This is a genomic window from Psychrobacter urativorans, assembly GCF_904846695.1.
Taxonomy (GTDB): Bacteria; Pseudomonadota; Gammaproteobacteria; order Pseudomonadales; family Moraxellaceae; genus Psychrobacter; species Psychrobacter urativorans.
The window spans coordinates 1-57,671 of the sequence record NZ_CAJHBR010000006.1 but is presented as its reverse complement, the minus strand read 5'-3'; the positions used below and the strand labels follow the sequence as shown (position 1 = coordinate 57,671).

46 protein-coding genes, 3 pseudogenes and 2 riboswitches (1 of these 51 running past the window's edge) are annotated in these 57,671 nt (G+C 39.4%); of the genes and pseudogenes, 35 read left to right on the top strand and 14 right to left on the bottom strand.

The window, feature by feature from the left end:
- Positions 1 to 347, top strand: partial view of a recombination mediator RecR gene (recR, locus tag JMY09_RS06055; RefSeq protein WP_201622694.1) — the 3' portion only. 247 nt of this gene lie to the left of the window's left edge; 347 of the gene's 594 nt are visible here — the last part of the coding sequence; its start codon lies beyond the left edge, outside the window; its stop codon occupies positions 345 to 347.
- Positions 348 to 537: 190 nt separating this feature from the next.
- Positions 538 to 1,815 carry a ribonuclease D gene (locus JMY09_RS06050; RefSeq protein WP_320157830.1) on the top strand — a complete coding sequence of 426 codons (1,278 nt, stop codon included), beginning with the start codon at positions 538 to 540 and terminating at the stop codon, positions 1,813 to 1,815.
- A gap of 32 nt (positions 1,816 to 1,847) precedes the next feature.
- Here the strand turns inward: JMY09_RS06050 and JMY09_RS06045 are convergent, their stop codons facing one another.
- The 5 genes from JMY09_RS06045 to gcvT form a co-directional block, all read right to left on the bottom strand.
- Positions 1,848 to 2,522 (bottom strand): esterase/lipase family protein, encoded by a 675-nt coding sequence (locus JMY09_RS06045; RefSeq protein ID WP_201622693.1) that lies wholly within the window; start codon positions 2,520 to 2,522, stop codon positions 1,848 to 1,850.
- Between the two features lie 144 nt (positions 2,523 to 2,666).
- Positions 2,667 to 5,567 carry an aminomethyl-transferring glycine dehydrogenase gene (gene gcvP, locus JMY09_RS06040; RefSeq protein ID WP_201622692.1) on the bottom strand — a complete coding sequence of 967 codons (2,901 nt, stop codon included), beginning with the start codon at positions 5,565 to 5,567 and terminating at the stop codon, positions 2,667 to 2,669.
- Between the two features lie 164 nt (positions 5,568 to 5,731).
- Positions 5,732 to 6,502, bottom strand: coding sequence for a nitroreductase family protein (locus JMY09_RS06035; protein WP_201622691.1), 771 nt, complete (start codon positions 6,500 to 6,502; stop codon positions 5,732 to 5,734).
- 130 nt (positions 6,503 to 6,632) lie between these two features.
- Positions 6,633 to 7,013, bottom strand: coding sequence for a glycine cleavage system protein GcvH (gcvH, locus tag JMY09_RS06030; protein ID WP_201622690.1), 381 nt, complete (start codon positions 7,011 to 7,013; stop codon positions 6,633 to 6,635).
- 159 nt (positions 7,014 to 7,172) lie between these two features.
- Positions 7,173 to 8,333 carry a glycine cleavage system aminomethyltransferase GcvT gene (gene gcvT / locus JMY09_RS06025; protein WP_201622689.1) on the bottom strand — a complete coding sequence of 387 codons (1,161 nt, stop codon included), beginning with the start codon at positions 8,331 to 8,333 and terminating at the stop codon, positions 7,173 to 7,175.
- Between the two features lie 170 nt (positions 8,334 to 8,503).
- Positions 8,504 to 8,629: riboswitch (glycine riboswitch) on the bottom strand.
- 56 nt (positions 8,630 to 8,685) lie between these two features.
- Positions 8,686 to 8,814, bottom strand: a riboswitch (glycine riboswitch).
- Positions 8,815 to 9,287: 473 nt separating this feature from the next.
- Here gcvT and JMY09_RS06020 point away from each other — a divergent pair.
- The 5 genes from JMY09_RS06020 (at position 9,288) to JMY09_RS06000 (ending at position 14,796) form a co-directional block, all read left to right on the top strand.
- Complete coding sequence (locus tag JMY09_RS06020) at positions 9,288 to 9,608, top strand: YcgL domain-containing protein (RefSeq protein WP_201622688.1); 321 nt, start codon at positions 9,288 to 9,290, stop codon at positions 9,606 to 9,608.
- A gap of 165 nt (positions 9,609 to 9,773) precedes the next feature.
- Complete coding sequence (locus tag JMY09_RS14520) at positions 9,774 to 10,628, top strand: hypothetical protein (protein WP_227677195.1); 855 nt, start codon at positions 9,774 to 9,776, stop codon at positions 10,626 to 10,628.
- A 308-nt stretch (positions 10,629 to 10,936) separates the two neighbouring features.
- Complete coding sequence (locus JMY09_RS06010; protein WP_201622687.1) at positions 10,937 to 11,794, top strand: AAA family ATPase; 858 nt, start codon at positions 10,937 to 10,939, stop codon at positions 11,792 to 11,794.
- Between the two features lie 51 nt (positions 11,795 to 11,845).
- Positions 11,846 to 13,096, top strand: a complete 1,251-nt coding sequence (locus JMY09_RS06005) for a vWA domain-containing protein (protein ID WP_201622686.1) — start codon at positions 11,846 to 11,848, stop codon at positions 13,094 to 13,096.
- A gap of 488 nt (positions 13,097 to 13,584) precedes the next feature.
- Positions 13,585 to 14,796, top strand: a complete 1,212-nt coding sequence (locus JMY09_RS06000) for a globin domain-containing protein (protein WP_201622685.1) — start codon at positions 13,585 to 13,587, stop codon at positions 14,794 to 14,796.
- A gap of 82 nt (positions 14,797 to 14,878) precedes the next feature.
- Here JMY09_RS06000 and JMY09_RS05995 read toward each other — a convergent pair whose 3' ends face one another.
- A complete protein-coding gene (locus JMY09_RS05995; RefSeq protein ID WP_201622684.1) occupies positions 14,879 to 16,315 on the bottom strand; it encodes an ATP-binding protein in 1,437 nt (478 codons plus the stop codon).
- Between the two features lies 1 nt (position 16,316).
- Positions 16,317 to 17,033, bottom strand: a complete 717-nt coding sequence (locus JMY09_RS05990; RefSeq protein WP_201622683.1) for a heavy metal response regulator transcription factor — start codon at positions 17,031 to 17,033, stop codon at positions 16,317 to 16,319.
- Positions 17,034 to 17,290: 257 nt separating this feature from the next.
- Here JMY09_RS05990 and JMY09_RS05985 point away from each other — a divergent pair, with 257 nt between their 5' ends.
- The 8 genes from JMY09_RS05985 to JMY09_RS05950 all read left to right on the top strand — a co-directional run bounded on the left by JMY09_RS05985 (position 17,291) and on the right by JMY09_RS05950 (position 26,974).
- Complete coding sequence (locus JMY09_RS05985; RefSeq protein ID WP_201622682.1) at positions 17,291 to 17,890, top strand: DUF411 domain-containing protein; 600 nt, start codon at positions 17,291 to 17,293, stop codon at positions 17,888 to 17,890.
- Between the two features lie 41 nt (positions 17,891 to 17,931).
- A complete protein-coding gene (gene copM / locus JMY09_RS05980) occupies positions 17,932 to 18,666 on the top strand; it encodes a CopM family metallochaperone (protein ID WP_201622681.1) in 735 nt (244 codons plus the stop codon).
- Between the two features lie 590 nt (positions 18,667 to 19,256).
- Entirely contained in the window at positions 19,257 to 19,655 is a 399-nt protein-coding gene (locus JMY09_RS05975) for a (deoxy)nucleoside triphosphate pyrophosphohydrolase (RefSeq protein WP_201622680.1), read from the top strand.
- Positions 19,652 to 22,561 carry a DUF3427 domain-containing protein gene (locus JMY09_RS05970; protein WP_201622679.1) on the top strand — a complete coding sequence of 970 codons (2,910 nt, stop codon included), beginning with the start codon at positions 19,652 to 19,654 and terminating at the stop codon, positions 22,559 to 22,561. Before JMY09_RS05975 ends, JMY09_RS05970 begins: the two co-directional genes overlap by 4 nt.
- Before the next feature lie 279 nt (positions 22,562 to 22,840).
- Positions 22,841 to 23,542 (top strand): hypothetical protein, encoded by a 702-nt coding sequence (locus tag JMY09_RS05965; RefSeq protein WP_201622678.1) that lies wholly within the window; start codon positions 22,841 to 22,843, stop codon positions 23,540 to 23,542.
- Positions 23,543 to 24,087: 545 nt separating this feature from the next.
- On the top strand, positions 24,088 to 25,002 hold the full coding sequence (locus tag JMY09_RS05960; protein ID WP_201622677.1) for a lantibiotic ABC transporter permease: 915 nt from the start codon (positions 24,088 to 24,090) through the stop codon (positions 25,000 to 25,002).
- A 1,122-nt stretch (positions 25,003 to 26,124) separates the two neighbouring features.
- The gene (locus JMY09_RS05955; RefSeq protein WP_201619236.1) at positions 26,125 to 26,430 is read left to right on the top strand and encodes an IS630 transposase-related protein; all 306 of its coding nucleotides are present in this window, start codon (positions 26,125 to 26,127) and stop codon (positions 26,428 to 26,430) included.
- A 19-nt stretch (positions 26,431 to 26,449) separates the two neighbouring features.
- Entirely contained in the window at positions 26,450 to 26,974 is a 525-nt protein-coding gene (locus JMY09_RS05950) for a transposase (RefSeq protein ID WP_201622676.1), read from the top strand.
- A gap of 52 nt (positions 26,975 to 27,026) precedes the next feature.
- On the opposite strand, the gene JMY09_RS05945 is transcribed toward JMY09_RS05950, so the two are convergent.
- Entirely contained in the window at positions 27,027 to 27,926 is a 900-nt protein-coding gene (locus JMY09_RS05945) for an XRE family transcriptional regulator (protein WP_201622675.1), read from the bottom strand.
- A gap of 246 nt (positions 27,927 to 28,172) precedes the next feature.
- Here JMY09_RS05945 and JMY09_RS05940 point away from each other — a divergent pair, with 246 nt between their 5' ends.
- Genes JMY09_RS05940 through JMY09_RS05920 form a run of 5 tightly spaced genes read left to right on the top strand, consistent with a single transcriptional unit; the run spans position 28,173 to position 35,818 of the window.
- The gene (locus tag JMY09_RS05940) at positions 28,173 to 28,436 is read left to right on the top strand and encodes a helix-turn-helix domain-containing protein (protein ID WP_201510185.1); all 264 of its coding nucleotides are present in this window, start codon (positions 28,173 to 28,175) and stop codon (positions 28,434 to 28,436) included.
- Between the two features lie 56 nt (positions 28,437 to 28,492).
- Positions 28,493 to 29,791, top strand: coding sequence for a DUF1376 domain-containing protein (locus tag JMY09_RS05935; RefSeq protein ID WP_201622674.1), 1,299 nt, complete (start codon positions 28,493 to 28,495; stop codon positions 29,789 to 29,791).
- Positions 29,792 to 29,803: 12 nt separating this feature from the next.
- Positions 29,804 to 30,358: a hypothetical protein gene (locus JMY09_RS05930; RefSeq protein WP_201510187.1), complete on the top strand. Its 555-nt coding sequence runs from the start codon at positions 29,804 to 29,806 to the stop codon at positions 30,356 to 30,358.
- Positions 30,359 to 30,360: 2 nt separating this feature from the next.
- Positions 30,361 to 32,679 carry a hypothetical protein gene (locus tag JMY09_RS05925; RefSeq protein WP_201622673.1) on the top strand — a complete coding sequence of 773 codons (2,319 nt, stop codon included), beginning with the start codon at positions 30,361 to 30,363 and terminating at the stop codon, positions 32,677 to 32,679.
- A complete protein-coding gene (locus tag JMY09_RS05920) occupies positions 32,672 to 35,818 on the top strand; it encodes a tyrosine-type recombinase/integrase (RefSeq protein WP_201622672.1) in 3,147 nt (1,048 codons plus the stop codon). Before JMY09_RS05925 ends, JMY09_RS05920 begins: the two co-directional genes overlap by 8 nt.
- Positions 35,819 to 36,149: 331 nt before the next feature.
- Here the strand turns inward: JMY09_RS05920 and JMY09_RS05915 are convergent, their stop codons facing one another.
- Entirely contained in the window at positions 36,150 to 36,635 is a 486-nt protein-coding gene (locus tag JMY09_RS05915; protein WP_227677194.1) for a recombinase family protein, read from the bottom strand.
- 745 nt (positions 36,636 to 37,380) lie between these two features.
- On the opposite strand from JMY09_RS05915, the gene JMY09_RS05910 reads away from it, so the two are divergent.
- Genes JMY09_RS05910 through JMY09_RS05890 form a run of 5 tightly spaced genes read left to right on the top strand, consistent with a single transcriptional unit; the run spans position 37,381 to position 45,154 of the window.
- Positions 37,381 to 38,247, top strand: a complete 867-nt coding sequence (locus JMY09_RS05910; RefSeq protein WP_201622671.1) for an exonuclease domain-containing protein — start codon at positions 37,381 to 37,383, stop codon at positions 38,245 to 38,247.
- 52 nt (positions 38,248 to 38,299) lie between these two features.
- Positions 38,300 to 40,768 carry a tellurite resistance TerB family protein gene (locus JMY09_RS05905; protein ID WP_201622670.1) on the top strand — a complete coding sequence of 823 codons (2,469 nt, stop codon included), beginning with the start codon at positions 38,300 to 38,302 and terminating at the stop codon, positions 40,766 to 40,768.
- A gap of 37 nt (positions 40,769 to 40,805) precedes the next feature.
- Positions 40,806 to 42,125 (top strand): ATP-binding protein, encoded by a 1,320-nt coding sequence (locus tag JMY09_RS05900; protein ID WP_201622669.1) that lies wholly within the window; start codon positions 40,806 to 40,808, stop codon positions 42,123 to 42,125.
- A gap of 39 nt (positions 42,126 to 42,164) precedes the next feature.
- Complete coding sequence (locus JMY09_RS05895) at positions 42,165 to 44,480, top strand: DEAD/DEAH box helicase (protein ID WP_201622668.1); 2,316 nt, start codon at positions 42,165 to 42,167, stop codon at positions 44,478 to 44,480.
- A gap of 23 nt (positions 44,481 to 44,503) precedes the next feature.
- Positions 44,504 to 45,154 carry an IS1595 family transposase gene (locus tag JMY09_RS05890; RefSeq protein WP_201622667.1) on the top strand — a complete coding sequence of 217 codons (651 nt, stop codon included), beginning with the start codon at positions 44,504 to 44,506 and terminating at the stop codon, positions 45,152 to 45,154.
- A gap of 19 nt (positions 45,155 to 45,173) precedes the next feature.
- Here JMY09_RS05890 and JMY09_RS05885 read toward each other — a convergent pair.
- A pseudogene (locus tag JMY09_RS05885) lies at positions 45,174 to 46,085 on the bottom strand (IS3 family transposase); the annotation flags it as partial.
- 309 nt (positions 46,086 to 46,394) lie between these two features.
- On the opposite strand from JMY09_RS05885, the gene JMY09_RS05875 reads away from it, so the two are divergent.
- Positions 46,395 to 46,718, top strand: coding sequence for a hypothetical protein (locus JMY09_RS05875; protein ID WP_227677193.1), 324 nt, complete (start codon positions 46,395 to 46,397; stop codon positions 46,716 to 46,718).
- A gap of 415 nt (positions 46,719 to 47,133) precedes the next feature.
- Positions 47,134 to 47,502, top strand: coding sequence for a DDE-type integrase/transposase/recombinase (locus JMY09_RS05870; RefSeq protein ID WP_201622773.1), 369 nt, complete (start codon positions 47,134 to 47,136; stop codon positions 47,500 to 47,502).
- Positions 47,503 to 47,769: 267 nt separating this feature from the next.
- Here JMY09_RS05870 and JMY09_RS05865 read toward each other — a convergent pair.
- Both JMY09_RS05865 and JMY09_RS05860 read right to left on the bottom strand, forming a co-directional pair.
- Positions 47,770 to 48,036, bottom strand: a pseudogene (locus tag JMY09_RS05865) (transposase); the annotation flags it as partial.
- Between the two features lie 65 nt (positions 48,037 to 48,101).
- Positions 48,102 to 48,340: pseudogene (locus JMY09_RS05860) on the bottom strand (transposase); the annotation flags it as partial.
- A gap of 328 nt (positions 48,341 to 48,668) precedes the next feature.
- Between JMY09_RS05860 and JMY09_RS05855 the strand changes: the two are divergent.
- The 6 genes from JMY09_RS05855 to JMY09_RS05830 all read left to right on the top strand — a co-directional run bounded on the left by JMY09_RS05855 (position 48,669) and on the right by JMY09_RS05830 (position 54,213).
- Entirely contained in the window at positions 48,669 to 49,781 is a 1,113-nt protein-coding gene (locus JMY09_RS05855) for an ABC transporter substrate-binding protein (protein WP_227677192.1), read from the top strand.
- A 52-nt stretch (positions 49,782 to 49,833) separates the two neighbouring features.
- Positions 49,834 to 50,643 carry an alkaline phosphatase family protein gene (locus tag JMY09_RS05850; RefSeq protein WP_201622664.1) on the top strand — a complete coding sequence of 270 codons (810 nt, stop codon included), beginning with the start codon at positions 49,834 to 49,836 and terminating at the stop codon, positions 50,641 to 50,643.
- The gene (locus tag JMY09_RS05845) at positions 50,640 to 51,548 is read left to right on the top strand and encodes an ABC transporter permease (protein WP_201622663.1); all 909 of its coding nucleotides are present in this window, start codon (positions 50,640 to 50,642) and stop codon (positions 51,546 to 51,548) included. The genes JMY09_RS05850 and JMY09_RS05845 overlap by 4 nt, the downstream gene beginning before the upstream one ends.
- 18 nt (positions 51,549 to 51,566) lie before the next feature.
- Entirely contained in the window at positions 51,567 to 52,415 is an 849-nt protein-coding gene (locus JMY09_RS05840; RefSeq protein WP_227677191.1) for an ABC transporter permease, read from the top strand.
- 1 nt (position 52,416) lies between these two features.
- Positions 52,417 to 53,406, top strand: coding sequence for an ABC transporter ATP-binding protein (locus tag JMY09_RS05835; protein ID WP_201622662.1), 990 nt, complete (start codon positions 52,417 to 52,419; stop codon positions 53,404 to 53,406).
- Between the two features lie 111 nt (positions 53,407 to 53,517).
- Positions 53,518 to 54,213: an HAD family hydrolase gene (locus JMY09_RS05830; RefSeq protein ID WP_201622661.1), complete on the top strand. Its 696-nt coding sequence runs from the start codon at positions 53,518 to 53,520 to the stop codon at positions 54,211 to 54,213.
- A 571-nt stretch (positions 54,214 to 54,784) separates the two neighbouring features.
- On the opposite strand, the gene JMY09_RS05820 is transcribed toward JMY09_RS05830, so the two are convergent.
- Positions 54,785 to 55,735, bottom strand: coding sequence for a LysR family transcriptional regulator (locus JMY09_RS05820; protein WP_201622660.1), 951 nt, complete (start codon positions 55,733 to 55,735; stop codon positions 54,785 to 54,787).
- A 144-nt stretch (positions 55,736 to 55,879) separates the two neighbouring features.
- On the opposite strand from JMY09_RS05820, the gene JMY09_RS05815 reads away from it, so the two are divergent.
- Both JMY09_RS05815 and JMY09_RS14515 read left to right on the top strand, forming a co-directional pair.
- Positions 55,880 to 57,019 (top strand): alkene reductase, encoded by a 1,140-nt coding sequence (locus JMY09_RS05815; RefSeq protein ID WP_201622659.1) that lies wholly within the window; start codon positions 55,880 to 55,882, stop codon positions 57,017 to 57,019.
- A 60-nt stretch (positions 57,020 to 57,079) separates the two neighbouring features.
- A complete protein-coding gene (locus tag JMY09_RS14515; protein WP_227677190.1) occupies positions 57,080 to 57,301 on the top strand; it encodes a hypothetical protein in 222 nt (73 codons plus the stop codon).
- Between the two features lie 166 nt (positions 57,302 to 57,467).
- Here the strand turns inward: JMY09_RS14515 and JMY09_RS05810 are convergent.
- Positions 57,468 to 57,671 (bottom strand): hypothetical protein (locus JMY09_RS05810; protein WP_201622780.1); only part of this gene is annotated, 204 nt, incomplete at its 5' end.

Below are 57,671 nucleotides of genomic sequence, written 5' to 3'. Positions count from 1 at the left end.
TAGTCGAGACTGCTGCTGATGTCATGGCTATTGAACAAACGGCTGGCTATCGCGGTCGCTATTTTGTATTAGGTGGTCATCTGTCACCTATTGATGGTATCAGTGCTGATGATCTAAATATTGATCAGCTAGTTTGGCGGGTCAAGCAAGAGCCTGTCGAGGAGCTGATATTAGCTACAGGTACTACGGTTGAAGGGCAGACCACGGCGCACTTTATTAGTGAAGCGGTCAGTCGCCATGTCAATAAAGTAACTCGTCTAGCGCAAGGGGTACCGATGGGCGGTGAGCTTGAGTATTTAGATAGCATGACTTTAGGGCAAGCGCTACAAAACCGCTCCTTTTTGTAGCAAGCCAATCAATAGCGTTTCTAGACTTTATTTATATCTGTAATGGTTAGCGCTTTGTTAGTCAGCCTGTTGCCAAGTCATAATCAACTAGCGATGCCTAATCATCAATGTCTAGTTGTGAATGTTCAACAGGCGCTAATATTGCTATAATAAAATCACTATTCTCTCTTATCTAAGCAGGTATCTGCCCGTGTCAACCCCTCTAGCCGCCGTAAACCCTCAAGACCCTTCTGCTATTACTGAAAACCCTACGTTAGTCCCTTCTGTCGTTGAGCCGGATATTGATGCTCTGTTAGATATTGCCGATGAAGTGGCAGTCACCTGGATTCGTGAGCAGTCGCAGCTGGCTGAAGTTATCAAGGCTTTAGAAGGTTGCGGGCGAGTAGCGCTAGATACTGAATTTATCAAGCGCGATACTTATTATCCACGCTTAGCGTTAGTGCAGCTTAATACTGGTAACCATATTTATTTATTGGATGCCCCGCAGCTACAATTGGGTGAGTTTTGGCAAGCGGTTAGCGAAGTAGATATTGCTATTTGGCATGCTTGCGGAGAGGACTTAGGTATCTTCTATTTACTCTCTGACTGCCCGCCATTAACCAATATTTTTGACACTCAAATCGCTTTGTCTTATCTGACCGGGCAACTACAAATGGGCTATCAGCAGGCGCTTGATGACCAGCTCGATATGCATATCGATAAGGAGCAAAGCCAATCCGATTGGTTGCGTCGGCCATTATCTGATGAGCAAGAGCAGTACGCCATCGATGATGTGCGTTTTTTACCAGCGCTTTATTTGAGTATCGAATACGCCTTGAAGTCGCAAGGACTGTACGATTATGTCTGGGCTGACTGTCAGCTGTATGCCGCTGAGCTTTATGCGGCGCAACATGTAGCAGATGACGAGATGTATTTAACTATGGCGGATTATCGTTATAACTCTCAGCAAATGGCCGTCTTGCAAGCAGTAGCCACATGGCGTGAAGAGCTAGCACGCTCCACTAACCAGCCCCGTACTTTTGTGATAAAAAAACAGGCTGTCCGCGAGATAATTACCGAGAATCCCTCTAGCCTGCGCGAATTGGCGCACAAAACTACTATCCATCGTAGTATGCTGCGTCTATACGGTGAGGAGTTACTCAAAATAATTACTGATGCCAAAGGGCTATCCGCCGTTGAACATCCCGCTTGCTTACCAGCTCCTTATCGCTCTAAAAATAAAATACTCTCCAAAGCGGTCCAAGATGCTATTGCTGAGCGTGCTGAGCAAATTGGTGTACCAGAAAATGTACTAATACGTAAGAAATGGCTCAGTCAGTTATATGAAGTTATCGCTTATAGTAAAGATTGGGTAGAGTTACCTCAAGGCTTAAAAGGCTGGCGTAATCAATGGGTGACTCAAACTCTAATCCCAGTGATCGAAACCCATAAGGCTGAGTTAAAACAAGGCATGGGTGTCAAAGGCTAACTATAATCAATTAAGCATTAGCTGAGCTTTGATTAGCGTTTAAACTGGCCGTTTTTTAAAAAGTAGCTGGTTTGCTGCGCCACCTCACTATTGACTAACATGCCAGTATGCGACACTGGCATAATTATGTGATCGGCAGCGGTAATCAACTTAGTTTCTGCAACATATACTGTGCCATCATGAGCACGATAGTTATCCAATAGTGGGTGATTTTGTCTCTGTAGTTTGCGGTTATGATACTGCAGTAACAGCTGACCTAAACCTTGTGGTTTGTCACCAGCAATCACTCCTAAACTGATATTGTCAGGTAACGGCGCAACCGTCCCATCCAAGGCATCCAAATAAGACTTGCCTACCACAGCAGGAGCTAGACCCCAAATATAATCAGCGCAGATGCTGCCAAGATGCGGTGTCCCTAGTGTCACGCACTGGCTAATCTGCCAATGCGGGTAATAACTGACAAAATCACGAATAATTAAACCGCCTAAGCTATGACCCACCAAATCTAACGGTTGTTTTGGATCATGATTGGTTTGCAGCCAAGCATTTAAGCGCTGACTGTTTACAGCAATGCTATCGCGCATACTACGATAGCCGTATTGATGGGTATCAAAACCTTGAGCTTGTAAGCGCTTGGCTAAGGGACGCATAATAAAAGGAGCTTGATGCAAGCCATGAATAAGAATGACACGGTTTTTTTGGCTCATATTAATATCCATAAATAGTGATTAGTAGATTATAACGCTATATAGCTAGAGTAATAAACAAAATAAAACCTCCAAATCAGCTGCTGATTTGGAGGTTTTTGTTATTAAATAAAGAGGATTATTGCTAGGATCTAGGATAACCGCTTACATATAGTTTTCGATAGCTGGGCAAGAACACATCAAGTTTTTATCGCCATAAGCGTCATCAATACGAGCCACACTTGGCCAGAATTTATGCTCGCGTACATAAGCTAATGGGAAAGCAGCAACTTCACGGCTATACGGATGTGACCACTCACCATCAGTAATCATAGCAGCAGTATGCGGGGCGTTAACCAATGGATTGTCTTCTAAAGTCCAACCCTCATCACCAGATTTGACTTTTTCAGCTTCAGCACGGATAGTAATTAGCGCATCAATAAAGCGATCTAACTCTTCTTTTGATTCAGACTCAGTAGGCTCAATCATCAAGGTACCTGATACTGGGAAGCTCATCGTTGGCGCATGGAAACCATAATCCATCAAGCGCTTAGCAATATCGCTTTCACTGATACCAGTGGCTTCTTTTAACGGACGAATATCGATGATACATTCGTGAGCTACGCGGCCGCTTTTACCCGTATAAAGAATAGGATAACTGCCTTTGAGCTTATCAGCGACATAGTTGGCGTTCAATAAGGCGAGGTTAGTCGCTTTTAGTAAACCATCACGGCCCATCATGGCAATATACATCCATGAAATCGGTAAGATACTTGCTGAACCATAAGGGGCGGCTGATACTGCCGAGCTGCCTCTTTGAGCGTTATGTACAGGAATAAGCGTATGGTCAGCCATAAACGGTGCCAAATGCGCTTGCATACCGATAGGACCCATACCTGGACCACCACCACCATGCGGAATACAGAAAGTTTTGTGCAAGTTCATGTGCAAAACATCAGCGCCGACATCAGCGGGTTGCATGATCGCAACCTGAGCATTCATATTGGCACCATCCATATAGACTTGACCGCCATGATTATGAATAAGGTCACAAATCTTGCGAATGCCTTCCTCAAACACCCCATGAGTGGATGGGTAAGTGATCATTAAAGCGCCAAGATTTGCACTATGCTCTTCACACTTAGCAGTCAAATCATCAATATCGATATTACCATTATCATCAGTACTCACGACGACAACTTTCATGCCCATCATAATAGCAGTGGCAGGGTTAGTACCATGCGCTGACTGCGGTATTAGGCAGACATCACGATTTTCTTCGTTACGTGACTCATGATAGCGACGAATAGCTAAGATACCAGCATACTCACCAGAAGCACCAGAGTTGGGCTGCATAGACACATCATCAAAACCAGTGATGGCTTTGAGCTGCTCTTGTAAGCTATCGATCATCTCAATGTAACCAGTCATTTGGCTAAGCGGGGCAAACGGATGCACATTAGCAAATTCAGGCCACGTAATAGGGATCATCTCACTAGTAGCATTAAGCTTCATAGTACAGCTACCCAAAGCGATCATACTACGGTTCATCGCCAAATCTTTATCTTCTAAAGACTTTAAGTAACGCAGCATTTCATGCTCAGTATGATGCGAGTTAAATACCGGATGGCTTAAGATATCATCAGTACGTAAATGAGCACGGTCTAATGAAACGCTAGCGGCGGTAGGTAAGTCATGTGACTTGCTAACGAACAGTTGGGTTAGTACCGCAAAGTCTTGCTGATCGCTAATTTCACTAAAAGAGACAGAAAGCTGAGTATCGCCTAGACGCCATAAGTTATAGCCAACGTTATCAGCATTTTCAAAGATCTGGGTAGCTAGTTTTTCTGAACCACAATCTACCAATACCGTATCGAAGAATTGGTCATGGACTACGCTAAGTTGGTTATCACCATTACCCGTTTTGATCACTTCAGCGAAAGCCGTAGCAAAGGCATGGATACGGGTGGCAATGCGCTTAACCCCAGTTGGGCCATGATAGACTGCATACATACCCGCTAAGTTAGCTAGCAATACTTGCGAGGTACAGATGTTGGAGTTGGCTTTTTCGCGGCGGATATGTTGCTCACGAGTTTGTAGCGCCATACGTAGGGCAGTGTTGCCTTGCGCGTCTTTTGATACCCCAATGATACGACCAGGTGCTGAGCGTTTGGCTTTATCAGAAAAAGCAAAATAAGCGGCGTGTGGACCACCGTAACCCATAGGGATACCGAAACGCTGAGTACTACCTAAAGCCACATCTGCACCCATATCAGCAGGAGACTTGAGCAATACTAAGCTCATGATGTCACTAACTACTGAAGTATAAGTTTTGTTAGCTTTGACAGCGCTGATAACCTCAGTTAAATCTTTAACATCACCTTCACGGCCAACATACTGGAACAACGCACCGAAGTAATCACCAGATTTAGCCAGCTCAAAATCACCTACTACCACTTCAAAACCGAAGTACTTAGCACGAGTGCGGATAACGTCTAAGGTTTGTGGATAAACCCGATCATCAACGAAGTATTGCGTGGATTTGCTTTTGCTCATGCGTTTTGACATCGCCATAGCTTCAGCAGCGGCGGTTGCTTCATCAAGTAACGAGGAACCAGCAAGTTCAAGACCAGTTAGATCAATACAAACTTGTTGGAAGTTAAGCAAAGCTTCTAGGCGACCTTGGGCAATTTCTGCTTGGTAAGGCGTATAAGCTGTGTACCAACCTGGATTTTCTAACACGTTGCGCTGAATAACTGCTGGCATGCGTACTGGCGAATAGCCTTGTCCGATATAGCTCTTATTAACGGTGATCTTGTCTGCCATTAAGCGTAATTTGGCAAGAGCAGCATGCTCACTCATAGCTACTGGTAGCTTTAAATCTTTATGCAAACGTACCGCTTCTGGCACCGTATCATTGATAAAAGTAGCCATGTCATCATAACCGATAGCACTAAGCAAATCAGCTTGCTTAGTGTCATTAGAGCCTAGATGACGATAGACAAATTCTGCTTCATTAAACAAACCTTCAAAAGTATCAAAGGTAGGAGTTTGCGAGGTAGTCATAATAGTCCTTGTTAGCTTTTACAATACAAGCTATACATATAATAAAAATAGATAAAAAGTAATGAAAACAGATAAAAAGCTTATAAAACTGATAACTATTAGCCTAAAAATAATGCTGAGCTTTACTCATTAAAGCTTAAGCGTTGAACTTTAACCGTTATGCGTTAAACGTAGTGTACAAGCTGCTGCTGATCGAAGCGAAACTGTGAGTGATAAATGCCATTATCTGCCCGTTCACCAGCACCTATCATCATCACGATATGATGGCCATCGCTCAAGTTCAACAGATCCTTCATCGCAGGCTCATCAAAACCGCCCATAGGACAGCTATCAAAACCATGAGCACGTAAGGCTAACATCAAGTTTTCGGCGCCAAGAGCAGTGTTATTGGTCGCCCAGTTTTTGACATCATCAAAAGTATAATAAGGCGATTTTATTGGGCCTTTAACTCGTCTAAACACTTGCGCGGCACTCCATTTGGCGACAGATAGAGCGTTTACTGGTCCACGTATAAAGTCCATAGTGACTGCTTGAGTGTAGTAGCTTTTAACTTTTTTGGGTACAGGCTGAATAGGATATTCACGCAAAACTTGCTGCGCATGTTCATGCCAATTATCAGTACGAGCGACTACTGCAATCAGACGTGCTGCGGTCTTGGCAGCGTTTTGACCCATGCAGTTTTTTACCGCTAATTCACGCTTAGCAGCGCTATCAATCACATAGAATTCCCAAGGCTGCAAATTGCTTGAGTTGGGCGCTAACATAGCTAAGCGCAAACAATCAGCCAACACCGCATCAGGGATAGGGGTGTCAGTAAAGCGACGCACTGAGCGACGTGACTCTACCACTTGCTGGAATGCTTGTAATTGTGGAGTATAAGTAGGTGTCGCCATATCAGTTGAATCAATATGGTCGGTGGTATCAGCTGGTTTCATGAGTGACTCCAGAACAAGATAACGTTAGATGATAAATAATAGGGGATAAGACGAGATGGTGACAGATACCAACTGACGCTAGTATCTGCGAATAGCTATGAGTCAAAAAGATAGGGCAGTGAGCAAAAGCTTATAGCTCGCTTTCGTATTCTTCAGCACTTAATAAGGCTTCATAGTCGGCCATATTGTCAGGCTTCATTCTAAAGAACCAACCTTCGCCATACGGGTCAGAGTTGATGATTTCAGGATCATCTTCTAAACTTTCGTTAATAGCGACAACTTCACCAGAGAGTGGAGCATAAACGTCAGAGGCAGCTTTAACAGATTCAACCACTGAAATTTCGTCATCAACGGCGATGATATCGCCAACATCTGGTAACTCAACGAATACTACGTCACCAAGTAAGTCTTGGGCGTGATCAGTAATACCAACAGTGATAGTACCGTCGTCTTCTAAACGTAACCATTCGTGGCTAGCAATATATTTTAGTTCTGCTGGGACGTTGCTCATAAAGTGCTCCTTTAAGGATAGTTTTTAAAAAACATTTGAAAAATTAACAATTACAAATAACCCGTTAATAGCAGCGGTTAATAGAACAAGGTAGGGTAAAAGTCTACTTAACCGCTAAACAAATACTATTGGTTGAACCTAGCCAATACGAAATAAAAATTAACTAAATTGTTGTTCACCATTACGCACAAAAGGTAGCTTTAGGACACGGACGTCTACAAACTTACCTTTACCACGTAAGTCAATTTGCACATTATCTTCATCGGATAGGCTCATAGGAACACGAGCTATAGCGATAGAGTTTTTTAGAGTTGGCGAAAAAGTACCACTAGTGATAATACCCGTTTGCTCATTGTCAGTACCTTGATTGATAGACACTGCCATACCTTCGCGTATTACACCACGAGTAGTCAATAACAAGCCGACTTGCTTCATAGCGGTGTTGTCTTCTTTAGCTTGCTCGCGCTTTATGACCAATGCTTCACGACCAATGAAGTCGCGCTCATCTTTTAAGGCTAGCGTCCAGCCCATATTACACTCGTACGGGCTGATGGTTTCATCCATATCGTGACCGTATAAGTTCATGCCAGCTTCCATACGCAAAGTATCACGCGCGCCAAGACCGGCAGGCTTGATACCTACAGCTTTAAGCTGCTCAAAAAAAGCAGGAGCATTATCAGCATGCATAATGACTTCGACGCCATCTTCACCAGTATAGCCGGTGCGTGCCACGAACCAATCGCTACCTTCAATATCAGTCAAGTCAGCACCAACAAAAGGCGTTATTTTTGCTAAAGTATCCGCCCAACTTGGCTTAGCTTGGATCAGTTTTGCAACAGCATTAGGGCCTTGAACCGCTAGCATAGCTAACTCAGTACGTTCAGTTAGCTCAACGTCGAAGCCTTCAGCGACTTTATGGAACTGTGCAATATCTTTGTCATGAGTTGCAGCGTTTGAAACGATACGGTAAGCCGTCTCTTCGCTGTTTGATAAGTAAACAATTAAGTCATCGATGATGCCGCCTTGTCCATTAAGCATAGGCGAGTATAAAGCTTTACCAACGATTTTTAGTTTATTGACATCATTAGCTAGCAGCTTTTGTAGCCATGCCTTGCTGTCTGCACCTTTAACATCAACTATGACCATATGTGAGACGTCGAACATCCCAGCATCAGTACGAACAGCTTCGTGTTCTTCGATTTGTGAACCGTAATTGATTGGTAATTCCCAACCTGAAAAGTCTACTAATTTGGCATCGCTATCGATGTGAGACTGATATAGAGGAGTGCGTTGAGGAGCTTGAGAAGAGATATCGGTCATAACAAATCCTTGTGTAGACACTGTCGATGCTAATTAATAAGCAATAATAGCAAGGTAGACAGTGGCTATAAAGTAACGAGAAGTAATAATACAAAGGGCATTATTACCACAAAAGGTGGCGCACACAACAAAGCTGCAAGCCAAAAAGACCAAAAATGTCTGATTGAGCAATAGCCCTATCTGTCCTGTGACCTGAGATTTTCAACACGAGCATCGCTATAAGCTATAGGATGTCGCGTTTTCTCCCCTTCGGTGGGTAAGGATATAGATCTTTACCGCTCTCCAGATTTGTTATGCCTTAAGCTGCAATGACAGCTATTAAAAAATAACAGCATCAATTAAAACTTACGGCATGTGTTTTTCAGTCCTTTTACCTGAGCGATTGGCAGGGTAGATGCGCCTTCGGTGGTTTTATAAGCATTATTAAGCCACATTAGTAAATGTCGCCTTTGGTTATAAAACTCTCTCCTGAGAAACGCTATTATTATGAAAGGTTCATAACTATTTTACAAGCTACTAAAGGGATTAAAGTCAATAAATTTGGTAAAAACGCACCCTAGTATTGTTTTTGGTTGGCAGAACTCTTATAACTCTAGTCGCTACCCTCTAACAAAAGCTTAGCGTATAATTTTGAGGGCATTGTACAATACAATGCTGAGTTAGATAATAAGCTAATACTACTGCTGGTAGCCTTATTAGTTCTCTAACGGTCAATTGGCTATGGCTGGCAAGTTTAGAAGTTTTTTTAACTATTAATATTAGTAACGGCCTCTGCTTTGACACTAATTTGACACTAATTTGACAATAAAGCGGTGGTTACAGATTGCCAGCCCGCTGCTAATACGCAAAGCTACTATTGAGAATAAAATAAGTTATGCTAGGCTAGTAGTATCCATTAACGTATTTAACGTTTATTTATTGGTTGTAATCCTTTTTACCTTATAGGTCTATTTTATGCATTGTGATATTTACAAATTCCCCAAGCATGATGATATGTACATTTATATCGCTCGCCCTGGCTATCCTGATGATACTGATGAGATCAAGGATTGGCTCAGCGTGGTTCCTAAAGACTTTCGTAAAGGTTTAGGAGTCAGTAAGTTTGTGATGCATTTGGATTTAGCAGCCACAGAAAAACTGGCGCGCGTCGATAAAGAAGAAGTGCTCGCCAAGCTTAAGTCTCAAGGGTATTTTGTTCAGCTGCCGCCACAAGACGTTATGCGCAAGCAAGCGGAACTCAGAGCACGTGAAGCTCAAGACAATATTTATGACTGATAAAAACATTAGGGTTGTGAGTAGAGAGTTAACATAATAAGCGGCGTTTATAGATAAAAAAAGCGCTGTTGCTAAGGGTAAGGTATGCATTTTGGCATAAAGTCGTGATAAACTAGCGGCTTATTGTGCATGCATACGCTAGGGTCATTGCTATAGCATTGTGCTATGCCACTTATAAACGCAGGTAGTCAAACACGCATGGATTGGTTAAAAAGCATTTTAAATAGTTTACCATTAGAGAAAATCAGTGACATTCTTGGTGAGATTGTCATTTGGTGGAGCCAAATGGTCAAAGGCGTCCCGCCAGCTGATTTGCCGATGTATGCTTATCTTGGTGGGGCGATTTTGGTACTTTTACTTTGGGTATTAGTGGCTAGAATGTTGCCACGACCTTTTGGTGGTATGAGCTGGATGATCCTATTTGCGGTGTTATTAGCACCAGGTACGGCGCTCAATGATCCTAGTATTATAGCGCCAGCCAGCATCAGTGTGGTATATGCCATCATGATGAAAGATACTGCCGGTGCTATTAGTAATGCCTTACCTATATTAGTAGTGCTAGTAGTCGGCTTGTTTGTGGGCTTTATATGGCAGCTAATCCGTGGGGCATTTGAGACAAGTTTGGATAAAGCTCGTCAACATACTGCGGCTGATACTCAAGCCACTATGCAGCTGGCGGGTGGTAACTATTTGCCGCAGGATGGCTCAGTAGCAGTCGAGCCTGTAGAAGCTAAGCAACCGCTACCGTTCGCTATACTTAAGAACAAGGCTAATACTGGCAAAACAGTAGCCAGCTCTAAGCTAGCTAGTAGTGCTAACCCAACTACTAGCGCTGAAACGTTTATTGACTCTGATGCTAATAAGCTTAAAGCCAGTAAGCTTGCAGATAGCCAGCTAACCACTAAAAAGGTTAATCGAGATACAGCGATAAGCAGAAAGCCAGTCGAGGGCTTTTATAGTAAAAACCCGGTTCAAGACCCAATAGTACCCAGCGACAAAAAAGGCGAAGATAGTAAGTAAAGCCTGCGCAGACATAACTTTGAATAAATAATTAATAAAAAAGACACTTAATAGTGTCTTTTTTATGGGTGGCTGTTTATTATCTGCTAGCAGTCGGCTATAGCGCTAATGTTGAGCTTTAGCAAAAACGCAGACGCATCAGTATTTGGGCATTGTCATAGGCTGTGCTAATCTTCAACCCTATAAAATTATTCGCTAGTAACTGTTATTGATCTGATGGTTTTTGATCTAATGGCCTTGAATCTAACAGCTGTGCATCTAATACCTTGTTAATTTATTAAATAAATATAATCACTGAGACTGATACTATGACTAATAGCGCTAAAAAAAGCTTTACTGGCACCGATAGTTATATCGCTACCGATGACTTGCAACTGGCGGTAAATGCCGCTATGACGCTGCAAAAGCCGTTACTTATTAAAGGTGAGCCTGGTACTGGAAAAACCTTATTAGCCGAAGAAGTCGCCGCCAGTTTGGGTATGCCCTTAATTACTTGGCACATTAAATCAACGACTAAAGCTGAACAAGGCTTATACGAATACGATGCGGTGTCCCGTCTGCGTGACTCACAAATGGGTGATGATAAGGTTTATGAGATTGGTAATTACATTAAACCCGGTAAGCTGTGGGAGGCTTTTACTAGCGAACAGCGCAGCGTGTTATTGATCGATGAGGTCGATAAAGCTGATATTGAGTTCCCCAATGACTTACTGCACGAGCTCGATAAGATGTCATTCTATGTCTATGAGACTGGCGAGACTATTACAGCCGAGCAGCGTCCGGTAGTTATTATCACTTCAAACAATGAAAAAGAGCTGCCAGATGCTTTTTTACGTCGTTGTTTCTTCCATTATATTGATTTCCCAGAAGAGCAAACTATGCGTCAAATTATTGACGTGCATTTCCCTAATATCCAACAAAAACTGGTCAACGACGCCTTAGATGTCTTTTACAAATTACGTAATGTGCAAGGACTAAAAAAGCCACCATCAACTTCAGAATTAGTCGACTGGTTGACCTTATTATTGGCCGATGATATGGCACAAGCTGAGCTAGAAGAGAACTTACGCGGGGAAAAGTCTATTCCACCACTTTATGGGGCGCTGCTAAAAAATGAAGCCGATGTCAACCTGTTACAGCGCTTTGCTAATTTGATGCGCCGTTAAATAGGCTAATAGGCCTGCTGAGAACATTCGCTAATAAGGGAGGCGTGCTTTATGTTTGTCAAACTATTCTATACCTTGCGTAGTTACGGCGTGCCCGTCACTACTCGTGAGCTGCTCGATCTCAATGCGGCGCTTGAGCATGGATTGATGATGCAGCCGTATGTTGGTGAGCGGCAAAGTCAACAAGATCAGCAAGATTGGCAGCCACGTGCTTTCGCTAGTCGTGAGGATATGTATCGACTTATTCGCTTGTGTATGGTCAAAGATGAGCGCCATTTTGATAAGTTCGATCGGGCAATGGCGGATTATTTTGAAGGCGTTGATAGCTTAGATATCGATGAGCTAATGGCTAAGCTGACTGATATCCCGCAAGAGTGGCTAGATCTTAAGCTTGATCCTAATAATCTAACTGATGAGCAACGGCGACTGTTAAAAAAATACGGCTCGCTTGAGGAGCTGATGAAAGCGTTGGAAGAACGCCTTAAAGAGCAAAAAGAGCGCCATCAAGGCGGTAGTAAATGGGTTGGAACTGGTGGCAGCTCACCGTTCGGGTCTTATGGCGATCATCCAGAAGGGGTGCGAGTCGGTGGCGAATCGCGCAAGCGTAGTGCGGTGAAGGTGTGGGAGCAGCGCAAATACCGCAACCTTGATGATGATAGTTTACTCGGTACTCGGCAAATACAGATGGCGCTACGTAATTTGCGCCAATTTGCCCGTACCGGTAGTGCTGATGAGTTAGATATCCACGAGACTATCAAGCGCACTGCCAAAAAGGGTGTGCTCGATATTCATATGCAAGCTGAACGCCGTAATCGGGTCAAAGTGCTAATGCTATTCGATGTGGGTGGCAGTATGGATGTGCATGTTGAAGCTTTAGAGAAACTGTTTTCAGCCGCTAAGAATGAATTTAAGACCTTAGATTTTTTCTATTTTCATAATTGTCTCTATGACTATGTATGGAAGGACAATAACCGTCGCCATAGCGCGCCTATGCCAACCTTTGAGCTATTGAACAAGTATGGTCGTGAGTATCGAGTGATATTCGTGGGTGATGCGTCGATGTCTCCTTATGAGTTGTTTTCAGTAGGCGGCAGCGTTGAGTATATGAATAATGAAGCTGGTGTCGTTTGGCTAAAACGGGTACTAGCCCATTTTGATAAAGTAGCGTGGCTAAATCCGGAAAACCCTAGCTATTGGTCTTATACTCAAACTATTGGGGAGATAAAAACCTTAATGAACGAGCAAATGTATCCGATGACGCTGCATGGCGTTGAGGATATGACTAGTTATTTAGCGCGGTAGTAAGTAGACAATAAGCCTTGATTATAAATCGATATCACTGAATCCTTACAAAATCAGTAAAATCAGTAAAATCAGTAAAATCAGTAAAATCAGTCAAGCAGTCGTTATGGAACTCCTTCATAGCGGCTTTTTTTATTTAGCATAAAGCATCTTTTATTTTAATTATCATCTCTGTATAGCGATTATTAAGGACTTTGAGCGCTGGTTTTGTAGTATTTTCCCTATATTTTGCAATACTTTCGTTGAATATTTCTGCGATTATTAAGGCCCAATCAAATAGAAAAATCTGTCATTAGCAGCAGCGGGTACTGATATTTTATTGGTATTATTTCACAATTATGATAACATTCATTTTAAATATATCTTATAAAGAATGATGGCGCTGCTGTCTTACGGCTGAGCACATAATTGCTTTGAGCAACGCTAGTCGCTATCGCTCGCTGTACTACCTAAACTTATTAATATCAACCACCACTAAGAGAGACATAATGGCTAGCGCAGAAACTATAGCAATCGTAAAAGCCACAGTTCCAGTACTTGAGGCGCATGGCACAGCTATTACCAGCGTGTTTTATCAAAACATGTTCGTTGAGCATCCTGAGCTATTAGATATTTTTAATAAAACCAATCAAAAACTGGGTCGCCAACAGACCGCTTTAGCAACGACGGTATTAGCCGCGGCTAAACATCTTGAGCATTTAGCCGTGTTATTGCCACAAGTAACTGAAATCAGTCATAAGCATCGGGCTTTGCAGATTTTGCCAGAGCATTACCCGATTGTAGGTAAGCACTTAATCGGCGCTATCAAGCAAGTGCTGGGTGAAGGGGCGAGCGATGACATTATTGAGGCTTGGACAGAGGCTTATGACGAAATTGCTAGAGTGTTTATTGAGCTTGAAAAAGGGATGTATAAGGAAGCTATGTGGCAAGGCTTTGCTAGCTTTAAAGTGATTGAAAAAGTAGCAGTAGCTACTGATATTGCAGCTTTTACTGTGCTACCAGTAAATGCCAATCAAGCTGGCAACCAACTTGATAACCAAAGCATTGATTTGAGTCAACTAACTCTAACAGCGGGTCAATATATCACCGTAAAAACCGATCCTAAAAATAGCGATCATTTAGCTTTGCGTCATTATTCTTTAAACTCAGCGAGCACTGAAAAAGGTATTCAGTTTGCGGTAAAAAGAGACAATCGCGATGGGCACTCAGGTTTAGTTTCTAACTATCTGCATGACGAGCTGCAAGTGGGCGAGACTATTTTGTTATCCGCACCAGCGGGCGACTTTGCTCTTAATAAAGCGCTGATACATCAGAATGAAATTCCGCTAGTATTGATCAGTGCAGGTGTTGGCATTACCCCTATATTAGCTATGCTAGAGGCGCAAGTAACGGCCAATCCGCAACGACCTATTATTTGGGCATATGCTTGTCAAAATGAGCAGCATCACGGCTTTAAAGCGCAAGTCGATAACTGTTTAGCTGGCGCGCAACAAGTAGATAAAAACATCTTTTATTTCGAAGAGGGGCAGCTATTAGGGGAGAGCTATCTGGCCACGCTACCTAAGCCTGCTGATATTTATGTTTGCGGATCAATGCCCTTTATGCAAAGTATGATCAATGGTTTGACCACTCTACAACACAGCGTTGATAGTGTTCACTACGAGCCTTTTGGTCCTAAAATGAGCTTAGAGATTAACTAAAATTAGTAATCAGTGGCTTAGCTTGTAAGTTGCGGTTTTGATTGATTAACTATCATTTAAGCACGCAGAAAAGCTAGTTATATTACTGAACTATAGGCAAGGTGATATGAACCGCAAAAGTATATTGATCTTTTATTATGATACTTATCTTGCCATTATGGGCGCCAGCTATAGCCTGCACAATTGATAAACCTAGCCCTGTGCCAGCATGCCAAAGGTTCTCTTTATCATGGCGATAAAAACGTTCGAATAGTTTATCAGCTTCTATTTGCGTCATCGGCTTAGCTAATTGATTGCTTATAGTTATTTTAGTCTGGGACGCTGTGCTAGTAGCAGCGACTCCGATAGCAATCACGCTGTCAGCTGCGGCGTAATAAATAGCATTGGATAGCAAGTTAGCAAATAAGCGCTGCAACAGACTTTCATCACCCAGTAGCGCTGGAAAACTACTACTCTTGATAAAATTTATGCCTCTATCTTCTGCTATCACTTCATAATAACTGAGCAGTTTAGTGAGTAAAGTGGCCGTATTAACCTGATTTAACTGCGAGCGATAAAGGCCCTTTTGAGTCTTAGCTAGCAGTAGCATATTATTAATGAGAGCAGATAACTGATGTAAAGTGTCATGTTGATGATGCAGCTGCTCGACATATTCGCTATTGTCTCTAGGCTTACTGAGCATCACTTGGGTTTGAGTACTCAAAGTCGCCAGTGGGGTGCGTAGCTCATGAGCAATATCATCTGAAAAGCGTGATATTGAGTCAAAATTATGGGCAAGCTTATCCATCATAGCGTTATAAGCATCAGCCAATGGTCGTAACTCACTAGGCATCTTGCTGACGGTAATTCTATCGCTGAGCTGTTCGGCGTTGATGCGCTGCATTTTATAACTAAAAGTCGCTAGCGGTGCAAAGCCTAAATGGACGCTAAAGGCGGCAACGGATACTAATAAAAAAGTAATAGCGATTAATATAAAGATCAGTTGGCGGTTGAATTGGATAAGGTATTGATGATGGACATCCATAGGCAGAGCAATCAGCGCTAAGTAGTCAGCCTGTTCAATAATAAGAGCACGATAATGATGATTATTAAACCGTAGATTAAAAGGCTGGTCAAACTGACGTTGCCATAAGTGCTGTAGGGAAGCACTATCAGCGGCACTGGTAAAGCCTGTAGGTGAGCTGCTGAGGATTTGACCACTTTTATTAGCCATGATGGTCTTTACTTCATAATCAAGCTTAGGATTGGCAAGGGGCTGCTGATCTAGCTGCGGACTATTAACAGTCTGCTTAGCGAGTTCAGGGGTGCTGGGTTGCTCAAGTGCAGTAGCGCTCATACGCTGGCGTAAGTTAAAAGCAGCATGAGTCAAAGTTTCGCTATCCATTTGCTCAAAATGGCCTCTGACAGAATGCTGTATCCATATATACAAAAATATCTGCGTGATCATCACAAAGACTGTCAATAATAAGATCGTTCGCCATAGTAGTGATAAGCGTCGATCGGTAGTGAGAGGCGTCATGCTAATGACTTTCCGTACGGGTTTCTGTAATATCGCTGCTGTCTACGGCCTCTAGCCGATAGCCCATGCCGCGAACGGTACGTATTAGCTTTATAGGATAAGCATCATCGATTTTTATTCTTAAACGTCGAATAGCAACGTCTATGACGTTAGTATCGCTATCAAAGTTCATATCCCACACTTGAGAAGCGATAACTGAGCGTGGGAGTACTTCGCCTTGATGCTCAAGAAAAAACTGTAATAGGGCAAATTCTTTTGCTGTCAAAATAATAGCTTGCTCCCCTCTATGGACGCTACGTTTAGCGATATCCATTCTTAGATCAGCAATGTGCAGGACGGTACTTTTATATTGCGCATGATTGGCGCGGCGCAATAAACTTTTTATTCTCACTAGTAGCTCAGCGAAAGCAAAAGGCTTAGTCAAATAGTCATCACCACCAATCTCGATACCTTTTATACGATCACTTAAATCGTCTTTTGCGGTCAAGAATAATACTGGAGTGCTGTTACCGGCGGCGCGATAATTGCGCACTAGCTCAAAGCCGCTAATATCAGGTAGCATCACATCCATGACTACTACCTTGAAATCCTGTGTTATCAAGGCGTGATAGCCATCGAGTCCGGTGGTTTTATGCTCAACGATAAAGCCGGCTTCGGTTAAGCCTTTTTTAATATATTCGCCAAGTGATAATTCATCTTCGACTAATAAAACTTTCATATAGCACCTGATTAAATAACTTGTAGGTAGATGACTTAGCGTTATACCACTCAGTAGCGCGCTTAGAGGAGAAGATTTTTGCGTGGTAACGGTATTTTTTACCTGATGATAGAGCAAGGCGCAGCGTATTAGTAGCTAACAATCTTAACATGACAGTATTGTCATCTAAGCGTCATCTTGGGGTCAGAATCAGCATGGTAGCTTGACAGCTATTATCACCTACTAACTACGTTATATTGAAGTGCAAGGATAGTTTTATGCCAAGCTACAACCGTCTGTTTTTTGCTAAATATCGTCATTTATCTGCTCCAGTGTTGTTACTAATATTGAGCTCAACATTATTCGCTTGTGGCCAAACGGAGGCTATAGAGGCTGCTAATAGCCCTAAAGCTGATGCTGGGCAAAACCAGAAGTTAACCGCTGTCACCGCAGCAATCAGTAACCCAACATTACTAAACAACGTCTCAGCGACTGTCTATAAAGATATAGATTGTAGCTGCTGTAAGGACTGGATAGATTATGCGCAAAGCAATGGTATGAGTACTACCGCTAAGCATCCTAAAGATTTAGCTTCATTAAAAGATCGTTATAGTGTGCCTAACGATATGCGCTCTTGCCATACTACGGTCACTACTGATGGCTATGTGTTCGAAGGTCATGTACCTGCCAAATATGTCGCAGAGTTTTTAGCCAAGCCACCTATCCAAGCGCTGGGACTGGCTGTCCCTGGCATGCCGATGGGTAGTCCGGGTATGGAGTATGACAACCAGTTTATGCCTTATCAAGTTATGCAGATCAATAAAGATGGCAGTAGTAAAGTTTATGCCAGTATCGAAACCAGCGACCAGCAGCTTTAGTTTATTGTGCAATTCAAAACCTTTAAAAGTAAGGATAGAGTATGAAAACCAGATATCAATCACGCTTAGCGGTTATTGCTAGTATTAGTGCCGCATTGTTAGTCAGCGCTTGTCAGCCCACCTCTGAAGAAGCTGCCCCAGCAGAAGCAGTAGCTACTGAAACGACTGCGGCTACAGAGGCGCATTCAGGTCATGATATGACTAACATGGACATGACGCCAGCGCAGGGCGCGCCTATGACCGAAATGCTTAAAGACTACACGGCTGCTATGACTAGTATGAATGTAGAAATGATGAAAGGTATGGACTATAACGACCCTGATACGGCGTTCGCCCAAAGCATGCTGGGACATCATATCGGCGCTGTAGATATGGCAAAGATTGAGTTAAAGTATGGTAAAGATGAAGAGATGCGTAAGTTGGCGCAACAGATTATCGATGCGCAGCAGTCTGAGATTACTACTATGCAAACTTGGCTGGCAAGTCATCCTGACGCTGCTGAACCTACCGCCGATACCAAGGCTATGCAACAAGCTTATGCCAAAGGTATGGACGCTATGCATAGTGAGATGATGACTGGTATCGCTGACCCTGTCGCTGATATAGCATTTGCTCGGGGCATGTTACCGCATCACAATAGCGCAGTAGATATGGCTGAAGTAGAGCTTAAATATGGTAAAGATGCTGCAATGCTTAAGCTTGCGCAACAAGTCATTGATGCGCAAAAAGCTGAAATCGAGCAGATGCAAAACTGGCTCGCTAACAACAAAGCTTAGACTTTTAAGCAGCAGCTGACTATCACAACTGTGCTGTAAAAGTGGTAAGTATAAAACACATCCTCTGCCAAGCATTAGTGCTAGCAGGGGATGTTTGCTTTGAGCTATACGTTATCATTTTGAGATTTTAGTAGCGTTGATTTTAAGCTGGGTGACGTCCTGCTTTATTTCTTTTCAAAGACCTCAAAGAGAAGTTTTAACTCTTGCCATATTCAACATACTGAGCTATAACCTACCTTGCGGTTTTGATTAATAGTTGTTCTCAGTATTAGCTATTAATCGATAATAAAACCTAAAATTAGTAGCTTATGGCTTCTTTATCTTGAAAGCTATTATCCTAGATCATTCTGTTGTTCTTATAGGTTGTTAAACCATACTGGTTTAAATATTATCTCGTTTGTAGTAATAAAATCTAACCTTGATACTGTCAGATCAAAGCATTGTTATAAACCTGTCCAACGGTATTAACTTATGCTGCTGGTTTAAAGTATGAGGCTGCTTTTTGAGAGTCTCTCTAACCTCAATATATAATTGAACTTTTCGACTCACAACAGTAGAGAAGAGTTGAATAATAAACTTATTGGATAATAATGAAAACTATAGAAGTGGTTGCTGCCATTATCATTGATGAAGGGGAGTTTCTCTGTGTTCAAAGAGGTGAAAATAAGCTAGCTTATCTTTCAAGAAAATTTGAATTTCCAGGCGGAAAGTTAGAGAAGAATGAAACTTTAGAGCAAGCTTTAGCCCGTGAAATAGAAGAAGAGCTTAAACTATCAATTAGTATTGAACGCTTGTTTATGACCGTTGAGCATAGTTATCCAGACTTCAAAATTATCATGCACAGTTTTATATGCAAAACCCTTAACCGTAATTTGATCTTGACTGAGCATCTGCAAGCTGTTTGGTTGGATGTTTATAAAATTGATACTCTTGATTGGGCCGCCGCAGACATTCCTATTGTCGAGCAGCTAAAGGTGTCAATGTCATGAGTCGTGTTACCAGCAATATATATGAGGACTTAAAAAGTGCTTTGGTATCTGGCTTTATAGACCACTCGCAAGCATCGAAACATGATTTTAAGCCACAGTTGTTAGTCAACGATGGCAAAGGAAAAAAAGTTTTAACCTCAATCAACAAGCATCTGCAATCAAGCGATAAGTTTTGGTTCTCTGTTGCATTCGTCACAACTAGTGGTATTGCCTGTCTAAAACAAGAACTAATTGAGTTAGAAAAAAAACAAGTCCCAGGTCGTATATTAGTTTCACAATACCTTAACTTCACTCAACCAGAAGCTTTACGTGAGCTACTAAAATTTAAAAATATAGACGTACGAATAGCTACAGATTCTAATTTTCATGCAAAAGGCTATCTATTTAGTAACTCTGATATTCATCACCTAATCATTGGTAGTAGTAACTTAACAGCCAATGCCTTAACCATTAATAAAGAGTGGAATCTAAAAGTCAGCTCTAGTAAAAACGGTGCTTTATCTCAGCAAGCGATAAATGAGTTTAAGAGTGAGTTTAATTCTGCCCTCTTAGTAACGCCTGAATATATAGAATACTATGAGTCACTATACCGACAAGCGAAGTTATTTTTTCAACACACTTATAGTTCATCTAGCTCTGTTACGGCAAGCACCATTAAACCCAATAAGATGCAGCAAGAAGCATTGAAAAATCTAGAAATATTACGTGATCAAGGTAAAGATAAAGCTTTACTAATCTCAGCTACTGGCACAGGAAAAACTTATCTTGCTACTTTTGATGCTCTAAATTTCGGCGCTAAACGCTTATTATTCATAGTTCATCGGGCAAATATTGCTAAGAAAGCTTTACAAACTTATCACTCTATTTTTAAAGATCAAAAAACCTTTGGCTTATATAGTGGTAAAACAGTTGAAGCTGGAAGTGATTATATATTCTCTACTATACAGACCCTTTCAAGGGACGATCATCTAGCAAAATTTGCTCTAGATGCTTTTGATTATATTGTCATCGACGAAGCTCATCGGGCCAGTGCTGCATCTTATCAAAAAGTACTAGATTACTTTAAACCGCAATTTCTTTTAGGAATGACGGCAACCCCAGAGCGTACCGATGCCGGTGACGTTTTCGAGATTTTCGATCACAATATCGCTTATGAGATTCGGCTACAAAAAGCATTGGAGATGGACATCTTAGCGCCTTTTCACTATTACGGTATTACCGATTTAAGTATCGATGATAGGTCTATAGATGATACTTCTATGTTGAATCTACTAATTAGTAAAGAGCGCGTTAAACACATTTTAAATTATATCGATCTTTATGGCTGTGATAATGGCGAAGTCCGTGGTCTGGTTTTTTGTTCTAATATTGAAGAGTGTAAGTCTCTAGCTGATATATTTAATAATCAAGGTTTACCATCTTTAGCATTAACAGGGGAAAGTTCAGAGCAGCAGCGTGATCAGGCAATAGAGCGTTTAGAGTCTTGCGATCCCTCGACTAAAATTGATTATATATTTTCTGTTGGTATCTTTAATGAAGGAATCGATATTCCCTGTATTAATCAGATTGTGATGCTACGTCCTACAGAGTCAGCGATTATATTCGTTCAACAGTTGGGGCGTGGGCTAAGAAAGGCTGAGGATAAAGAATATCTTACCGTTATCGATTTTATCGGTAACTATAAAAATAACTTTATGGTTCCTATCGCTTTATATGGTAATGACTCCTATAACAAAGATACATTGCGACGTTTAATGGCTAGTGAAAGCTGTTTTATTCCTGGCACCTCTACCGTAAGTTTCGATAAAATAGCTAAAGAGCGTATTTATGCAGCTATAGATACGGCAAACTTACAAACCAAAAAAGACTTAGTACAAGATTACAAAATGCTGAAGCAGAAATTGGGCCATGCACCCATGATGATGGATTTTGTTCGTCATGGTGCTCGCGATCCTTTCTCATACGTAAACTATGCCAAATCATTTTATCATTTCGCTAAGGAGCAAGAAGAAACTCTAGAGCAATTGAATGAAAATGAGCTCAAACTACTTATTAGTTTTTCAAGAGAAATTAATAATACTAAACGTATAGAGGAGAGCTTAGTATTAAGTATGCTCCTAGCAGGAGAGGTTATTACCACTGATAAGTTAGCATCTATAATAAGGCATCAGTATGGCTATAAGATGAACTTTGACGCCGTAAATTCGGTCATTAATAACCTCAATTTGGGTTTTGTGACTGAAAAATACCAGAATAAATTAAAGTCTATAGGTGAGATTTACAATTTTAATATTGTTGAAATAAAAGAAAATAAATTTCATTGGCATCCTGATTTCTTAGCTTATTTAGCCAATGATACTTTTATAAGGTTTCTAATAGACAGTACAGATTACGCTATTTATCAATATAATAAAGAATTCAAAATTTTAGATTTTATTGAGGGTTTTCAACTATATCGTAAGTACTCACGTAAAGATGTGTTTAGGATTTTGAATCGAAAAGTAAATCCTGTAGCTCAAAACGTTGGTGGTTATTTAGTCAGTGAAGATAAAACCAATTGCCCAATATTTGTTAATTATCATAAATCCCACGATATATCTAATACTACAAAATATGAAGATGGCTTTATTAATGAGTCTGTATTTAGTTGGATGTTCAAGTCAAAAAGGACGCTCAATAGCCCGGAAGTTAAGTTATTTCAAGCATATCCTAGCGGTTTTCGGATTCCTCTATTCATTAAAAAGCATAATGATGAAGGAAATGACTTTTACTATATGGGAGACGTATCACCAAGACACAATAGCTTTGAGCAAACCTCAATATCTGGCGCGCCTGTCGTCAAAGTTGCATTCGATATGCATAATGAAGTGCGAGCGGACATTTATAATTATCTGCTCAATGAATAATTTTTTAGCTAAACAAATTTTTGTTTATCATGATTTTGTAGCTTATATGTAGATTACAGAACCAACCTAGCGCTTGGTTATTTACAATAAGGCATTTTGATAAAGTAGGCGATATATCTAAAAGCCCTCGAATAAGGGATAATGTACCCTATAGATTTTGAGCGGCTAATCGACAGTTAAATCAGCACTGTGCTTAGCAGCTCCTCCAGCTTATATTCACCTTATCTAATAGCGCTAACTTAAACAATATCGCCAACCCAAATAACAAGGCAGTCCTGAATGACTCATAATAACCCTTACAACCTTTTGCCCTTGAAACCTATTGGCAGAAATGAGACCAATACCGCCAATACCTACTCTCCGCAAGACATGCTGAAGATATATGAGCAACAGTTTTTGACCGAAGTGCCAGAAGATAAGCTCACTGAGTTTTTGCCGATGTTAAAAGGCTTTTATGACATTGACGATCATACTTTAGATATTTGCGCAGTGATCTTTGATGCCGTTGGTGACGCTTGTATTATTTATAATCATAAAGTACAAATTGGTGATTATCAGATAATAGGCGAGCTAGTAAAAGAAGAGCTTGCTGATGAAGACTATAGCGATAGTGAAGGCGAAGAACAGCAGCCAGCGCAAGCTTATACTCTAGAATGTAAGCGAATTTTCTTTATCAATGACGTACAAATGCCTTACCAATTCAATCTATTTATTCAAGGCGATGGTTATTCTACTTTGACTAGAAAAGACAGCTTATTAGAGAAGATATACTGGTTTGTGAATGATAGCTTTGATGAGCATTTATTAGATGATTCTGAAGATTCAGAAAGCTTAGAGTCCATTAACGAGCAGTTGGCCAGCTTAGGGGTTAGAGAAATGGATTTGACGACTATCCATGAACTAGTCAACTTTATCGAGGACAGTCTCATAGATGATGAAATGGCGGATGCGCTTAATGAGTTAATAGACGCTGCGGAATAGTTATAGTTATAAAGGTATGAGGGTGTGTCTGGCGCACCCTGATATCGCAACTAGATGCTAATAGTTGATAGTTGATAGACAGGTTGCCTCACAATTATAAATACCTTTATGACCAAGGGAAGCTTTAACTGCAAAAAATCATTAACCTTGATAGGTAACCACTCATAATTTGATTGTGTTAACCCATAACGGCTATAGCAGGTGAGGCTCTGTTAGTGCGGGTGGCATTAAAACAGCAAAAGGCATTTCTCTTAGCAAAAGCCAGCTACTTAGTACTGAATAGTTGGCTTTTGGCTATATGCTCATCCCAATAGGGCGGCGATCCATAATAGCCTTCCATAAAATCAATAAAACATCTAACCTTGTGCGGCAGTAGCTTTCTATGGGCGTAGACTGCATATAAGCCTAAGCTTTTAGTTGCAAGCCCAAGGCTTTAGTATGACTGCCAGCAATCAGCCTGAGCTGATTTATGATTATTTGCCTAAAGGATGGCAAAAAAGGGGATAATACCCAATTTTTTATAAATATTTTTATTAGGAAAGGTCATGCTTCTTCGTTTTATTGCGCGTCATAGCACATTAATTATGCCGGTTTGCGCAATTGTGGGCTTTGTTCTTCCAAACCTATCCAATGCAGTACTAGTATATTTACCTCAAGTACTGTTCTTCTTGATGTTTTTTACTTTACTGGGCATCGACCAATATGCGCTGCTAAAGCGTATAGCGACAAGCTATGTCTGGATTTTTGCCTTGTTACAGAGCGGGGGTATGAGTCTAGTTTTAATATTGATTGCTTATGCACTGGGTGTACGTGGCGATTGGCTATTAGCGATTGCAGGTCTTGGTGCCACTGCGCCCTTGTTCGGTAGTGGTGCGTTAGTCAATGCAGTAGGGTTTGATGCACAACTGGCGACGGCAAAAACTATCGCTGCTACGCTCGTTATGCCATTTACATTATTAGGCGTATTGTGGCTATTGGGCAATGAAAATGCGCATGTAGACGTTGGTGTTTATGTCAATCGCCTATTAATTTATATCGTTATGCCAATAATGCTAGCTGTGGCAATGCGTCGGTTGGTTCCAGCTGATATTTTGTCACGTTATTATCCCAAAATTGGGCAGTTCAATATCTTACTGCTGATGTTATTTCCACTAGGATTGATGGCAGGATTTCGTACTACCTTTGACAATGATCCGTGGCAAGCGTTGTTATTACTGTTGCTAAGTTCGGTATTGGCATTAGTGTTTTATTTTTCCGCTTATTTTATATATCGGCGTTTTGGCTATGAAAATGCCATTGTCGCTGCGTTGGTGTGTGGCGGACGCAATGTATTACTTGCTTACACCATAACCGCTCCTTTTATGGGTGTGATGTTTTTACCCTTATTGGGTGCTTTTCAACTACCAGCATTTTCCCTACCTTTATTGGGTAAATATATGGCAAAACGCCATAAAATATAAAGTGCGATCTATGGATTTAAAGTCCGGTTTCAGTGAATGGAGTCTATTAGATTTTCACCTAAGGTAACTATGAGAGTTACTCATTGAAGACTATCGATGAGACTTTTCTAACAACCGTATAACGGTCTATAAGCTACTAAATATTGAATAAGTCATTACTAAACCAGTGTTTTTTGATAATAGCCAGTCTCACTCATAATCCGCTATCAATAAACAGGCCACCTCAGCATTTTGCAAGGTGGCTTGTTTTTTTCTAAAATTATTAGTTACTATTTATTAAGCTTTACTACTACTGAGCGATGCCACTTGGCATGGTAATCATCCCAACCATAAAACAAAAAAATACCGCTAACCATATAGGCTAGCGGTATTTTAGTATTGGTACCGGTGGTCGGACTTGAACCGACACGCTTTTAAAGGCAACGGATTTTGAATCCTTTTGTTATCTCAAATATCTAGATATACTTAACAACAGTAAGCAATAGGTAGAGATAAAATATTCTTATAAACAATGACTTAGGTTTAAATTAACTATATTTAGCTATAACTAAAAAGATGTAACAATATTTTTCTAGTATCAAATAAGTATCAAAATTAGCAATTAAAAATTGGTTTGTTCAACTGACTTTAGATCCAGTCGTTAATTTCAATATCATGAAGCGCATTTATGTAACGGACTGCGATTCAGTTAAGAGTACCAAAAAAGTTATCAGCAGATTATGCAAAATATTAAATTATATAGATTATAACAATCAAGCTTTGACCCAACCATTTATCATTAATTATTAATTATTAATTATTAATTATTACATTGAATGCGCAGCATATCGAATCAGCTGCCATACATTTATTTGCGGCTTAGCCGATAAGCTCTCTAGCACATAATTATTTATTCTATGTTAGATACAAACAGTCGTTAGTAGTCCAGATGCATTCAATGTCACTGACCCACTCCATATTCGAGCGATTGTCATTAAACTAATAATTTAGCGCGTTTGGATAGTCGAGGTTATTATTTGCTTATGCTTCCTAAAGGTGCAGATGACCTTTTTCTAATATAGTCACCTGACCATAAAAGTGTTATAAAATAAATCGACTAAACGATTATTAGTATAAATAACCATGACTTACTCCCTAGATTATCGCAAACAAGTTCTGAAAAGCTTAGATGAGGGCATGACCTTTGCTGAAGCTGCTGTTTTCTATGATATCAGTCCAACGACCATCCAGAAGTGGAAAAAGCGTCTCCACAGTAAAACCACTCGAGACATCAAGCCCTACAAAATAGAGGATGAAGCCTTAGCTCAAGATGTTAAGGATTACCCTGACGATTACCATTATGAGCGAGCCCAGCGTTTCAGATGTAGCCCAACAGGTATTAGTAAAGCCTTAAAGCGTATTGGTATTAGCAAAAAAAAAGACACTTGAGCATCCCAAAGCCTGTCCTGTGAGAAGAGCGATTTATCTGGCCAAGCTTAACCACTACATCGCTCAGGGCTTTGCTATTGTCTACATATACGCGCGTGGCTTTGAAAGTGAGACGATACGCCGTTATGGTTACGCGCCTATTGGTAGCCCTTGCATTGACCATTATAACTGGCAAGCCAAAGATAGAACCAATGTCATTGGTGCGCTCTATGGCAAAATGCTGTTTGAACTCGATTGCTTAAAGACCACCATCAATAAAGAGGTTTTCTATCACTGGTGCAAGTTCACGCTGCTACCAAAGCTTAAGAGAAAATGTGTACTTGTGATGGATAACGCTGCCTTTCATAAAAATAAGCGTATTCAAAAACTACTGAATAGACATGGCCATCGCATTCTATGGCTACCACCCTACAGCCCTGATCTGAACCCTATCGAGAAGAAGTGGGCTCAAGTGAAGTTTCTACGCCAAGGCTGGATGGAAAATGACTTATCTAAATTGTTTTATGATATTCATCCAAAACATAACTCTTTTGTAGTGCAGTGACTATATTTAGCACTCTTCACAAGTAGCTTTGAGATCGCATTAAGACATTTCTTTACCAAGGATCCATATTAGTCCAAGCATAAACGTAACCGAGAACCTCTAAGCTATCTATTTTGGATTTAGAAATTTTCTCGTCTGGATATTCCTTGTTCTTACATTGTAGTAGCAGACCACCATCAGACTGACTAAATAGTGCTCTTACCCCGTAAAAATTATTACTTTTTATTAAGTAAAACTTGCCATTTTTTATAGTGCGTTTAGTTAAATCTACTGAGCACTGTGCACCAATAGTGATTATCGGATGCATACTATGGTCTTCTTGATTATAGAATAGAGTCTTACTTAAGTTACTGTTCGTCCGTTCAGCAATTTCAGACTGTGACCTTAACGATTGTTCTACATGTTTAAAGTTTTCTATAAATTTAATTAAAGTAGGATATGTCTCTATCTGTTTTAAAATTAACTTATTTTCAATAAAATCATCCGCTCTTTCCTCCCATTCTAGCCACTCTTCATACTCTTCTATTTCGCGCTCTTGTTCAGCAGAAGGCTCATATCGTTTTTCAAACTCTTCATGCTCACTAAAAATCTTATTCTCAAACTCTTCTTTTAGAAATCTAATACTATAAGGGAGGCTAGGATCTAAACCGAGCTCTGTAATGTAATGATTCCTCATACTTTCTTCGTAAGCGTTCATATAGTCCATAGCGTCGTCAATATTTGCGTATGAACTATAAGGGTACTCACCATTTAATAACCAATACTCAGAAGTTTCTAATATTTCAGAGAGGCGGCGAAGATATTCCCCACTTGGACAGGCTTTAGCATTTAGCCATTTGGATACGCTTGATTTAGAAATTCCTATAGCTTTTACAACATCGACTTGCTTTAAGCCTTTAGAGTCCATTAAATCTTTAATTCTCTCAGCCACTCTATCAAGATCCATACTCATAAATAATCCATTGCTGTTGTTAAAAGTTTCTTTTGATGATTCAGTATAAAATAATTAAAGGAAACTTTATATACTCCTAATTCTCTTAATGTAACTATATGTTAAAAAGTAACTAATTATATGATTTATAACCACTATTAGAAATATTATATACATAATTTATACAAATAAAGAACTAACATGAGCTAAAGTCTTCCTATGAGCTATATCTACCTTCATTAGACAACAACTAAATGAGTGAATGCTATGAGTAAAAAAAGTTGGTCAGAATATACGGATGATGAGAAAGAACTTTTGAAGCAAAAAGTTATTGAAGCTGATGAAAATACCCCTCTTGCTCCTGAATTTGCCGCTGCTTATATTGGAAAATCATTGCATACATTGCAGCACATGCGTTGCCATCAGTCAGATGCTATTACATATAGTAAAGTTGGCAGGCACGTTCTGTATCGAAAACGACATCTAGATGAATATCTTGATAATTGTGAAAAATCATGTACATCAAATTAACTTTTTTAAAAAGCTGCTAAGAATCTTAGTTTCATATTAGTTAAAGGAAATCAATAATGTCAAAGCAAAAAAATGAAATAAATGACACAAGTGGAATGCATTATGTCAATCATAATTTTGGAGAATGGGAGATCGATACTTGTCATATGAGTCCTATTCAAAAGGTAATATATCTTCAAATGCGTACTGAATATCTAAAGAAAGGTAAGAGTTTAACATCAGATGTAGAACTACTTGCACATAGATTAGCTTGTCATAGCGATGAAGAGAAGCAAGCATTAGGATTAATTTTGAGAGATAAATTTGAGTTAGATAAGCGTACTAAATGTTATAAACATCGTGGTTGGGAAACTGTTCTAAAAAATTACAGAGCTCGTAACTGGAGAAATAGTATAAACGATACAATAAGTAGTGATGATGTCACGACTGATAATAGTAGTTCTATTCCAAACACTCCCTTATCTGATGCTCAAAGAAAAGCTAAGTCACGTGATGCTGAGAGGACAATGCGTCAGCAGTTATTAGCAGTAGGTGTAGACAGTGAGGGCGCTAAAGGTATGACTGAATTACGAAAGTTATTTGATACACACCAAAATAAAATTAATTCAAACTACAGTAATGTCGCTACGTGTCACTCTGAGAGTCACGCAATAGTCACGCAAAAAGAAGCTATAACCAGAAAATATAACCCAGAAAACAAAAACCAGAAACCATTTGAGAGAGAGGGGCACTCGCAAGCTCCTTCTGATGAGAAATTATTTATTCAAACCGATCTTATTGAGTCAAATAATTCTAATTATGATCAATCACTTCACATTGATTTTGGTATTGAAGAATGGCAAGCACCTGTAAAAAACGTTATGCAAGACGCCCTGTCACCAATAGGCGTGATATTAGATATGACAGATAATGAGTACGATTTACATATCGAAGATTTTAAAACGTACTATGCAGAGAAAGCTAAGATTGATAAGCCATTAGGAAGTGAAAAAATTTGTAAATTACGGCTACGTCAATGGTTACAACGTGCTGTAGAAAGCCGAAGCACTAAAAATTCAAATAAAAAGCAGAGCGATAAACGCTTCAATATCGATGATGAAGATTGGGAAGATACGAGTAGTGACGGTAAAGAAGTCGTTAATGACATTTATCATCCAAGTCATAAAGTCTCATCCACTCCTGAAGCCAAATCCGATCCTAAAATTAATGTGATTCTTAATGGATTATGGAGATCACCATTACCAAATATGTCAGTTGATGAAACCTACACATATATAGGACAACATCTAATGCCTGGCGAGTCGCAGGACGAGACTTATGATCGATTAATAATTGAAATACAAGAAGGAAAATAAATTTGAGACAGTATGAAAAATGCAAACTTAAAACCAACTCAGAAGCTAGTAGATTTGAATAAAACTAAACTGCTTATTCATCCTCAAGCTGAATCTGCTTTGTCTGTTTGGCAAAGACTCAGATTTAGTACATCTTCTATAAATATTGAATATTTAGATAATTTTTACTGCCCGCCTATTAGAGTGACTAAAAATAGCTGTAATACATTATTTTTTATCAATGATTTTAAGAGAGTTGATGAGATATTAAGACTGCAAAGTATGGACAGTTATCCATGTCTCATCACACCAGAAAGTATTAAAGATATTCAAATGCTGGCATGGGCTGAGGTAGTGCAACTCGTCAACCTAAAAAATATTAATCACCCTGACTTATTTAAGGCGCTTAAACAGAAAGCGCCCAGCTCAGTTATTTGTAAATTGATGCGCATAGATGTTTTATCCGTTGAATCGTATTGTAAATTTGCAGGTATTAAAAAGACAAACTTTGAGTATCAACAATGTAGAAAAGCTATTCAGAACGATGTGATAGGTATTCCAAAAAACATGGATTGGCTGGTGAACTAATTATGATGAATTTAAATAAGAATGAGTTGGATATAGTTCTTGATAAGCTAGTACCTGAAGGGTCTCCTGATGTTGTAAGAATACAAGATTTGATTATTTACGTTTTGGGCTTTAGACCAAATTTTGCTTTGAATATAAACTTCGCTATAGATGTATTTGAGGTTAATTTTACAGAAGGTGAATCCTCTGACATAGCAACTATGATTATTAAAGAGCAGAAAATTGAAGAATGGGCTGTCTCTTATATGCTGATACTTTTTTATCAGAAGTATGGGGAGGTAGATAGAAAAAGCATTGCCTGGCAGTTTATGAGCATATATCTACAGATCATTGTAAGAATCACAATGCGTGGAGATGGTCATCTTGCTAAGGTGAGTCAGTTAGGTGTTAGAGTCAGAATGGGGTTAAATGCGAACAATCCACAATCTGAAATAATAAAGGAGCTTATTGGTATACATGCCCAGCAGAGTTCATTAGAAAATGTACTAGATGCTATTCGCCAGTATGAGGTTTTAACTAAGCAGTCAGAAGCCTCAAGTAAGGTTGTCAATAAAAAGTTAGCAGCAAAAATTGGTCGCATTAGACTCGCTTATGAAGTCGTGGCGAAAGATAAGACGTTTATTAGCAAGACTTACTCCAAGTCTGATGATACTGACAATAATAGTGTTGGTTTAAACAAGGTTTTTCTTGATAGTGATGATGAACCACTTAGAGCCACTATATTTAGGATAAGTCACCAAAACGATAATGTGTCTTCCAATGAAAATTTAGCTGATGATGATCCAGAGAATCTTTTAGATAATAATTTTAAACCTTCTAGATATACTGCTAAGTCTGCTGAGCTACAGCAATGGAAACTTAAAAATAACTTTCGTCACACTAGGCGCAATCAATTTGGCTTTCCAACAAGTTTACGGCAGCTAAGTTTACTGAGTATTCAAGTATTGTTTGATAGAGTCTGGCAGCTTTCAATGGTTACGGATGATGATAGTCGTTTTGGCTATGTAGTTATCTTAATATCATTCCTTAGTGGACGTAAGATCCAAGAAATCATTAATGAACTTGGCAAAGAGAAAAGCCAACGCACATGGCTCAGCAGTAAAAGAAGAATGGGTGAAAGCTACTACACTTTGAAGATTGTAGTAAATGTCACTACAAACCGCAGAAGTCATTTATTACAACATCGGCAAAGCTTTGATAACGAATTTACTTTGCCACTTCCGGATAAATTACAGCCTATTATAGAAACTCCGATTTTCATTGAGCAGACTCAAATTAGCGAGGTTCTAAAAGACCTTCAACGTCAGATCGACCTGCCAGCTTTAAGTTATCAGCATATTGAATCGGCACTATATAGCATCATAAAAAATGAATTAAATGAGCCGTTGCAAGCTGATTTAATCACTGGTGTTGACGTTAAACATAGCTCAGCTTTGTATTACACGAGTATAAAAATGAAAAGTATAGAGAATACTTATGAAAATGCTATTTATCTTATAAGTGAACAATGCCCTTTTTATATCCGCTCACAGCTTCGTCAAGACTACCAATCTAAATCAGAAAATATAGAGCACCAGAGTTACATCGGTAGTGAGATGACTTTAAATAAGCTGACATGTCAAAAGTTCTTTTCAGAACTAGCGAATGGAGCCGAAAGTTTTAATGGACGCCTTGAGCGAAACTTAAGTATTCGAAAGGATCGTTATATAGAGCAGTTTAATGCCTATGGTATTTGGTTATGGCATATTATCATGATTCAGACAGGTATAAGACCTGTTGTACATGCGCCAGGTGTGTTAAACCAGTTTGATTTTATAGCAGGGTTATTTTGGGTCTCTGATAAAGAAGAGCGTCAAGGACAAGAGCAGGGAAGACTCATACCTTTAAGCAAATTTTTGATTATAGCGATACAAAATTATATTGTATACATAAAAGAATTTGCTTCACTACATAATGTTATATATCCCTCTGAGCAGTTTCCCATAGATGAAATTTTAAACTCTCGCCAACCTCTTATTCAAATCTTTAGTAAAAACCCTAAGGAGTTTTCAGGCATTACACCTAGTAGGGTTCGCTATCAATTAAAGAGCTTTTTTAGTCATCAAGATAATTGGTTAAGACATCAGCTGCGATCAATGCTAGTAGATAGAGCGCCAGAGCACTTGATATGCGCTCTTTACGGTCATGAACATCCTGATCAGGAGGCGATGCATCCAATGTCCTCACTATCAATTAATGAGCTGAAGGGGATAAGTGGCTGTTTGGATGAAATTGCTTGTGAACTCAATCTGAAACAAGTTGAGGTAACAGTATATGTCTGATCTAGTTGCACATAAGTTAAGAGCCGAGAATCGTAATAGCGCTCACGAAGGCATTAAGAACAAAGCTATAAGCCTTGTTGAGTCTTATATGAACTCGAATCCGCTCTATAAAGATACAGCTCTGTTTGATTATTACCAAGATATAAATACCATTTTAGAAATCAACTTCGACACCCCTCTTAGTTTTCAGCTAGCACGTCAAGGATTCTTAGAAGTTATTCGTATGTACAACAAGATTCATAAAGCGCATTTAGATGAGCCAGTTGTTCCTATCTTAGCAGAGAGAGACAGCTTGAGCATTGGTTATGATTGGTTCGTACAGGGGTCAAAAGTCAGTCAAGCCAGCCGAGAAGTGATAGAAATATGGCAAAGAAAGATAAAGTTCACTACCAATGATTTGGTCGAATCGGCGATATTTTGCAGCATTGTCTACGGCGGCCTTAATGATATTGAAGTATTAAAAGCGTTTTACGAATGGCTTTTGGCTGAACGCGTAGTCTATAGAATAGATTTACCTAGTGAAGGTAAGGCGGTAGGTGTTGAGAGTGTACCGATTATTCTATTAGTTATTGACGATAATAGTTATGGGTGTTGGGAGTCATCTAGTAGAAATTCAAGTGATACTCCTGACAGCGAATTAAAACGTTATGTTGAGTATGTTCCAGATGACATGACGCTATGCTTTTTATACGCACTAAAAGATGAAATTGTTAAAAAGGGACTTACTAAATCGTTTGATACATTAATTAATGATATTAGTAAAAGGTTCACACTGAAAAATAAAGATAAAACAAAGCCATACCTCTCACACCTGATCAAATACGCCAACTATCATTGGAGACAATTAGAAGGCACTAATATCGACAATGCATTAGCTACAATTAGACAAGGTAGGATTAAAACTACAGGCCTACCTAAGAATAAGCTGCTTAATTACAACAGAGAAAAAATTAACTCTAATGTTAAACAACTTCAATGGGATGAGTTCTTTGAACTGGATTATTCTAAGCCTATAAATGCAAATAGAGAAAGTATAAGTTATCCTGCGTTTAGTAAAAATCTAATTAGAGCAATTCAGGGAGAACTCAAAAATACTAGAGTAAATGCCATAGATGGTATGGAGCAGTTACAGAATGAATTTCCTCAACCAAACGCACAGCGCATACTAGGATGGGTACGTCAGTTATTAGATGATAAAAGTATAACCCAAGAGAGCATAAGCAAGTATGTGGGCTGTATAGGGCGTGATTGGTTGATGCTGACAATCGGTGAGAATATAGATAAATGGGACGGCGAAGATTTTGAGATTATTTATGAGCAAATTATTCAGAGCAAAACTAGTGATGGTCGAAAAAAATCAGTCATAAATAAAGATTCTAATCTTGATGACAAGCTAATAGGTAGTAATGATCGTTCGTACATGAATAAGCTTAAAGATGGTCAAGGGTTTACGTATGGTCGTTTGAGAGCTTTTCATGATTACCAGCGTGAGTGTCATGATGCTCCCTATGTATATTTTTCGTGGCATCATAATAGGCAAGTCGTCAAAGCTAATATCATCTCTCCTCGCATTTATCGTGCTATGAAAGTATACATTGAAGAATCAGAGTTAGAGATCAAGCAAAAAAAAGTTTGTTTAGTGGTTCTGAGTCTTGCCTATAGAACAGGGTTACGGATAAAAGAGCTCATTGGTATTAGAGTTTCAGATATTGTAGATATTTATACTGATAATTATAACCAAGAGATTAATGAGCCTAAGATTTGGATAAGACCAAATCGTTATCGTAGGCTTAAAAGTAGCAGTGCAAGTCGTGTAATACCTATTAACTGCCTTTTAAAAAAGGATGAGATGGATTTGTTTATCGAGCTTTTTGAGCATCAAAAACGATTGAAACGGAAGTACTTGTTCTCACAAGGTTCAGGTAAACAGCCATTACCGAGTACGTTCTTTAGTAATATGATGAAGTTAATTTGGGATAGATTGCTTGGAGAGCATGACTTTACTTTTCATAGCTTTAGACATACAGCCATAAGCCAACTGGCTTTAGTGCTAGGTAAGTCTTCATTAGCATCAATAATGACAGATTATGATGCTAAGCAGCGCAAGTCTATTATTGAGGGTATCCTTGGCTATCATAAAGCACAAGGAACATGGTTTGGGCTGGCAAGTTTTGCAGGGCATTTAACACCTGATACGACGTTTGAGCACTACATTCATACTGCCCACCTGCATACAGGAATACAGTTAGCTGATGCTAAGTTACAACTTCCTTATACAGTTTTTCAGCAAATCACAGATTTAAAATATCAGACTATACATAGACAAAACAGAGATGCTTACGATGCAAAGTCTAAAAAGGTGAGACTTGGTCTGCTAAGATCGTATCTAGTTAAAAGCTTAGTAACTAGTAAGAACCCTCTATTTGTTGATAGTCTTAATATTTCTACAAATTCGCCAATCATAGAATCTAATAGATTAGTATCGCAATCTATTTTTATTCATCAAAAATATTCGGATGTGATTGCCTATTTAGAAGAGCTACAGAGACTTAACTTAGAAAAGCGGGATATATTACTGCCTGAGGTTGCTATAAGACATGGCATTAATATAGTCGAAGCTAGACAGTTATATGATAATGCAAGTCAGGTTTTTGCTAACAGTAAGAAATTATTATTAAGCTCACCGAATGGTAGTAAAAATCAAGAGTTATTAGTTAGAGCCTTAGAAAAAGCGTACCAAATGTCTATGCATGAACCCGATCGACTAAAAATGTTTGTTGAAATATTTGTAGCGAAACAGAGTATAAAAACATCATCTATCCATTTTGGGATTAAATCTAATCAGAAAGAAATGTTAGAGCAGTTCTTAGAGACAGGTTGTAAACTCATTAACGCACAACACTGGCAAATTAGAGCTTCAAGTGAAAACGAAGTAACTCAACTGAAACGATGTCTGAAGCTAGATAGTCAGATACGTACTGGAAGTCGTCAAAATTTTCATGGCTATGAGCTCAGGGTAGTACAGAAAAAAACCAAGCGATCTGACAAGAATTTGGCTATATCTGACAGTTATTATGCTTCATCAGGCTTACTTAAGTACCTTGGCTATTTATTAAGTGTGCTAATTTATAAAGAGTGATTTAGCTTTAATTAGGGTGTGTTGAACATTGGTAATAAAATAATGGCAAAAAATAGCGAACGGGTGATCTTTAAGTTATCACACAAAAAAGACATCGTTCGCCTTTAGAGAGCTATCTTCCAAAGATTAAACATTAATACTGAGACCATCCCAGATTCTGACCCCTGATGTCAAATCCGTATAATTAAATTTGGGAGATTTTGATTACGCAGCATGACGATAAAAATCAAGCTACACCTGTCTTGGCGATCTATATCCCAGCGGAACCATCTAAAAAGGCTCACTAATCAATTAATAGACTACTCATAGTAGACTGCTGTAGTGGAACCACCTAATGAATACTGAGCATCCTCAGTCTTTCCTTGGCCACATCAGCGATTAAATGCCTTGAGCGCTTGGCCATTTTTTGAATATCAGAATAGCTATGGCCTGATTTGAGTAGACTAGCGATGATCTTGCGCTTTTCGGTATCCTTCCCACGACCGGCATACTTACCTTCTGCCTTAGCACGAGCAATACCTTGCATCTGACGGATACGGCGATCCTCATAGTCTTTTCGAGCAATGGCTGCGAGCATATCCAGCATCATTGAGTTGATGGCTTGCAATACACTGCTCATAAATTCAGTGCTGCTTTCAGATTGAAGCGCCATATATGAGGTCGGCAGCTCTTTTGATACGATAGAGAGTTTTTTCTCTGATAGCATTCTTTTGAGCGTATCCCAATCATTTTGGTTCAAACGTGCCAAGCGATCAATCTGCTCAACTAAAATCACATCGCCCTTATGAGCATCTTCAAACCCCAATATTAAGTACATCACCTAAGTAAAATACTAACTAAAGAAAGGTTGCTAACACTATATATGGTATAGTTTTAGCAACCTTTTTTAATTTCTCTGATGTCTAGAAATTAACTACATACATCCATTATAATAAAATTTACAGTCCCTTAATAACTGCGTTATTAGCACCTAACGAATTATAATTTGACTCGTGAAATTTCATTGAATCCTCATCAATAAAGACAGTTTAGATTCAGCATAGCTCATTTCGGTCTAAGCGACGTTAGCAAGACCTAAAGATGCAAGAGGGTAATATTAGTAAAGAAAAGTATGTTATTGATAAGGAATGACATACTGAAGATAAAAAATAGGAGTGGCTATCTAAAATAGTCGTATGATTAAATGAGTTGTTTGATATGGGAAATCTAACTAATGGTGATCTGGCTAATTATTCACCAACCATCTGGTATAGGGTAAATGAAAGCTAAACCTTCATAAAGCAGGTTATTAACAATACAGCTGACAAAGCAATGCTTGGCAACTTTCTAAGTGCTACTTTAGACGCTATCTTTGACAGCCAAGACGTTTATCAATAGGTTATGTGCTAGCTCCTGTCTGATCGAAGATGTTCATCTCAATTCACACTTCTTTTATTCACTATCAAGACGAGAGTTTGATTGCGATTAAACTTACCTCAGTATTTATCAATCAAGTAGGTAAAAATATCAATTTTAGTTTATCATTATTCATATATTACACGCTATTTGAACAAGGATAGACAATGAATTTTGTGGCTATTGATGTAGAAACTGCCAACTCAGACGTCGGCTCTATTTGCCAAATAGGTATGGCAAAGTATATTAAAGGTAAATTGATAGATACCTACTGTATCCTTATCAGACCACAGTCTAGCTTTAGTCGAATAAATATAGATATTCATGGCATCGATACTAAGCAAGTGAAAGATGCTCCTTCTATATTTGATATCTATGGCCATATCATTCAATTTATTGGTAACAATATTGTGGTTAGTTATACCAATTTTGATCAAAGAGCGATAACGAAGTGCTTATCAGATCATAATTTGCCACTGCCGCCTTGGCAATGGGTGGATGCCTCTGCCATGGTACGTGACACTTGCCAGCGGTTTAGCACATCAGGATATAATCTTGCTAATGTATGTAAGGAATGGAGGTATACTTTTGATCATCATGATGCATTAGAAGATGCTAAAGCGTGTGGGTTTGTGACAACCACTATTCTTAGAGAAAATAATGCTTCAATTATTGAATGGTTAAAAGATCAGCCATCCCATCCAAAAAATAGTAGTCATACGCAGCGCTTTACTCAAAATCGCTCTATAGAAGGTAATGAGGAAGGGCGGTTTTTTGGGTTAAATATATGTTTTACGGGTGAGCTGTCTATAAAACGCGCAGAAATTGCTGATATTGCAGCAAGGCAAGGTTTTCATGTTAAGGCTGGTGTTTCTAAAAAGCTCAATTATTTAGTGGTGGGTACACCAGATTTAACATTATTAAATGGACATGATAAAAGTAGCAAACAGCGTAAATCAGAGACGCTGATTGCAGAAGGTATCGACATCAATATTATTACAGAGCATGATTTTCTTAAAATGCTTAAACTCTAATCGTTCTGTCCGCCTCTTTTATCTAGCTTTCTTAGAATGGGTTTTATAGGTAATGAAAAACTTTATCGAAAATGTCGTGGCGCTATTCAAAGAGAAGTATGACTCCAAGAGTAATGAGGTGAAAAAGCATCTTATAGATTTGCCACCTGATATAAGGCCGTCTGCAGGGGTGCAAATTAGTCATAATGATCAAAACCGTACAAATAGGCACCATGACAATGGTATTAATAAAAATAGTTTTGATGACAATCATGTTGACAGCGATGACTTGGATGATGTGGATAGTCTTGCTACTTTTATTCTGTCATCGGAGAGATCAAAGGAATACAGTACCTCCTCCAATCACACAAAGGGTCGCTGGGTAACCAAGTATGAGTCTATAACCATTCATAATCGCACTATTGAACGAGGTTTTTTTTATTTTGGTGGACAGCTTGATGCTTTAGCTGGCTATGGTACTGAGCCATCATTAATAGATGAGCGTTTATCAGTAAGTCCACCATCAGCTATCCATAGTACGACAGCTATTTATAGTGATGAGTCGCTGGGTTACTGGCCAACTTATGGACAGCTTTCAGCTTTATGTCGTGGTATTTATTTAGACTGGTTAGCGTCTGATCGTACAAATCCCCATACGCCCATCGGCTATGTGTTTATCTACTTTAATGGGCTTGAGCGCAGAGTCATTGAAAGTATTAGTATAGACAATGTGTCTGATGATGAGTTTATTGCTATTTATAACGAAGCTTTTCGTCTGCATAATATTTATGGCAAGCAGTCATCATTTCACAACTATTCTGTCCATTTTTTAGAATTTATGGCACTTGTGCGCTCGCCACTATTTGAAGAAAGATTACAAGCACACCAGGTTTCCCCGCCGCCTGCCAGTAGTCGCAACCTAACCTTTAAAATGCAATTAGCAAAAATGGTAACCTTAAATCTGCCAATTCCTGCCACTTTAGCATGGGAGTGGCTCATTTTTTCTAATGAATATAACTTTAGGACGCCTGCAAGGCGCTGTGAGTCAGAATTCAAAGATCTGTTCGATATTTTATATCAAGAAGCTTATCCAAATGGATTCACCGTTTCTCCCAATAAAACCAAGCTAACGTTAAATTATAACGCTGCCAGCCGCTCAATTGGTTATGTTGATCTGACGCTTGATGATCTACAAGATCCTAGTATATTAAAAGCGCCCATCAAAAAACTGATTACTGTTGCCGAACAATGTAATGATGCTTTAGACGCCTACAGTCGTTATTTAGGTCGTGATAGTAATGATAAAACAGATATAGATGCTATTTTATTACTACCAAAAGCGCTTATTCAGCAGCAAGCCTATCAAGAAAAATACCCAGTAATACAAAAATTTAAAGCATGGGCAAAATCTGTTATTCAAAATGATGAAGGTCTGACAACGGCTAAAGAATTATGTGGGTATTTGGATGAGCAGTCGTCGCATAAGATGCCTAAAACATTTACCAAAAAGCATAATGAAATTATTACAAGTTTAGCTGAGTTAGCAGGCTTTGGTATTGTGCCAGACCAACGATACCATCAGACCAGTTTTAAACCAGATGGATATGTGGTTCTATTTGATAGCGGTCATGGACAAGACTTTGAGCCGAGCACCTCATTTCATCAAATCAGTTTAGCACTTAGATTGGGTGCCATGGTTGCAACCATTAATGGCTATGTTGATAAAAGAGAGGTAGATACGCTACTGGCGATTATTGAGCAAGATACTCAGCTTACTACTATTGAAAAAGCGTCATTAAAGGCTTATCTGTTATGGCGCTTAAATAGCCCCTCTAATATGGAAGGTCTAAAGGCAAAGCTAGCAGTACTTGATGACAAGCACATTTGCTTTATCAGTCGCTTTATTATCTCCGTTGCTTTAGCTAATGGTAATGTCGAACCCAGTCAAATCAAACAAATTGAAAAGCTGTATCAGGCCTTGGGGCTCGATAAAAATGCGGTCGTTAATGATATTCATCACTTAACTAGCGCTAAAAAGATAACGCCAACGTTCAGTAATGAGGCACAGCTTAAGAATAGTAATGAGCAAGGTATGGGTGCTAACGGTGATATTTCCAATCATAATAGTAAGACGTATATTTTTAATGCTGAGTTATTAGCCTTGTATGAAAGCGAGACAGGCGATGCTAAAGCAATGCTGGCGAGCATTTTTGCAGTAGATGATGACGATATAGAAAGCGATTATGAGTCACAACCAAATGAACAAGTAGATAACTGTAGTGAAGTTGATGTGATTAACGAGTCTGTTGTTAAAGGTTTAGATACTATTCATAGTCAGCTTTATCAGCAACTGATTAGTAAAGAGATATGGCAACGAGAAGAAGCTGAGGTTCTGTGTGGGTCACTAAATTTGATGATAAATGGTGCTATCGAGACCATCAATGATTGGGCGTATGATAATGTCGATGCACCAGTATTAGAAGAAAATGATGAAGTAATAATTGACTTTGAGATTGTCGAAGAATTAAAGGCATTGTACTAAAAATAAGAATCAATAATAGAGCTATCAAGGATAAATAATGACCGGTAAAAAAATTAGAGCAAAAGAGCGCGATGCTATCATTCAGTCGCTCAAGGCAGGAGTCACACCTAAGGTTGGTATTCAGCACATCCAAGTAGGACGTATCAATGAGCTTAGAGCGCTAATAAGTGATATTGAGCGCGTCGCTGATGGTGGCTCGGCGTTTCGTCTTATTATTGGCGAGTATGGTTCAGGTAAGACCTTTTTTTTGAGTGTGGTAAGGGCAATTGCGCTTGAGCGTAAGTTGGTCACTGTTAATGCTGATTTATCACCTGATAGACGTATTCAAGCATCGTCAGGACAAGCAAGAAACTTATACTCTGAGCTTATGCGCAATCTATCTACTCGCAATAAACCGGATGGTAATGGTTTGGCCAGTGTGGTCGAACGTTTCATTACTGAAGCCCGCAAACAAGCGGATAGTACAGGTGAGGCAATTAGCGATGTTATCCAAGACAAGTTAGCTGAATTGACAGAATTGGTTGGCGGTTACGACTTTGCTAAAGTTATTGAAGCTTATTGGCGAGGTCACGAAGAAGATAATGATGAGTTAAAGGTCAATGCGATTCGATGGTTGCGTGCAGAGTACTCAGCTAAGACTGATGCAAGGCGCGATTTAGGTGTGCGTACTATCATATCTGACGCGTCTTTTTATGATGCACTTAAAATCATGAGTCTATTCGTACGGCAGGCCGGCTATCAAGGTTTGTTAGTCAATCTCGATGAGATGGTCAACTTGTATAAGCTTAATAGCACACAAGCACGCCAAGCCAATTATGAGCAGATACTGCGTATTCTAAATGACTGTTTGCAAGGTACCGCTGAGCATCTAGGATTTTTGTTAGGCGGTACGCCTGAGTTCTTACTTGATCCGCGTAAAGGATTGTATAGCTATGATGCCTTGCAAACGCGCTTAGCAGATAATAGCTTTGCTAAGCAGGCAGGCGTGATCGACTATTCGTCTCCTGCACTGCATTTATCAAGTCTCACACCAGAAGAGCTGTATATTTTACTGAAAAACCTGCGTCATGTTTATGCAGGTGGTGATGAAGCAGAATATCTAGTACCTGATGAGTCCTTGCAAGCTTTTTTACAGCATTGCAGTCAAACGATAGGTGATGCTTATTTTAGAACACCTCGCAATACCATTAAAGCATTTTTGGATATGTTAGCTGTCATTGATCAAAATCCAGCTATTTCGTGGGATCAACTTATTAACTCAGTATCTATTGACCCTGAAATGCCCTCTGATATGGATATTGATATTGATATGAGTAGTATGAATGAGGAAGACGAACTTGCCGATTTTAGGTTATAGGTCAATAATAATTTTAACAAAAAATATGAGAAACCACCTTTGAGAGATGTTCATCTCCAGCTCGACTTCCGTATACAGCGTTGGATATTTAACCAAGGTTGGAGTGGATTGCGTGAAGTGCAGGCTAAGGCTGTTGCACCAGTTTTGTCTGGAAAAACCGACGTACTTATTAGTGCGGCGACTGCTGCCGGCAAAACTGAAGCGTTCTTTTTGCCAGCGTGTAGTGCCCTTGTCAAGTCATATGATAGCAAAAATGTAGACAGGTATGAAAAAGATGGTCAAGGTAACGGAGTAGGCATTCTATATATTAGCCCACTGAAAGCGCTCATTAATGATCAATATCGAAGGCTTGAGAGTCTAGCAGAGTTGCTTGATATGCAAGTGACGCCATGGCATGGCGATAGCCCACAGAGTAAAAAGAATAAACAAAAAAAGTCGCCATCAGGAATTATTTTGATTACGCCTGAGTCGCTTGAATCTTTATTGATTCGGGATTCAGGTTGGGTCAAACAAGCTTTTAGTAGCCTAAAATATATTGTGATTGATGAGTTTCATGCTTTTTTGGGTAGCGAGCGTGGTCAGCATTTATTATCTCTTTTGACGCGGCTTGAGCATGTCACTGAACGTTTAAATTCACCTATTCCGAGAGTAGCGCTGAGTGCAACGTTGGGAGATCTGAAAAGCGTACCGCAGTCATTAAGGCCTAATCAGTCACTACCTTGCGTCATTATTGAAGATGATGACGCAAAGGCTAGTATTAAAGTACAAGTAAAAGGTTACATAGAGCCTAGTCAATTAGCACTTGAGTCAGGTTCTAAAAAGAATAGTATTGCAAGTTCTGACTCTCAAAATATTGGTATTCAGTATCCTTATACTGCTGAGGCGCAAGTTTGTTCGGACTTATACCGATTATGCCGTGGTGGTAGTCATCTAATATTTGCTAATAGCCGTAGACGTACGGAGATGATAGCGACAGCGCTTAGTGATTTGTGTGATTATAATATCGTGCCTAATGAGTTCTTCCCTCATCACGGCTCATTGTCAAAAGAGCTTAGAGAAAGCTTGGAAACACGATTACAGAAAGAAGCGTTGCCGACTACCGCCGTGTGTACTATGACCTTAGAGCTAGGGATTGATATTGGTAAGGTTGATACTGTAGTGCAAGTGACGGCTCCGCACTCTGTAGCCAGTCTTAGGCAACGGCTTGGGCGTTCGGGTAGGCGTGGTGGTTCGGCAGTACTTAGAATGTTGATTACTGAAAAAGAGATTGATAAAGATACCAGTCTCATTGACAAGCTACGTCTTGAATTAATCCAGTCATTTGCAATGATAAGACTGTTGATTGTTGATAAGTGGTTTGAACCTGCCGATACGTCGTTATATCACTTCTCAACGCTATTGCATCAGGTGCTAGCGACTATCGGTCAATGGGGCGGTATTCGTGCCGACCAGCTTTATATACTGTTATGTAGACAAGGACCCTTTCAACAAATACAACCAGCGCACTTTAAGTCTCTACTTAGTCAAATGGGAGAGTTGCAGCTACTTACTCAGCTTGGTAATAATCAATTGGTGTTAGGTGTTGTCGGTGAGTGTATTGTTAGTCATTATACTTTTTATGCAGTCTTTAAGACGCCAGAAGAATACCGTATCGTAACTGGTAATAGAACGCTTGGCACTTTACCAATTGAGACCATGTTGTTACCTGAGCAATATATTATTTTTGGGGGTAAACGCTGGCAAGTCAAAAATATTGACATGGATAAAAAAGTAGTTGATGTTATCTCTGTCAAAGGTGGTGGCAAGCCTCCAACTTTTGGTGGCGGTAGTATGTCGATACATGACCGAGTAAGCCAAGAGATGTATGAGGTATTAAGTAACGGTGATTACCGTATTCAAGTTGGTGAGCAACATTTAGATTTTGCTGATAAAACGGCAAGACAATTATTTTCAGAAAGTATTGATACTTTTAATAGGTATGATTTAAGTAATCAGCCTGTTGTAGACAAAGATGGAAATAGTTATATATTTATGTGGCGTGGAGATAAAATTGTAAATACCTTAACGGCGTTGCTTATACGAGATGACTTCACTGTTGAAGCATATGCAGGTGTTATTTGTGTTAATAAGATTGATTCGGTTCAGGTTTGTCAATTTTTACAGAAGCTTGCCAATCAGGTATTACCTACAGCAACTGAGCTTGCTGCAACTGTACCTTTCAAGATGACTGAAAAATTTGATGAGTATTTACCTGATGATTTGCTCAACATTGGTTACGGGGCACAAGCTTTCGATGTTATTGGGTTGAAAAAGTGGCTGGAGGACTTCAAAAAAACAGGGGGCTGTCCTAGATAAGTAAAATAATCTAGGATAGTCATATGAGAAAGAGTAGATTAAGTTGGTACAAACAAACCAGACTTATTGAACTATTTGTTGCCGGTTCTACCGCAAGAACAGCAGCAAGCTTAGTGGGTGTTAATAAAACAACAGCCAGCTATTACTTTCACAGGCTAAGACTATTGATTTATGAAAATAGTCAGGAGCCTGGCCTTCTAGAAGGCGAAATAGAAGTTGATGAGAGCTACTTTGGCGGCAGACGCAAAGGCAAACGTGGTCGCGGTGCTGGTAACAAAGTGCCTGTTTTTGGACTGCTTAAGCGCAATGGTAGCGTCTATGCTTGTATTATCCCTAATGCCAGAGCCGATACCCTAATCCCTATTATAAGAGAGAAAGTAAAGCCTGATAGCATTGTATATACTGACTCATTCAGAAGTTACAACGCCCTTGATGTCAGTGAGTTTACCCATTACCGCATTAATCATTCAAAAGAATTTGCACAAGACAGTAATCATATTAACGGAATAGAGAACTTTTGGAGTCAAGCAAAGCGTCATATGCGTAAATATAATGGCATCCCAAAAGAGCATTTCCATCTGTTTTTAAAGGAATGCGAGTGGCGTTTTAATTACAGTGATCCAAAACGCCAATTACATCAGCTAAAACAATGGGTTAAACAGGAACTGAACTAGTTATCTAGGACAGCCCCTAGTCAGTTACCTCAGACTTGTACAGCCTATTGACCGTTTCAGCCAGTGCATTGTCATAAGAATCACCCGTAGTGCCAACAGACGCAATAACACCGCAGTCAGCCATCTTATCTGTGTAGCGAATGAATGAATACTGAACCCCTCTATCACTATGATGAATCACATCTTTAGGCTTATTTCTATCTGTTATCGCTTGGTTGAGTGCGGCCATCACCATATCGGTGTTCATGCGATTGGATACTTTCCAGCCCACAATGACGCGAGCAAACACATCAATAATAAAAGCAGTATAAACCCAGCCACTCAGTGTCTTGATATAGGTAAAATCTGCAACCCAAAGCTGATTAGGACGATGGGCATTGAAGTTGCGATTGACTAGATCGTCAGCGCGCTTTGGGTCGTTACGGCTGTTGGTGGTAATCTTGCCTTTGCCACGCCAGACGCCTTGTAGGTCATGCTGACTGCGCAGTGAACGCTTATGTGGGTTGTCGCTTAAGTTTTGAGCACCATAATAATTTGATGGGGCAATCGGTAGTACTCGGCAGATGGCTAGGGTCCCATAATTGTTTTTATGGTCATCAATAAAGTCGACCATTATTTGGGTGGACGGCCCGTCTCCGCTTGGGCTTCAATCCCAGCAGCCTTGCGTATAATTTCGTTGGCTTGCTGACGGTCAGTTATTCTCGCGTTTAAGCTCTTTAATACGTTGCTCTTGGCTTTGAGCTTGCAATGATGCTGGAGTGGTTTGTTCTATGTTCTTCTTATGCCATGATCGCAGGGTCTCAGGTGTACAGCCAATCTTTGATGCTATGGCTTGGATGGCTGACCATGTAGAGGGATAGTCGCTTAATACTTCAATGAGCATGCGAACAGTGCGTTCTTTAATCTCAGGAGTATAGGCTTGTCTTTTTATTGTCGTATTCTCTCAGAATATTGAGTCTTCGACAATCCGAGGGCGGTTCATGATCTGGAAGAGCTGGTAAAGTGGATTAATAATGATATCGCAAACTATAGGTTCAACTTAGAGGAAAACTGTGAGATGTAGTCAAAACTAATATTGGCTGTATGCTGCAATTACGTATTAAAAATAATTATGATGATGTCATTAGTTTGTCACATCAACAACTTAATATAGCGAATTATAAATTCCTGAGCAGAAAATTAAGAGTTAGCCAGCATAGACAATCATTTTTAAACTTAAAAGGGTAAGAAGATGTTCGATATGAAAAAGCAAAATGATGTACAAGTTAGCTCGCAAAGTTTTGACGCTATCATGATGTTGGCAATCACTACGGTCGCAGATGACATTGGTAGTGCGCCTACTGTTGATACCCCATTATTTGATGAGGCTCACGAAGCTTATTGTGCCGATCTTTTGCAGAATATTATCGGATGGCAAGAACAAAACAACCGAGCTCGATTATCTAATACAAATGCTACCCAAACCTACATTTATGCTAAGCGTGAGGCGTTGATAAAAGTTGCAGAGACAAGGCTCTATAACGCACTGCATAAAAGCGATTGTATTAGTGAAAAAGTGATATAGTAGCATGCTAAACAAGTTAATAGTTTTGGAGAACTTAAAAAAGAGAGCAAGGAAGAGGGTGTTTGTCTAAGGATTATTAGATAACTTGACCCACGCCGCACTGTAGTGTTATATTTTCTATACTGGTATTAGATTAGTTGTAAATTGGTATAGCTATGCAGGTCCTAAGCGAAAGACACTTCTCCGGTTCTTTCGTTTTTTTTATGTTGAGGCGGTAATGATAAAACGAATAGTTGAGCGTTATTGCTCAAAACAAGCCGAATTGTTGCCATACTAATGAATGAACATAATATAAAGCTTACTCGCTATGTGGCGGGGAAACTCATGGCGCAGATGGGGCTTAAAAGCTGTCAGTTAAAGACGCATAAATATAAGCATGCTGACGAGGCGCATAAAATGCATCACAATATCTTAAATAGAAACTTTAGCCCAGCAGCGCCTAATCAAGTCTGGACGGGCGACGTTCACTTATATTCGTATCAAAGGCGGCTGGTGTTATCTTGCTGTGGTATTAGATTTATATGCTCGGCGTATTGTTGGCTTTGCTGTATCAGATTCCCCTGACAGTATGCTGACAACCAAAGCGCTGCAGATGGCGTATCAGACGCGCTTACAGCCAATTGGAGTGCTGTTTTACTCTGATCAGGGAACCCATTACACCAGTAAGACATTCGCTGAATCCGTGGCAAGTTGTGAGGGCATGACACAAAGTATGACCCGAAAAGGTAACTCACTACGGGCACAGCCCTCCGCCTTGCACTCGGGCAAAGCAGTGCTTTGCTAATCCTCGCTCATGGGACAACGCCCCAACTGAACGCTTCTTCAGGAGCTTTAAAACAAAATGGATGTCAAAGGGTGGTTATGAGAATATCGCTGAGGCTAAAAGCGCCATTGTTGATTATATCTAGGGCTATTATCAAACCGTGAGACCGCATACTTTTAACAATTATTTAACACTGCTAGAAAAAGAGAAACGTTACTTTAATCAAAACCTCTTATCAGCTGTCCTAAATTAGTTGACCACTACAATCAGTACTTCGCTTCATCCCTCCTCATTTAGAGTCTCGCGCTCCTCTTCAGCAACTTTAAGCTGCCGCTTGAGCTGCTTTATTTCCTGAATAGCTGCCATAAGCTCAGGATCATATTCTTTAGCACAGATCAGCTTGCCTTCATTCGCTTTCTTGTGCCAGTTAGATAAGGTTTGCATGACTATGCCTAGCTGCTTTGCCGTCGCTGAAACATTGCCATTATTATCTACTATCTTCTTAACGGCTTCAGCTTTGAATTCTGTACTATAGTTTCTGATTTTCTTGGTCATGATAAACTCCTCATTGAGTCGTTAGTTTACCAAGTTTATCTCTACGGTTTCTTCAGCATAGCTCACGTGGCATCTAGAATGGCATATTCATCATCTGATTGTTCAGACAGCTGATTAAAAACCTGCTCCCATACGCCTTTTTTTGACCAACGACTAAAACGAGTATTAACCACTCTGAAGTCGCCAAAGCATTGAGGCAGGTTACGCCAAGGGATGACGGTCTTATAGCGGTACAGAACTGCTTTTATGGATAATCGGTTGTCTTTTGTGGTAATACCTACATACCGAGTAGAAGCGCTTTAATTTTCTACCATTGGTCATCATGCAGGGCATGTCCTCTTGTCCTGGTGGTTGAGCTGAGTTTGCTATATATAAAATTAGTATAGCTTATTCTAAAATAACTGTGCCAATTGATGACACGTCCTAGTGGGTGCTTACTATTTTTAGAAATACTTAGGTGGCTTGATTGATATCAGGGTTTGACTTAATACTGTCATATTAAATCGTTAGAGTACCTATTTAAAATCAATAAGCTACATTTGGAGTGGTGTAATTTTATTGCAACCTATTAAAAGTAGCTGTATATCTTTAAATAACCTCTTAACCTAACTAAAAATATGGAAAATAGCTTCATGCGTATTTCGTCTTATATATTTTTCGGATTATCTTTCTCCACCTTTCTAATAAGTGGCTGTAATAACTCCAGTAATGTGAAGAGTGCACCTATTTCTAATACAGAGTATGAACAAGCATCGGAGCTCTCACTTGATGATTTAGCCGCTAAAGCTAAAGCTGAAGGTGAGGTAAATAGTGTTGGTATGCCGGATACTTGGGCAAACTGGAAAGAAACATGGGAAGATTTAGAGTCTAAATATGGCATCAAACACACAGATGTCGATATGAGCTCTGCTCAAGAGATTGCAAAATTTATCGCTGAAAAAGATAACGCTACATCTGATATCGGCGACGTAGGTGCATCTTTTGCACCAGTTGCTGTAGAAAAAGGTATAAGCCTGCCTTATAAGCCTAGTAAATGGGAGCAAATTCCTGCTTGGGCAAAAGATGAAGATGGACATTGGGTAATTGCTTATACGGGAACTATCGCCTTTATAGTGGACAAACAAAAGGTTGATCAAATCCCTACAAGCTGGGTCGATCTAAAGAACTCTAAATATAAAGTGACGATTGGTGATATATCTTCTGCTAGTCAAGCCGTTAATGGTGTCTTAGCGGCTAATTATGCTTTAGGGGGTACAGAGGCTAACCTAGAACCTGCGTTGGAATATTTTGCTGATCTAGCTAAAAAAGGGCGTCTTGGCATGGTTGACCCTTCAGTCGCAAACCTCGAAAAAGGTGAGATAGAAGTAGCAGTAGTATGGGACTTTAATGGGTTAAATTATCGTGATCAAATTGACCGCTCTCGTTTTGACGTCGTTATTCCAAGTGATGGATCAGTAAAATCAGGTTACGCCACAATTATCAATAGATACGCTAAGCACCCTTATGCTGCTATGCTCGTACGTGAACATATTTTGTCAGACAAAGGACAGTTGAATCTTGCTCGTGGTTACGCTCGCCCTATCCGTATTGCTAATTTAACTATTCCAGAAGATGTTCAAGCCAAGTTGTTACCTGAATCTCAATATACTAATGCCAGACCTATTGCTGATGCTAAGGTTTGGGAAGAAACATCAGCTAAGCTACCACAGCTATGGCAAGAGAATGTTCTTATTTATCAACAGTAATATGTATTTATAACACTATTTTACAGATTCATGATATCTAAGGATTTATTTGATGAGTAATAAGGTAATTTTAGTTATATTGGATGGTTTGAACGCTAAAGTTGGTATTGACTGTATGGGATTTATGCAGGCATTATGTGAACAAAAACGAGGTAAATCATACGTATTACAATGTGAGTTGCCGTCTTTGTCTCGCCCATTATATGAGTGCATCCTCACCGGTATTCGTCCTATTGACAGTGGTATATATCATAACAAGATTCAGCGGCTATCTGATGAGAAAAGTATTTTTCATTATTGCCAACAAGCAGGCAAATCTACTGCGGCCGCCGCTTATCACTGGATAAGCGAGCTGTATAACCACAGCCCTTTCAATGCGGCAACCGACCGTCATATTGCAGACTCAAGGCTACCTATTCAGTATGGCCATTTTTATTACGATGACACTTATCCTGACTCACACCTGTTTGATGATGCTGAAAACCTTCGGCAAAATTATCAACCAGACTTCATGCTAGTACATCCAATGAATATTGATGATATAGGGCATAAGTTTGGAGTTGATAGTATGCAATATCGTAATGCCGCTCGTAATGCCGATGTGTATTTATCAAACTATATAAATATTTGGCAAGAGGATGGCTACCAGATTATTGTTACCGCCGATCATGGTATGAACAATGACTTATCGCATGGTGGGACTTTACTGGAAGAGCGCGAAGTACCTTTGTATGTATTTGGTGATCAATTTTCCTATAATGATATGACTAATGGCATTAACCAAACCGAGCTTTGCGGTACAGTCTGTAACCTACTAGGTATTGAGCATGATAAACCTATCTGTAGAGAGTTATTAATATGACCACTCAAATTTTTGAGCCTCGAACCACTAAATCTGACTATGGTAAAAATATCGACTCGCTCACTCCTACAAGAAAATTACTACAAAATGTCGAAATATATATTCTCATTCTCCCTTTTATTGCTTTAGTTATCTTATTTATTCTTGCGCCGCTTGGCTGGATTATAATCAATGCCTTTTATAATGATTTAGGTGAACTAACTTTAGGAAATATTAAAGATATCTTTAGTAGTAAATTCTACTTACAAGCAATAGGTTTATCTCTAAAAATTAGTTTATACAGTAGCGTAATTAGCTTATTAATAGGTTTTCAAGGCGCTTACTCGCTTGAAGTGATAAAAGATTCTACCCTAGGTCGAATACTCATTGCTATCAATACAGTATTGAGTAACTTTAGCGGCGTTCCATTAGCTTTTGCTATGATTATAGTCTTTGGCTCTAGTGGTGTAATGACCCTATTACTCGCAAAACTCGGCTTAACCAATATTATTGATATCTACTCTTTTAATGGAATACTGCTAAGTTATATCTACTTTCAAATCCCTCTAGCAACTTTATTATTATTCCCTGCTATTTCTGGATTACAAAAACATTGGCAAGAAAACGCCTATCTATTAGGTGCCAGTGCTTTTCAATATTTCTTTAAAGTAGGCTTACCCATACTTTCACCTGCCATTATGGGTACTTTTATCATTTTGTTTGCTAATGCTTTGGGTGCTTATGCTACTGCTTATGCTCTCACATCAGGCAGTTTCAATATATTACCAATTCGTATAGCAGCATTAATTGCAGGTAATTTGACATTACAACCAAATATGGCAGCGGCGTTAGCATTAATATTGGTTTCTTTGATGTTTATCGTTACGATTGTTCATCAATATTTGCTTGGTCGATATCATACGTAATAAAGTGGAAAAACAGCTATGTCAAATCAGCCAGCTAATACCATTAACTCCCCAATGGGGGGCAAGCAACGAACCAAATCTGAAGTCAATAAGATTTATCATTCATTATATATTTTAGTATTACTAACTATAATAACAATACCTATTGCTTCAACAGGTATCTATGCTATTTCGGGTAATTGGTCACAATCTATATTACCCGAGTCTTGGACATTTCAATGGTTGTTACAGATCTGGACAGATGAAAGATTTCTATGGGCCTGTTTCTATTCCTTCTTATTATGTATTAGTGGCGCATTATTAAGTATTACTTTAATATTTCCTGTGCTACTAATCGTACACACTAAAAAACCACATTGGCAGCGCTGGATTAATTTTGTTTTGGTGCTCCCTTTTGCAGTACCTCCTATCGTTAGTTCTATAGGTGTATTAAACCTATATTCTGATTTCCTAAATAACAAAATTGGTGCCATTCTTATTCTTATTGGTTGTTATTTCACCATTGTATTACCTTTTGTCTACCGAGCTTTGGATAGTAATTTTTTAGCTATTGGAGTCAAAGATTTGATTGAATCATCTAATCTAATGGGAGCGACCTCTTTAAAGACTGTTTTTTACGTGGTTATGCCCAATCTCAAAACAGGTTTTATTGTTGCATTTTTTATATCCGTTTCTTTTTTAATTGGCGAGTTTGTTTATGTAAATATTTTGATAGGTGGACAATTCGAGACTATTCAAATTTACTTATACAGCTTAAAAAATCTCTCTGGACATTTAAGCAGTGCGGTAGTTATCTCATATTTTTTTATTCTACTTATTATTACTGCCATTATTAATATGTTTAGTGGCTCAAAAAGAAGGGGCTAACATGAGCTATTTACGATTGAAGAATGCACGAAAGTCTTTTGGTGCGCTTACTGTAGTTGGTGATTTAGATTTGAATATAGAAAAAGGTCAGTTAATCACTCTGCTTGGACCTTCAGGTTGCGGAAAATCCACTTTATTGCGCAGCATAGCTGGTCTTGAATTCTTGGATTCTGGGTCAATCATTTTGAACGGTCGAGACATTACCCATGCCAGACCGCAAAATCGCAATATTGCCATGGTTTTCCAACATTATGCTTTGTTTCCGAATATGACCGTGGCTGACAATGTAGGCTTTGGACTTAAAATTAGAAAGCTACCCATTGAGAATCGTTTGCGTAAGGTTAAAGAAGCTTTAGAGCTAGTGGAATTAACCGAATTTTCTCAGCAAAAGCCTGCTTTTTTATCTGGTGGACAAAAGCAACGTGTTGCTCTCGCTCGTGCTCTTGTCATGGAACCAGACTTATTATTACTTGATGAGCCGCTATCTGCCTTAGATGCTAAGTTGCGTAAAAGTCTACGTCAACAGATAAAACATATACATAAAGAGCTAGGGCTGACAACCATCTTTGTCACACATGATCAAGAAGAGGCACTTGCTTTGTCTGATAAAGTAGTTTTACTCAATAAAGGTCGTATTGAACAACATTCAACACCAGAGAAACTTTATAGCCAGCCAAATAGTAAATTCACTGCTGGCTTCATTGGGAATTACAATATTGGGCGCTTTAATTGTTTAAATAAATTACCCATTGGACAATTAGACATGGCAATTCGCCCTGAAGCAATTCAGATAAACTCTACTAATGGAGATGTCGCAGGAAAAATTATCGATCGTACATTAACTGGCGGCGTAGTGCGTTATCAAGTAAAGACTGACGAAGGTGAAATATTAGATGTAGATGTTCTTAACTATGGTGAAGCCAGCAAACTCATTATTAATGATAGCGTCTATTTAACGATTCCTGAAGATGAGGTCATAACCATGGCATAGAGAGGATTTCATATGTTTAATATCCTCATTAATAATTCATATTTATTATGGAAAATCAATTTATTTATGCATATGCTTTAAGGTTCAATTATTAGCTACAGGAATATTAGTATGAATACACCTCGTCTGCAAAAAAAAGACACTGTGCTGGTGCTCTTTGATTTAGATCATACCTTACTAGATGTCGATAGCGATGATTTATGGGGTAAATATCTGGTTAAACACGGCTACGTTAATGAAGAGAACTACGGCCGTACTAACCAAAAGTTCTACCAAGAATATATCGCTGGTACGCTGGATGCTATTAAATATAATGAGTTTGTCGCTCAGTTTTTAAGTACCTTACCTATTGAGCGCCTTTATGAGATGCGTAAGGACTATGTTGAAAGTGAGATTATTCCCCACATCCGCCCAAAAGCTTTACGCGTATTGCATGAGCATCTTGAGTTGGGTCGCGAGGTGGTCATTACTTCCGCTACTAATGATTTTTTAGTATCTTCCATTGCTCAGCATTTTGGCCTTTTAGAAGCCAATATAATCGCTACTCCACTTGAACTTAAGAACCAATGCTATACTGGTAAACTAACTGACAGACCAAACTTTAAAGAAGGTAAGATATATCATATTGATAAATGGCTAGATAAAAAGAAATTAGCAAATATTAGTTTTGATAAAACTTACTTCTACTCGGATTCAAAGAACGATATTCCTTTACTTGAATGGGCGGATGTCTCTATCTGCGTGACCCCAGATGATTATCTGCGCACATATGCACTAACCCAACAGTGGTTAATAGAGGATTGGTAAATTTAAGGGGTGGTGTTCCAAAAGTATGCGGAAGCATTAAAGAAGAGTGGCAGCAGGGATAACGCAACCGCCCCGACTATCTCGGAGACTGTTTATATAAGTTAAGCTGCTTGGCTTAACAGGTTAAGTCTCCGATAATCTTGGGGTGGTTCAGCCATATAATAAAAACTTATAGATACAAGCTGAGCTATGCTGAAGAAACCATAGAGATAAACTTAGCTTTGTTTTTCCAGTTAGATAATGTCTGCATGACTATGCCTAGCTACTCTGCAGTCGCTGAAATATTCCCATTGTTCTCTGCTATCTTCTTAACCGCTTCAGTTTTAAATTCTGTGCTGTAAGTTCTGATTTTCTTATTCATGGTAAACTCCGATTAATACGCTTAGTTTACCAAGTTTACTTGTACGGTTTCTTCAGCATAGCTCACAAAAAAATAGCTCATAAAAAAATAGCTCATAAAACTGCTAAATGTGAGCTAAGAGTCAATATATGATTTTAACGAATAAGTATTTATCTATTCTAGATCAGGATATAAATAAAAATAATAATAATGTAAGAGTATTTGGCATACCTAAAAAATTTCTTTCGGTAGGCTGATTACCTCCCCCCGAGTTTGAGTGTATGGATTTAACAGCAGAGTTAACGCTTTTAGTTGCTCAATCAACCATCGGTGTATTTCACTGTCGTTAGTGCGTGGATGCCAGGCCGCTATCACCTTAAATTTAGGTGGCAAGGCTTCTACCTCAATGTGTTTAACTTTATAATTGGGCAATAATCTTGAGGGGTAAAAGGCAATCATATCAGTTGTGTACAAAATATCAGATACTGCTGAAAAACTCGGCACTGACATAGTAATGTTTCTTTTTAAACCTTTATCTGCAAACCATTGATCATGCGAGCCTTTTAAATTGGCGCGTGAGGGAGATACTACCAGCTGCGGATAGGTAGCAACTTCTGCTAGAGTCATTTTTCGCCCCTCAAACTTATTATGACAACCAGTAATGCAAAGATGCTGATCTTCTAGTAAGGTCTCATAAGGCAGATTATCAGGAATAAACTCTGGAAAAGTAATCAGTAAATCAAGCTCACCTGCTGCCATTAATTCATTGACATTATCTGAAGCAAAATCACGTACTATTATTTTTAATCCAGGTGCCTCACGCCGGGTGATATGAAATAACTGAGGTAACAAGGCCTGAGTAGCATAATCGGTTGCACTGATGGTAAACACCCCTTTATAAGTCTGTGGAGTAAAAACATCCGGCTCTAGCAATCTCTCTAACTGTTTTAATATCTCATCAATAGAGTATTGCATAGATAGGGCTTTTGGTGTAGCCACCATGCTGTTGCCTTGACGAACAAGCAAGCGATCATCAAACAAATCACGTAGCTTACGCAAGTGCTCGCTGATAGCTTGCTGAGTTAAGCCCATTTGTCGTGCTACCTGAGAAAGATTCTTTGATTCAAGTAAGGCATGCAGCACCCTAAGCTGTTTAATATCTAGCCGATTCATACCATTCATAATTGTATCTTATACAAAATGTGCTTGTTTCTAATTGTACCTATAAATCTTTATGCTTACGAACATTAATTTATCAATGACATTAATGATTAAAGTAATAATACTATTTAGAAAAGCCATTCCTACAATTTATAAGAGAATATTATGAAACAAACTAACCTAGATACTACTCCTTTATTTTCAACTGTGCAGCTCGGTCCTTATACGCTTAAAAATCGCATTGTTATGCCACCACTCACTCGCTCTCGCAGCACTCAGTCAGGCGACATTCCTAATGATTTGATGGCCAATTACTATGAGCAACGTGCAACAGCTGGCTTTATGGTCACCGAAGGCACTCAAATTGAGCCTAGAGGACAAGGTTACGCATGGACACCTGGTATCTATTCACAGGAACAAATTGAAGGCTGGAAAAAAGTAACTAAAGCTGTGCATGCCAAAGACAGTATTATTTTTGCTCAGCTTTGGCATGTGGGTCGTGTGTCTCATACCAGCTTACAACCCAATAATGCTCAGCCTGTAGCACCCTCAGCTATAGCGGCTAATAATGTCAAAGTATTTATTGAGACTACTTCTGGTGGAGGCGTGCTAGCAGACCCAAGCGAGCCACGTGTACTTAGCACCGAAGAGGTTAGTGAGCTAGTACAGATGTATGCACAAGCGGCACGTAATGCGTTAGAGGCAGGCTTCGATGGTGTTGAATTACACTGTGCTAATGGTTATCTAGTGAATCAGTTCATGTCAGAACACACCAATCAGCGTGATGACCAATATGGCGGCTCACTGGCTAACCGTTTACGTTTTCTAAAAGAAGTTGTTGCGGCGGTTAGTGACGTTGTTGGTTCCGACCGTATGGGCGTTCGCTTTGCTCCATTATTCGCTAGTACCGACGAGACTCGTGTCTATCTAGGGCTTGTAGAGTCTAATCCACATCATACTTATATTGAAGCAGTTAAAATACTTGAAAAAGCGGGCATTGCTTATTTGTCGATTGCCGAAGCTGATTGGGATAATGCGCCTGATCTGCCAAAAGATTTTTATCAGGCAGTAAGAGCAGAGTTTTCAGGTCGTATTATTTATGCGGGTAAATATACGGTGTCAAAAGCACTTAAGGTACTGTCTAAAGGGTATGGAGATTTATTTGCGTTCGGGCGCCCTTTTATTGCCAACCCTGACTTGCCGGAGCGTATCGCTAACAATTGGCCACTCAATAGTGCAGACCCTATCACTATGTATGGAGGCACTGAGGTTGGTTATATTGATTATCCTTACTATCAAAAGTAGGCAATCCGTCTTTAGCTCCCAGAAACCTACAATCCTTCCTTGGTTAGATGGTGCAAGATTATGAAAAGTCAAATAAAAAACAGACTCAGAAAGATATTAATTGGCTATATAGGTCTTTTTCCTACGTTGTTAATCGTGCTGAGTGTATTAAAGCCGGTTACTAAGGATTTGAGCTTTTCGGTAGTTGTACTGATAGAAACCATAATACTTGTGCCACTAACCCAGATGGTGTCTTTTCCATTGGCAGATTGGTTATTTCACCGCATTAGAGGCGAGAAATAAAGCTAAGCACAAAAAAAGGTGATAGAGAAATCATCATAGTAACTGTAACTGCCTTAGCTTTTAAAATAGCCAGCTACAGATCACTACTAGAGTTTCATCTATCACCTTCACTATCTTATGGTGACTGAGAGTTTAAGCCACCACAAGCGTTACAATCTAAAGGAGCTTATTTATGCCAAATACCTTTAAGAGACTCCCAATACTCTGAAAAAATAGAGTCATTACGCTTCGTTTCTTCCTGAATATCTAGATGGGTAGGTGGCAAGATATGCTCATAATAGGTATCTTTTAATAGCTTACGTAATAAGCCTTCTCCAATAAATCCTTTGCCATCATTTAGCGTATTTGCCGCTCGTAATAGGTGACGAAT

Coding starts and splice junctions, on each gene's coding strand:
- JMY09_RS14520 (WP_227677195.1), top strand. CDS start 9,774: ATGCCACTTATAAACGCAGGTAGTCAAACACGCATGGATTGGTTAAAA.
- JMY09_RS05850 (WP_201622664.1), top strand. CDS start 49,834: ATGAGTAATAAGGTAATTTTAGTTATATTGGATGGTTTGAACGCTAAA.
- JMY09_RS05995 (WP_201622684.1), bottom strand. CDS start 16,315: ATGACGCCTCTCACTACCGATCGACGCTTATCACTACTATGGCGAACG.
- JMY09_RS05985 (WP_201622682.1), top strand. CDS start 17,291: ATGCCAAGCTACAACCGTCTGTTTTTTGCTAAATATCGTCATTTATCT.
- JMY09_RS05900 (WP_201622669.1), top strand. CDS start 40,806: ATGACCGGTAAAAAAATTAGAGCAAAAGAGCGCGATGCTATCATTCAG.
- JMY09_RS05970 (WP_201622679.1), top strand. CDS start 19,652: ATGAGTCGTGTTACCAGCAATATATATGAGGACTTAAAAAGTGCTTTG.
- JMY09_RS05940 (WP_201510185.1), top strand. CDS start 28,173: ATGAGTAAAAAAAGTTGGTCAGAATATACGGATGATGAGAAAGAACTT.
- JMY09_RS06000 (WP_201622685.1), top strand. CDS start 13,585: ATGGCTAGCGCAGAAACTATAGCAATCGTAAAAGCCACAGTTCCAGTA.
- JMY09_RS05955 (WP_201619236.1), top strand. CDS start 26,125: ATGACTTACTCCCTAGATTATCGCAAACAAGTTCTGAAAAGCTTAGAT.
- JMY09_RS06005 (WP_201622686.1), top strand. CDS start 11,846: ATGTTTGTCAAACTATTCTATACCTTGCGTAGTTACGGCGTGCCCGTC.
- JMY09_RS05920 (WP_201622672.1), top strand. CDS start 32,672: ATGTCTGATCTAGTTGCACATAAGTTAAGAGCCGAGAATCGTAATAGC.
- JMY09_RS05830 (WP_201622661.1), top strand. CDS start 53,518: ATGAATACACCTCGTCTGCAAAAAAAAGACACTGTGCTGGTGCTCTTT.
- JMY09_RS05965 (WP_201622678.1), top strand. CDS start 22,841: ATGACTCATAATAACCCTTACAACCTTTTGCCCTTGAAACCTATTGGC.
- JMY09_RS06045 (WP_201622693.1), bottom strand. CDS start 2,522: ATGAGCCAAAAAAACCGTGTCATTCTTATTCATGGCTTGCATCAAGCT.
- JMY09_RS05935 (WP_201622674.1), top strand. CDS start 28,493: ATGTCAAAGCAAAAAAATGAAATAAATGACACAAGTGGAATGCATTAT.
- JMY09_RS05925 (WP_201622673.1), top strand. CDS start 30,361: ATGATGAATTTAAATAAGAATGAGTTGGATATAGTTCTTGATAAGCTA.
- JMY09_RS05815 (WP_201622659.1), top strand. CDS start 55,880: ATGAAACAAACTAACCTAGATACTACTCCTTTATTTTCAACTGTGCAG.
- JMY09_RS14515 (WP_227677190.1), top strand. CDS start 57,080: ATGAAAAGTCAAATAAAAAACAGACTCAGAAAGATATTAATTGGCTAT.
- JMY09_RS05890 (WP_201622667.1), top strand. CDS start 44,504: ATGAGAAAGAGTAGATTAAGTTGGTACAAACAAACCAGACTTATTGAA.
- JMY09_RS05905 (WP_201622670.1), top strand. CDS start 38,300: ATGAAAAACTTTATCGAAAATGTCGTGGCGCTATTCAAAGAGAAGTAT.
- JMY09_RS05855 (WP_227677192.1), top strand. CDS start 48,669: ATGCGTATTTCGTCTTATATATTTTTCGGATTATCTTTCTCCACCTTT.
- JMY09_RS06035 (WP_201622691.1), bottom strand. CDS start 6,502: ATGAAACCAGCTGATACCACCGACCATATTGATTCAACTGATATGGCG.
- JMY09_RS05875 (WP_227677193.1), top strand. CDS start 46,395: ATGAAAAAGCAAAATGATGTACAAGTTAGCTCGCAAAGTTTTGACGCT.
- JMY09_RS05990 (WP_201622683.1), bottom strand. CDS start 17,033: ATGAAAGTTTTATTAGTCGAAGATGAATTATCACTTGGCGAATATATT.
- JMY09_RS05915 (WP_227677194.1), bottom strand. CDS start 36,635: ATGTACTTAATATTGGGGTTTGAAGATGCTCATAAGGGCGATGTGATT.
- gcvT (WP_201622689.1), bottom strand. CDS start 8,333: ATGACCGATATCTCTTCTCAAGCTCCTCAACGCACTCCTCTATATCAG.
- JMY09_RS05910 (WP_201622671.1), top strand. CDS start 37,381: ATGAATTTTGTGGCTATTGATGTAGAAACTGCCAACTCAGACGTCGGC.
- JMY09_RS05840 (WP_227677191.1), top strand. CDS start 51,567: ATGTCAAATCAGCCAGCTAATACCATTAACTCCCCAATGGGGGGCAAG.
- JMY09_RS05835 (WP_201622662.1), top strand. CDS start 52,417: ATGAGCTATTTACGATTGAAGAATGCACGAAAGTCTTTTGGTGCGCTT.
- JMY09_RS05945 (WP_201622675.1), bottom strand. CDS start 27,926: ATGAGTATGGATCTTGATAGAGTGGCTGAGAGAATTAAAGATTTAATG.
- copM (WP_201622681.1), top strand. CDS start 17,932: ATGAAAACCAGATATCAATCACGCTTAGCGGTTATTGCTAGTATTAGT.
- JMY09_RS05975 (WP_201622680.1), top strand. CDS start 19,257: ATGAAAACTATAGAAGTGGTTGCTGCCATTATCATTGATGAAGGGGAG.
- JMY09_RS05960 (WP_201622677.1), top strand. CDS start 24,088: ATGCTTCTTCGTTTTATTGCGCGTCATAGCACATTAATTATGCCGGTT.
- JMY09_RS05820 (WP_201622660.1), bottom strand. CDS start 55,735: ATGAATGGTATGAATCGGCTAGATATTAAACAGCTTAGGGTGCTGCAT.
- JMY09_RS05930 (WP_201510187.1), top strand. CDS start 29,804: ATGAAAAATGCAAACTTAAAACCAACTCAGAAGCTAGTAGATTTGAAT.
- gcvH (WP_201622690.1), bottom strand. CDS start 7,013: ATGAGCAACGTCCCAGCAGAACTAAAATATATTGCTAGCCACGAATGG.
- gcvP (WP_201622692.1), bottom strand. CDS start 5,567: ATGACTACCTCGCAAACTCCTACCTTTGATACTTTTGAAGGTTTGTTT.
- JMY09_RS05845 (WP_201622663.1), top strand. CDS start 50,640: ATGACCACTCAAATTTTTGAGCCTCGAACCACTAAATCTGACTATGGT.
- JMY09_RS06020 (WP_201622688.1), top strand. CDS start 9,288: ATGCATTGTGATATTTACAAATTCCCCAAGCATGATGATATGTACATT.
- JMY09_RS06010 (WP_201622687.1), top strand. CDS start 10,937: ATGACTAATAGCGCTAAAAAAAGCTTTACTGGCACCGATAGTTATATC.